Source organism: Microcystis sp. M083S1, assembly GCF_020246405.1.
In the GTDB taxonomy this organism is placed as follows: domain Bacteria; phylum Cyanobacteriota; class Cyanobacteriia; order Cyanobacteriales; family Microcystaceae; genus Microcystis; species Microcystis aeruginosa_C.
The window spans coordinates 1-55,429 of record NZ_JADBTB010000188.1 but is presented as its reverse complement, the minus strand read 5'-3'; the positions used below and the strand labels follow the sequence as shown (position 1 = coordinate 55,429).

The 55,429-nt window shown below is 43.9% G+C and carries 61 protein-coding genes, 2 tRNA genes and 3 pseudogenes (1 of these 66 cut by a window edge); 18 read left to right on the top strand and 48 right to left on the bottom strand.

Translation table 11 applies throughout. From position 1 onward, the window contains the following. The 6 genes from IM450_RS17395 to IM450_RS17370 form a co-directional block, all read right to left on the bottom strand. Positions 1–38, bottom strand: the 5' portion of a protein-coding gene (locus IM450_RS17395; protein WP_287665943.1) for a type II toxin-antitoxin system RelE/ParE family toxin. Its footprint begins 337 nt before the window's first position; 38 of the gene's 375 nt are visible here — the first part of the coding sequence; the start codon lies at positions 36–38; its stop codon lies beyond the left edge, outside the window. Between the two features lie 434 nt (positions 39–472). Then, positions 473–769: a helix-turn-helix domain-containing protein gene (locus tag IM450_RS17390; RefSeq protein WP_287665940.1), complete on the bottom strand. Its 297-nt coding sequence runs from the start codon at positions 767–769 to the stop codon at positions 473–475. After that, a complete protein-coding gene (locus tag IM450_RS17385; RefSeq protein WP_287665938.1) occupies positions 762–1,154 on the bottom strand; it encodes a type II toxin-antitoxin system RelE/ParE family toxin in 393 nt (130 codons plus the stop codon). Before IM450_RS17385 ends, IM450_RS17390 begins: the two co-directional genes overlap by 8 nt. A 698-nt stretch (positions 1,155–1,852) precedes the next feature. Then, positions 1,853–3,568 (bottom strand): serine/threonine-protein kinase, encoded by a 1,716-nt coding sequence (locus IM450_RS17380; protein WP_287665935.1) that lies wholly within the window; start codon positions 3,566–3,568, stop codon positions 1,853–1,855. Positions 3,569–3,766: 198 nt separating this feature from the next. Next, positions 3,767–4,087 (bottom strand): hypothetical protein, encoded by a 321-nt coding sequence (locus IM450_RS17375; protein ID WP_002796305.1) that lies wholly within the window; start codon positions 4,085–4,087, stop codon positions 3,767–3,769. Between the two features lie 11 nt (positions 4,088–4,098). Then, entirely contained in the window at positions 4,099–4,221 is a 123-nt protein-coding gene (locus IM450_RS17370; protein ID WP_002800399.1) for a hypothetical protein, read from the bottom strand. Positions 4,222–4,373: 152 nt separating this feature from the next. Here IM450_RS17370 and IM450_RS17365 point away from each other — a divergent pair, with 152 nt between their 5' ends. Further along, on the top strand, positions 4,374–4,589 hold the full coding sequence (locus IM450_RS17365; RefSeq protein WP_002800398.1) for a hypothetical protein: 216 nt from the start codon (positions 4,374–4,376) through the stop codon (positions 4,587–4,589). 76 nt (positions 4,590–4,665) lie between these two features. Here IM450_RS17365 and IM450_RS17360 read toward each other — a convergent pair whose 3' ends face one another. The 3 genes from IM450_RS17360 to IM450_RS17350 all read right to left on the bottom strand — a co-directional run bounded on the left by IM450_RS17360 (position 4,666) and on the right by IM450_RS17350 (position 6,856). After that, the gene (locus tag IM450_RS17360) at positions 4,666–6,090 is read right to left on the bottom strand and encodes an AAA-like domain-containing protein (RefSeq protein ID WP_287665932.1); all 1,425 of its coding nucleotides are present in this window, start codon (positions 6,088–6,090) and stop codon (positions 4,666–4,668) included. A gap of 189 nt (positions 6,091–6,279) precedes the next feature. Then, positions 6,280–6,627: a YkgJ family cysteine cluster protein gene (locus tag IM450_RS17355; RefSeq protein ID WP_002800396.1), complete on the bottom strand. Its 348-nt coding sequence runs from the start codon at positions 6,625–6,627 to the stop codon at positions 6,280–6,282. Positions 6,628–6,784: 157 nt separating this feature from the next. Then, a tRNA-Val gene (locus tag IM450_RS17350) sits at positions 6,785–6,856 on the bottom strand. A gap of 81 nt (positions 6,857–6,937) precedes the next feature. On the opposite strand from IM450_RS17350, the gene IM450_RS17345 reads away from it, so the two are divergent. Continuing rightward, positions 6,938–7,474 carry a metal-binding protein gene (locus IM450_RS17345; RefSeq protein WP_002800395.1) on the top strand — a complete coding sequence of 179 codons (537 nt, stop codon included), beginning with the start codon at positions 6,938–6,940 and terminating at the stop codon, positions 7,472–7,474. 19 nt (positions 7,475–7,493) lie between these two features. Here IM450_RS17345 and IM450_RS17340 read toward each other — a convergent pair whose 3' ends face one another. The 5 genes from IM450_RS17340 to pipX form a co-directional block, all read right to left on the bottom strand. Then, positions 7,494–9,014, bottom strand: a complete 1,521-nt coding sequence (locus IM450_RS17340) for an ArnT family glycosyltransferase (RefSeq protein WP_002800394.1) — start codon at positions 9,012–9,014, stop codon at positions 7,494–7,496. Positions 9,015–9,092: 78 nt separating this feature from the next. Then, positions 9,093–9,905, bottom strand: coding sequence for a pyrroline-5-carboxylate reductase (proC, locus tag IM450_RS17335; protein WP_043997650.1), 813 nt, complete (start codon positions 9,903–9,905; stop codon positions 9,093–9,095). A 124-nt stretch (positions 9,906–10,029) separates the two neighbouring features. After that, positions 10,030–10,602: a cell division protein SepF gene (locus IM450_RS17330; RefSeq protein ID WP_002800390.1), complete on the bottom strand. Its 573-nt coding sequence runs from the start codon at positions 10,600–10,602 to the stop codon at positions 10,030–10,032. Between the two features lie 348 nt (positions 10,603–10,950). Beyond that, entirely contained in the window at positions 10,951–11,610 is a 660-nt protein-coding gene (locus IM450_RS17325) for a YggS family pyridoxal phosphate-dependent enzyme (protein ID WP_002800388.1), read from the bottom strand. 3 nt (positions 11,611–11,613) lie between these two features. Beyond that, positions 11,614–11,886: a transcriptional coactivator PipX gene (gene pipX, locus IM450_RS17320; RefSeq protein WP_002800387.1), complete on the bottom strand. Its 273-nt coding sequence runs from the start codon at positions 11,884–11,886 to the stop codon at positions 11,614–11,616. 507 nt (positions 11,887–12,393) lie between these two features. On the opposite strand from pipX, the gene IM450_RS17315 reads away from it, so the two are divergent. Next, a complete protein-coding gene (locus tag IM450_RS17315; RefSeq protein WP_287665925.1) occupies positions 12,394–13,935 on the top strand; it encodes an NAD(P)H-quinone oxidoreductase subunit N in 1,542 nt (513 codons plus the stop codon). A 104-nt stretch (positions 13,936–14,039) separates the two neighbouring features. Here IM450_RS17315 and IM450_RS22600 read toward each other — a convergent pair. The 4 genes and pseudogenes from IM450_RS22600 to ychF form a co-directional block, all read right to left on the bottom strand. After that, positions 14,040–14,246: pseudogene (locus IM450_RS22600) on the bottom strand (hypothetical protein); the annotation flags it as partial. A gap of 392 nt (positions 14,247–14,638) precedes the next feature. Next, positions 14,639–15,280, bottom strand: coding sequence for a PEP-CTERM sorting domain-containing protein (locus tag IM450_RS17310; RefSeq protein ID WP_287665922.1), 642 nt, complete (start codon positions 15,278–15,280; stop codon positions 14,639–14,641). Between the two features lie 398 nt (positions 15,281–15,678). Beyond that, on the bottom strand, positions 15,679–17,712 hold the full coding sequence (locus IM450_RS17305) for an N-6 DNA methylase (protein ID WP_287665919.1): 2,034 nt from the start codon (positions 17,710–17,712) through the stop codon (positions 15,679–15,681). Between the two features lie 404 nt (positions 17,713–18,116). Further along, positions 18,117–19,208 carry a redox-regulated ATPase YchF gene (ychF, locus tag IM450_RS17300; RefSeq protein WP_043997648.1) on the bottom strand — a complete coding sequence of 364 codons (1,092 nt, stop codon included), beginning with the start codon at positions 19,206–19,208 and terminating at the stop codon, positions 18,117–18,119. Positions 19,209–19,588: 380 nt separating this feature from the next. Between ychF and IM450_RS17295 the strand changes: the two genes are divergently transcribed. From IM450_RS17295 to murI, 5 genes are all read left to right on the top strand, one after another. Next, entirely contained in the window at positions 19,589–21,622 is a 2,034-nt protein-coding gene (locus IM450_RS17295; RefSeq protein WP_287665916.1) for an elongation factor G, read from the top strand. Positions 21,623–21,784: 162 nt separating this feature from the next. Then, positions 21,785–23,011 (top strand): dicarboxylate/amino acid:cation symporter, encoded by a 1,227-nt coding sequence (locus tag IM450_RS17290; protein WP_002800380.1) that lies wholly within the window; start codon positions 21,785–21,787, stop codon positions 23,009–23,011. A gap of 265 nt (positions 23,012–23,276) precedes the next feature. Next, positions 23,277–24,665 carry a cation:proton antiporter gene (locus tag IM450_RS17285; RefSeq protein WP_287665912.1) on the top strand — a complete coding sequence of 463 codons (1,389 nt, stop codon included), beginning with the start codon at positions 23,277–23,279 and terminating at the stop codon, positions 24,663–24,665. 319 nt (positions 24,666–24,984) lie between these two features. Beyond that, complete coding sequence (locus IM450_RS17280; RefSeq protein ID WP_287665910.1) at positions 24,985–26,883, top strand: N-acetylmuramoyl-L-alanine amidase; 1,899 nt, start codon at positions 24,985–24,987, stop codon at positions 26,881–26,883. Positions 26,884–26,980: 97 nt separating this feature from the next. After that, the gene (gene murI, locus IM450_RS17275; protein ID WP_287665907.1) at positions 26,981–27,793 is read left to right on the top strand and encodes a glutamate racemase; all 813 of its coding nucleotides are present in this window, start codon (positions 26,981–26,983) and stop codon (positions 27,791–27,793) included. A gap of 357 nt (positions 27,794–28,150) precedes the next feature. Here the strand turns inward: murI and IM450_RS17270 are convergent, their stop codons facing one another. From IM450_RS17270 to IM450_RS17225, 10 genes are all read right to left on the bottom strand, one after another. Continuing rightward, positions 28,151–28,510: a HepT-like ribonuclease domain-containing protein gene (locus IM450_RS17270; RefSeq protein ID WP_002800376.1), complete on the bottom strand. Its 360-nt coding sequence runs from the start codon at positions 28,508–28,510 to the stop codon at positions 28,151–28,153. After that, the gene (locus IM450_RS17265) at positions 28,507–28,800 is read right to left on the bottom strand and encodes a nucleotidyltransferase family protein (RefSeq protein ID WP_002800375.1); all 294 of its coding nucleotides are present in this window, start codon (positions 28,798–28,800) and stop codon (positions 28,507–28,509) included. Before IM450_RS17265 ends, IM450_RS17270 begins: the two co-directional genes overlap by 4 nt. 174 nt (positions 28,801–28,974) lie before the next feature. Beyond that, positions 28,975–29,250, bottom strand: coding sequence for a type II toxin-antitoxin system VapC family toxin (locus tag IM450_RS17260; protein WP_409772692.1), 276 nt, complete (start codon positions 29,248–29,250; stop codon positions 28,975–28,977). Then, positions 29,237–29,509 (bottom strand): hypothetical protein, encoded by a 273-nt coding sequence (locus IM450_RS17255; RefSeq protein ID WP_016514504.1) that lies wholly within the window; start codon positions 29,507–29,509, stop codon positions 29,237–29,239. The genes IM450_RS17260 and IM450_RS17255 overlap by 14 nt, the downstream gene beginning before the upstream one ends. 234 nt (positions 29,510–29,743) lie before the next feature. After that, positions 29,744–30,055 carry a hypothetical protein gene (locus IM450_RS17250; protein WP_016514503.1) on the bottom strand — a complete coding sequence of 104 codons (312 nt, stop codon included), beginning with the start codon at positions 30,053–30,055 and terminating at the stop codon, positions 29,744–29,746. Further along, positions 30,052–30,408 (bottom strand): type II toxin-antitoxin system RelE/ParE family toxin, encoded by a 357-nt coding sequence (locus tag IM450_RS17245; protein ID WP_287665902.1) that lies wholly within the window; start codon positions 30,406–30,408, stop codon positions 30,052–30,054. The genes IM450_RS17250 and IM450_RS17245 overlap by 4 nt, the downstream gene beginning before the upstream one ends. Positions 30,409–30,418: 10 nt before the next feature. After that, the gene (locus tag IM450_RS17240) at positions 30,419–34,054 is read right to left on the bottom strand and encodes a serine protease (protein WP_287665899.1); all 3,636 of its coding nucleotides are present in this window, start codon (positions 34,052–34,054) and stop codon (positions 30,419–30,421) included. 39 nt (positions 34,055–34,093) lie between these two features. Beyond that, positions 34,094–34,702, bottom strand: a complete 609-nt coding sequence (locus IM450_RS17235) for a COP23 domain-containing protein (RefSeq protein WP_002763038.1) — start codon at positions 34,700–34,702, stop codon at positions 34,094–34,096. A 59-nt stretch (positions 34,703–34,761) separates the two neighbouring features. Further along, a complete protein-coding gene (locus IM450_RS17230; RefSeq protein ID WP_287665897.1) occupies positions 34,762–35,862 on the bottom strand; it encodes a S1C family serine protease in 1,101 nt (366 codons plus the stop codon). Positions 35,863–36,005: 143 nt separating this feature from the next. Then, positions 36,006–36,500 (bottom strand): tetratricopeptide repeat protein, encoded by a 495-nt coding sequence (locus IM450_RS17225; protein WP_287665894.1) that lies wholly within the window; start codon positions 36,498–36,500, stop codon positions 36,006–36,008. 178 nt (positions 36,501–36,678) lie between these two features. Here IM450_RS17225 and IM450_RS17220 point away from each other — a divergent pair, with 178 nt between their 5' ends. Next, entirely contained in the window at positions 36,679–37,236 is a 558-nt protein-coding gene (locus tag IM450_RS17220) for a Uma2 family endonuclease (protein ID WP_287665891.1), read from the top strand. Between the two features lie 68 nt (positions 37,237–37,304). Here IM450_RS17220 and IM450_RS22745 read toward each other — a convergent pair. Then, positions 37,305–37,523, bottom strand: a pseudogene (locus tag IM450_RS22745) (SWIM zinc finger family protein); the annotation flags it as partial. 118 nt (positions 37,524–37,641) lie between these two features. Next, positions 37,642–38,379, bottom strand: a pseudogene (locus IM450_RS22595) (SWIM zinc finger family protein); the annotation flags it as partial. Positions 38,380–38,494: 115 nt separating this feature from the next. Between IM450_RS22595 and IM450_RS17205 the strand changes: the two are divergent. From IM450_RS17205 to IM450_RS17190, 4 genes are all read left to right on the top strand, one after another. Beyond that, positions 38,495–38,776: a ParB N-terminal domain-containing protein gene (locus IM450_RS17205; RefSeq protein WP_004163666.1), complete on the top strand. Its 282-nt coding sequence runs from the start codon at positions 38,495–38,497 to the stop codon at positions 38,774–38,776. Positions 38,777–38,789: 13 nt separating this feature from the next. Then, complete coding sequence (locus IM450_RS17200) at positions 38,790–39,482, top strand: helix-turn-helix domain-containing protein (RefSeq protein ID WP_004163665.1); 693 nt, start codon at positions 38,790–38,792, stop codon at positions 39,480–39,482. 546 nt (positions 39,483–40,028) lie between these two features. After that, positions 40,029–40,265: a hypothetical protein gene (locus IM450_RS17195; RefSeq protein ID WP_002799399.1), complete on the top strand. Its 237-nt coding sequence runs from the start codon at positions 40,029–40,031 to the stop codon at positions 40,263–40,265. Continuing rightward, positions 40,255–40,671: a putative toxin-antitoxin system toxin component, PIN family gene (locus IM450_RS17190; protein WP_043997644.1), complete on the top strand. Its 417-nt coding sequence runs from the start codon at positions 40,255–40,257 to the stop codon at positions 40,669–40,671. Before IM450_RS17195 ends, IM450_RS17190 begins: the two co-directional genes overlap by 11 nt. A gap of 352 nt (positions 40,672–41,023) precedes the next feature. Here the strand turns inward: IM450_RS17190 and IM450_RS17185 are convergent, their stop codons facing one another. Then, positions 41,024–41,872, bottom strand: coding sequence for a M28 family metallopeptidase (locus IM450_RS17185; protein WP_287665878.1), 849 nt, complete (start codon positions 41,870–41,872; stop codon positions 41,024–41,026). Between the two features lie 109 nt (positions 41,873–41,981). On the opposite strand from IM450_RS17185, the gene IM450_RS17180 reads away from it, so the two are divergent. Continuing rightward, entirely contained in the window at positions 41,982–43,364 is a 1,383-nt protein-coding gene (locus IM450_RS17180) for a flavin monoamine oxidase family protein (RefSeq protein WP_287665876.1), read from the top strand. 79 nt (positions 43,365–43,443) lie between these two features. On the opposite strand, the gene IM450_RS17175 is transcribed toward IM450_RS17180, so the two are convergent. Further along, positions 43,444–45,969, bottom strand: a complete 2,526-nt coding sequence (locus IM450_RS17175) for a mannose-1-phosphate guanyltransferase (protein WP_287665873.1) — start codon at positions 45,967–45,969, stop codon at positions 43,444–43,446. Positions 45,970–46,175: 206 nt separating this feature from the next. Between IM450_RS17175 and IM450_RS17170 the strand changes: the two genes are divergently transcribed. Both IM450_RS17170 and IM450_RS17165 read left to right on the top strand, forming a co-directional pair. Then, entirely contained in the window at positions 46,176–46,367 is a 192-nt protein-coding gene (locus IM450_RS17170) for a hypothetical protein (RefSeq protein ID WP_039899592.1), read from the top strand. A gap of 164 nt (positions 46,368–46,531) precedes the next feature. After that, a tRNA-Arg gene (locus IM450_RS17165) sits at positions 46,532–46,605 on the top strand. A gap of 144 nt (positions 46,606–46,749) precedes the next feature. On the opposite strand, the gene IM450_RS17160 is transcribed toward IM450_RS17165, so the two are convergent. Further along, positions 46,750–47,298, bottom strand: a complete 549-nt coding sequence (locus IM450_RS17160) for an RDD family protein (RefSeq protein WP_287665870.1) — start codon at positions 47,296–47,298, stop codon at positions 46,750–46,752. A 208-nt stretch (positions 47,299–47,506) separates the two neighbouring features. Between IM450_RS17160 and IM450_RS17150 the strand changes: the two genes are divergently transcribed. Beyond that, entirely contained in the window at positions 47,507–47,866 is a 360-nt protein-coding gene (locus IM450_RS17150; protein ID WP_002765174.1) for a DUF6464 family protein, read from the top strand. A 47-nt stretch (positions 47,867–47,913) separates the two neighbouring features. Further along, positions 47,914–49,071 carry an 8-amino-7-oxononanoate synthase gene (gene bioF, locus IM450_RS17145; protein WP_287665868.1) on the top strand — a complete coding sequence of 386 codons (1,158 nt, stop codon included), beginning with the start codon at positions 47,914–47,916 and terminating at the stop codon, positions 49,069–49,071. 54 nt (positions 49,072–49,125) lie between these two features. Here the strand turns inward: bioF and IM450_RS17140 are convergent, their stop codons facing one another. The 15 genes from IM450_RS17140 to IM450_RS17070 all read right to left on the bottom strand — a co-directional run bounded on the left by IM450_RS17140 (position 49,126) and on the right by IM450_RS17070 (position 55,207). Continuing rightward, positions 49,126–49,341 carry a hypothetical protein gene (locus IM450_RS17140; RefSeq protein WP_004163657.1) on the bottom strand — a complete coding sequence of 72 codons (216 nt, stop codon included), beginning with the start codon at positions 49,339–49,341 and terminating at the stop codon, positions 49,126–49,128. After that, positions 49,328–49,570 (bottom strand): antitoxin family protein, encoded by a 243-nt coding sequence (locus IM450_RS17135; protein ID WP_287665863.1) that lies wholly within the window; start codon positions 49,568–49,570, stop codon positions 49,328–49,330. Before IM450_RS17135 ends, IM450_RS17140 begins: the two co-directional genes overlap by 14 nt. A gap of 224 nt (positions 49,571–49,794) precedes the next feature. Continuing rightward, positions 49,795–49,998, bottom strand: a complete 204-nt coding sequence (locus tag IM450_RS17130; protein WP_002747099.1) for a hypothetical protein — start codon at positions 49,996–49,998, stop codon at positions 49,795–49,797. A 2-nt stretch (positions 49,999–50,000) separates the two neighbouring features. After that, positions 50,001–50,489, bottom strand: coding sequence for a type II toxin-antitoxin system VapC family toxin (locus IM450_RS17125; protein ID WP_287665861.1), 489 nt, complete (start codon positions 50,487–50,489; stop codon positions 50,001–50,003). A 192-nt stretch (positions 50,490–50,681) separates the two neighbouring features. Continuing rightward, entirely contained in the window at positions 50,682–51,053 is a 372-nt protein-coding gene (locus IM450_RS17120) for a DUF5615 family PIN-like protein (protein ID WP_004163653.1), read from the bottom strand. A 3-nt stretch (positions 51,054–51,056) separates the two neighbouring features. Further along, positions 51,057–51,287: a DUF433 domain-containing protein gene (locus IM450_RS17115; protein ID WP_002779924.1), complete on the bottom strand. Its 231-nt coding sequence runs from the start codon at positions 51,285–51,287 to the stop codon at positions 51,057–51,059. A 237-nt stretch (positions 51,288–51,524) separates the two neighbouring features. After that, the gene (locus IM450_RS17110; protein ID WP_287665858.1) at positions 51,525–51,914 is read right to left on the bottom strand and encodes a type II toxin-antitoxin system VapC family toxin; all 390 of its coding nucleotides are present in this window, start codon (positions 51,912–51,914) and stop codon (positions 51,525–51,527) included. Then, complete coding sequence (locus tag IM450_RS17105) at positions 51,907–52,146, bottom strand: hypothetical protein (RefSeq protein ID WP_002739406.1); 240 nt, start codon at positions 52,144–52,146, stop codon at positions 51,907–51,909. The genes IM450_RS17110 and IM450_RS17105 overlap by 8 nt, the downstream gene beginning before the upstream one ends. Positions 52,147–52,624: 478 nt before the next feature. Continuing rightward, positions 52,625–52,933: a DUF2442 domain-containing protein gene (locus tag IM450_RS17100; RefSeq protein ID WP_002752921.1), complete on the bottom strand. Its 309-nt coding sequence runs from the start codon at positions 52,931–52,933 to the stop codon at positions 52,625–52,627. Beyond that, positions 52,914–53,150, bottom strand: a complete 237-nt coding sequence (locus IM450_RS17095; RefSeq protein WP_004163652.1) for a DUF4160 domain-containing protein — start codon at positions 53,148–53,150, stop codon at positions 52,914–52,916. Before IM450_RS17095 ends, IM450_RS17100 begins: the two co-directional genes overlap by 20 nt. 142 nt (positions 53,151–53,292) lie before the next feature. Next, complete coding sequence (locus tag IM450_RS17090) at positions 53,293–53,343, bottom strand: hypothetical protein (protein ID WP_242034642.1); 51 nt, start codon at positions 53,341–53,343, stop codon at positions 53,293–53,295. A 336-nt stretch (positions 53,344–53,679) separates the two neighbouring features. Further along, positions 53,680–54,048 (bottom strand): hypothetical protein, encoded by a 369-nt coding sequence (locus tag IM450_RS17085; RefSeq protein WP_002752923.1) that lies wholly within the window; start codon positions 54,046–54,048, stop codon positions 53,680–53,682. Next, a complete protein-coding gene (locus tag IM450_RS17080) occupies positions 54,045–54,320 on the bottom strand; it encodes a hypothetical protein (RefSeq protein ID WP_002752924.1) in 276 nt (91 codons plus the stop codon). Before IM450_RS17080 ends, IM450_RS17085 begins: the two co-directional genes overlap by 4 nt. Positions 54,321–54,569: 249 nt before the next feature. Next, positions 54,570–54,935, bottom strand: coding sequence for a clan AA aspartic protease (locus IM450_RS17075; RefSeq protein WP_008205585.1), 366 nt, complete (start codon positions 54,933–54,935; stop codon positions 54,570–54,572). Further along, positions 54,932–55,207 (bottom strand): hypothetical protein, encoded by a 276-nt coding sequence (locus IM450_RS17070; protein ID WP_002739245.1) that lies wholly within the window; start codon positions 55,205–55,207, stop codon positions 54,932–54,934. Before IM450_RS17070 ends, IM450_RS17075 begins: the two co-directional genes overlap by 4 nt. Positions 55,208–55,429: the final 222 nt, after the last annotated feature.

Below are 55,429 nucleotides of genomic sequence, written 5' to 3'. Positions count from 1 at the left end.
CTTTCATCTTGGTAAAAAATAAGTTGTATTTTTGGCATATTAAAGCTTTTATATATGTGAGTTTTCTAACAAATGATAAATTAAATAGTGTCAAGTATCGAGTTCCCCAAAAGCTGATGTTTCCGTGAGCAAAACTCCTAAAATTAGACTTGACAAAAGACCTGAGATCGTTATATTCTACAGGTAACAAGCTTTTAAACGAGAGAGCCACGCCCCACGCACCAATTATATCATTCATTCTACCTGAATATCAAACAAGAACTAGAAACCTGTTACTAGGGAGAGATTACTGCGGGGGGATATTCGGTAGCAGTTAAATAATCATAATAAAAACCACTCCAGACACAGTGGCGGCTCTTGTCGGGTGCGTTAGTGATAGCGTAACACACCAATTTTCTTAAGATGGTGCGTTACGGCGCGGTAATAGTTTAATTATTAACAAATTTCCTTCAAATACGCGCAAACACGCACCCTACAAGCTACTAACAAGGATCATTTTGACTCGTTGATTAAGGGCAGTGGCAATTTTTTGTAGCATTATTAGGGGATTGTCTTGATAGTCAGCGTCTTCTATATCTTCAATAACGGATTGCTCAACATGGATTAGGTCGGCTAGTTGTTGTTGAGTTAATCCAGCATTCATACGAGCGTCATAAATCAATTGTGCGATTTCTGAGTTGAGGGATTCTAGGGCAATTTGTTCTTTGATTGTGGGATCGTCTGCAATCATTTGGTGAATGATTTTTACGGCATCTGTGGTTTTAGGCATTGTTTATTTCTCCTTGATAAGTATGAAGTTCTGGATTTTGTTTAAATTGTGCTTTTCTTTGGATAATTCTCTCGATGTCTTGTGAGGGAACGGCGGAAGTTTTTTTGATAAGAGCATGACCAATAATTGCTATATTTTGACCATGATAAAAATAGAGGATTCGATATTGTATGGTTCCCTGTTTGGCTCTAAGCTCCCAGATATCATTTCTGAGATAATCGGCAGCAGGGCGGTGCAGTTCATGGCCTTGTGCGGCAAGTTGTTCGATTTTGATTATACATTTGGCAAATCCTTTTTTATCAGTTTTGAGTAATTTCTGAAGCCACTCAACAACGGGTGAGATGCCTTCTGCTTCTTGATAAAAGATGATTTTTGTCTTTGGCACGTTTCTTTTTAAATAGTATGCGATGAAAAATCAATAAATGCAATCAGGTGATGGTTATGGGTATCGAATTGCTGGATAGCTCATAACCTCGTTGAAAAGAATTATGCGATCGCCCCTTGTTTATCTCCTAAATTAAACTTAGAAATTCCGCGATAATAGACATCAACATCGTTAAGTATCGAGTTCTGTGAAAAGCTGATGTTTACGGGAGCAAAATCCCTCAAATTAGACTTGACAAAAAACCTGAGATCGTTATATTCTACAGGTTACAAGCTTTTACACGAAAGAGCCACACCCCACGCACCAATTCTATCATTCATTCTGCCTGAATATCAAACAGGAACTAGAAACCTGTTACTAGGGAGAGATTACTGCGGGGGGATATTCGGTAGCAGTTAAATAATCATAATAAAAACCACTCCAGACACAGTAGCGGCTCTTGTAGTGGACTGTTTCAACTAAAATAGGGCAATAGATTTCGGCTTAAAGTCTTAGATTATAGAATTTATAGCATTTTTCTAATACACCAAATTAGCTGAAACAGTCCAGTAGGGTGCGTTAGTGATAGCGTAACGCACCAATTTTCTTAAGATGGTGCGTTACGGCGCGATCATAGTTTAATTATTAACAAATTTCCTTTAAGTACGCGCCTAACGCACCCTACAAGCTACTTAACGGTGTTAACTCCCTACAAGAATTTAATTGGAAACACCTAATTCTTTTAGTCTATCCAGAGAGTTTTGATACCAGGTTTGATTATTTTGTTGTCGATGAAGTTGGGATGCTTGGCGAAAATCCTTAATTGCCTTTTCATTGTCATTTAATTCTTTGTATATTAAACCGCGATTATAGTAGGGAACAGCAAAGTCAGGATTGAGTTTAATTGCTTGATTGTAGTCGGCAATCGCCCCTTGTTTATCTCCTAAATTATACTTAGCCCATCCGCGATTATTGTAGGGAAAAGCAAAGTTGGGATTGAGTTTTATCGCTTGATTGTAGTCCGCAATCGCCCCTTGTTTATCTCCTAAATTATACTTAGCCCATCCGCGATTATTGTAGAAATCAGCATCATCAGGATTGATTTGAATTGCTTGATTGTAGTCCTTGATCGCTCCTAGTTTATCTCCTAAATTAGACTTAGCACTTCCGCGATCATAGTAGGCATTAGCATAGTCAGGATTGATTTGAATTGCTTGATTAAAGTCCTTGATAGCCCCTTGATTATCTCCTAAATTATACTTATCAACTCCATTATTATAGTAGGCTACAGCATCGTCAGAATTGAGTTTGATCGCTTGATTTTGATCCGCAATCGCCCCTTGATTATCTCCTAAATTATAATTGCCTATACTGTAAATTGCTAGTCCGATCACCCCCCCAAATACAATCATCCCAATGCCGTTATATAGCCATTTACGTCTAGTTATTCCTGATGGATTCTTAATTTTTCTCTGAGGAGGAGGTGAAACGGGGGGAGGTTGTACTACAGTTCTACTTGAAGGAGGATTATTCAACACTGTCAGAACTTCTGAAGCTGATTGATAGCGCTGACTAGACTTATCTTCTAACATCTTGTTGAGGAGATTCGCTAAAAAATCACTAATTGATCTTTTTTGCGATTTTAATACCGATTGCCATAACCATCGCCGCTGATCCACAGCATAGACTGGATCTGGCAAATTATTGTTACTTTGGGGGAAACATCCTGTTAATAAACGGACACAGGTAGCGGCTAAACTATATAAATCACTAGCGGCGACTGCACTGCCCATGATATGTTCATAAGCAGCATAACCCGGAGTATATAAACCTGTCCCCATTTGGGAGGTTTGCTCTTTAATTCCCCCAAAATCAATTAACATCAATTTACCGTCACTCCGACGACGCATCAGATTATCCGGTTTGATGTCACGATGGATCAATCCTTTAGAATGGAGATAGACAAGGACTGGTAATAATTGCTGTAATATTTCCTTGATTTTCTGTTCACTAAATCTTCCTTCTCTTTGATACTCTTGAAGCAGGGTTTCTCCTTCAATAAACTCCTGCACTAAATAGAGGGAGTTCCCCTGAGAGAAATAATCATAAACGGTGGGAATTTGTTCGTGTTTTAATTCGTCTAATTTTTCCGCTTCTCTTTGAAATAACTCCTTAGACTTCTCCAGAGCAGCTCCCTGCATTTGAGCAATAAATTTTTTAATAACCCGGGGTTTGCGATTAAAATTCAAGTCCTTAGCTTGATAAGTTCTACCGAATGCGCCTTCGCCTAATACTCCGACAATGAGATAACGGCTATGAAAAGAATATGATTGGCTAGTTTGGCTTAAATTTCCGCCACATCCTTGACAATAGCTATAATGAGTCGGATTTTGAGGATGGGAACATTCGGGATTGAGACAGTAGAGGATACTCATAAATCATCTGGAGAAATTTGATTAAGTACCTAAAAAAAATTGATGATCTCATCGAGAGAAGATGTGTAGGCTCCCTTAAGCGGTCACAAATCCCGTCAAAAAACCAAAATTAACAATCCGCCGTAACGCACCAATTCTATCATTAATTCTACCTGAATATCAAACAGGAACCAGAAGCCTGTTCCACGGCAGTGGAAGTTAGGGGTTGCTAACAGGGGGAACAGTGATGACAAAGCGGATGACAGTTCCGATAACTGCTGTTGCCAAGATGGTGATTAATGCCCAAATTTGGGCTTTCTGGGAGCCTTTAATCTCTTTTAAATCACCTTGTAATGTGTTGAATTCTCCCTGTAATGCCTTGAGGTCTCCCTTTACTTCGGCCTCGAATCTGACTTGAACAATCCTGATCTCTGTGACATCTTTCTGGAGCGCGTCTAGCTTCTGATTGGTCTCTTTAAGATTCTGATTAATCTGGTCTAGGATTTTTCCTAAATCGGTTTCGATGGTGAGGCCGCTCATGGGTTAGACTCCTAATTAATTGGTGCTGTTGTTTCTGACTTAGATTTCAGGGTTTGAACAAATTGTAAAACTTTTTGTTGCTTTTCCAGTGTCAGTTCTCGCCATTGTTCAAGTATTTCTTCTTCTTTACCCATAAATACCTCGCTCTTCAATTATGAATTGTTGGGTTTTGAGCAAGGCTCATTAATAAAAACCACTCCAGACACAGAGGAAACAAAGATCATATCATTTTGGGTTTGCGGTGGACGTTGTAGAATAGAGAAAACCTACTACGCTGATAGATACCATGCCCTCTCCTGCTATTACCACGATCATCAAGATGGTTGAGTCTCTGCCTGATGAGCTTCAAGAGCAGTTAGTAGAGTACGTTCGAGCTTATATTGCAGAAATTGAAGAAGAAAAACGATGGGATCAGTCGTTTAAACAGACGAAGAATAATCTAGTCGCAGCAGCCCAAAAAGCCAAAGAAGAGATTGCAGCAGGATTGTCCGCACCGAGTTGATTTTCCTTGAGGATGTTTATGGTGATAACTTTAGCACTCCTAGCCTGTGTTAGCCGAGCGCCTAACGGACTATAAATTACATAGCATAGCGACTTTTTTCGGAAGTATCAAAGCGAGCAAGCGTAATTTTTTTGGCGAGGATAGAAGTTTTTCGAGGCAAAAAAACAGAACGTTGCCGGAAATATTCGCCAAAATATTGACGGTAGAGAGGACAACTGACTCGGCAAAACTTACCTTGTCGGTGAATTAGTCCGAGACTTTCTAGGTGAAAAGCTGCCATTAAATCAATTTCTATGTCTTTTTCCGCCATCACCACCTTAGCAAAGATAGCCGCTAAATTGCCCTTTAAGTATTGCAGATGCCAAAGTAAACGTTTAAGATGGCCTGCAAAAATATTATTTTCCTCGCCGATAGAAGTAGCCAAAATGCTTTCTAGGCTACAATTACCCCGAGCAAGATGATAGCAAGCAAGACGAATTAAATAGGGATTACCCCCTAGAAATATCCGTAATTTTTCGCAGTCAAAATTCTGATCTAATCCCTGTCTTTGACTTAATTCTCGTACTTGTGCGCTGGTAAAATTAGGCAATTCGATCGGTAAACCAAGACTAAAAGGAGATTGATAGATATCTGAGGTTTTATCAAGCTCCTGTGCAGGGGAATAGGCAACAATTAAACGTAATTTTTGCCAGAGAGGTTTGTTTTTGCCTTCCTCGTGCCAGAGGTGCAGAATACTAAAAAATTCTTCCCTTAGCTGTGGATAGGGTAAAAGATATTCAAGATCATCAAAGGCAAGCACTAAAGGGCGATCGAGATGGGAGAGAATATGCTTTTCTAGATAGATTTTACAGTTAATTTTACCCCCCAGGAAGTCATCCCAATCCTGTGGGAGATGATTATCTAAATCTAACTGGCGACTAATACTAACACAAAGCCAACGCAGCCAGTGATTTAAATCTTGAAAAATTGAGCTTTCTGCTAACCGAAAACTGAAATAAAGTGTATGGTATTGCTGTTGTTGAGCATAATTAATAATTCTGGCCATCAGGGAGGTTTTTCCCATTTTTCTGGGTGCGTTAATCCGGATAAGACTCCCCCCGCGCAATATCTCTTGATAACAAGTCTGTTCTAGATTATTTCTGTTGATATACAAGGGGGAATCGAGGGGGACTTGTCCCTCTGGTAATTCAGCCAATAGTTGAGGATTAATACTATTAGTTTCTGGTAAGTTAGGACGATAATAATCGCTATTTTCTAGAGTTAAATTAAAGGCTTGAAAACAATGTTTCAGGGTTTTTTTATCCACTCCCGATTCACAAGCGAATACCTTCATCAGAGTATCTACCCCTAAAAGAGTTTTCTCGCTGAGGACTTCTAGGGTGAAGCGACGACCGCAATTATCCCGATATTCCGCTTCTTGTTTAGCAGTAAGTAATTTTTCTAGTCCCGTGGTGGTGAGGATAACCCCGCGTCTGCGGCGCTGTTTTTCCGGTTTTTCCATGATATTTTTTCCCTGTCCTGAACCCAAACTCTGCACCTCTAGAGGTTTTGAGTTTCCTATAGACTTCTCCTCAACAGGGAAACAATCAATTCCGTAATTTTACTGGTTTAGCCATCAAAAAGCTAGGAAAAATAACCAGACCACTTATTTTCTTCCCCGTCCGAGTTATTTCTGGGATGGGGGTAAATCTTAGCCTACTTGCTGACGATAGCTATTCATTTCTAGGCTATCTTCCCCATAAAGATCCTCAATGTGTTCATGACAACAATCGATCGCAAATTGCTCAAATTCTCCCGGTTCAATTTGATACATTTTGGCAAAAATATCGGGTTGAACACGACAAAATTCTGGTCTCTGGTCATAAATGGTACAGAGACGGGTTTGGCGATCAAAGTGTATACACCAACCTTCTTCCCCAACCATGCTGAGATATTGACTTAATTGTGCGGGAGTCAGATATTCTTCTAAGTCAGGACGCTCGTCGGGATTTAGTTGACAACAAGCTCCACAATTTTTAATACATTTCCAATTGGCCATATAACCGCTGTGCTGCGATGAATTAATCCTAGTACCTACTGACTAGCTTACTAGCAAATAGTCCCAATTTTGCCTTCCAGCAACAATTCCCCTCAATAGTTTTAATCTCAACCTGCGATCAAGAGTGAAAGCTTGACGAGGCAAGAATCTAATAAAATGGGCGTTGTAAGGGTCGAACTTACGGCATCCTGCTTGTAAGGCAGGCGCTCTACCACTGAGCTAAACGCCCGAATCAATTTCGCACTTTCTCAGCATAACATATATTTTCAAAAAAGTATATTATTTTTTTGAGCGAGTTAATTTTTTTCCGATGCCCTCTGGTCGAACTCACGATCGCATTACCCTAATTTTGCTGCCACCGATTGCGGGGGCGAGTTTTTTGGTCAGTGGCAGTGGTAAATTAACCCTGTTACTCTTGGCCAGTTATTTGTTTAGCGGATTCCTGTTTGGACCAGATCTTGACATCCACTCGGTACAGTACAAACGTTGGGGTTATCTGCGCTGGTTGTGGCTACCCTATCGTTCCATGATCCGTCATCGCGGTTGGTTATCCCACGGTTTATTGATCGGCACAATTTTTCGGTTATTTTACTTCGGTAGTTTTCTTTTACTAGCGGCGATCGTCATCATTCCGCTCCTGCAAAGTTTCTGGGGTATAGACTGGGATTGGCGACTGTGGCCGCAGCAAGCGATCGCATTATGGCAACAGTATCCCCGGGTAGCGATCGCTATTTTCCTTGGTTTAGAATTAGGGGCAATGAGTCATAGTTGTAGTGATTGGATCGGATCGGCCTACAAACGTTCTCGAAAAGTGGCTCAAAAACCGGTAAAAAAGAAAAAACGTTAATAGTCCCCGTCCACAATTTCTAATTAGCCTTACTTTGATATTCTTGCCAAGTTTTCGGACTGATAAAGAGAGTTCCTTTTTCTTGCTGGTCGGGAAACTGGATATAATTTTTCTCTAAATAATCCCTGAGTTTTGGTGATTGCATAAAATCCTTTTCAAATCGATAGAGAAAAACCAAATCTGGCTGTCTTTTTTCGATAACTTCTAGGATAAAATCCCCATCAAGATTCTGATTGATAAATCTCTTTCTGGTGATGACGGCAGTTTCTGGGGGTGTTTTCAAGAAATACTGATATATGTAGTGAGGATTATCGGTTAACAGAAGTTTCTCGGAGTTTTTAAATTTTTCAAACACAGCTTCTGCTAAAAGAGGTTTATACCTTTTGTTAAATTGAACGTAGGCATTAATTGAGGGATCACGATTGGTGATTATTCTTAAGGTATTAAAGATAAATTGACCAGAAAGGGGAAGAAAAATCAGCATTTTGAGAACTAATTTCCTGGTTATTTTTCGATTTTGCCTAAATTCCCCGAGGCTATCAGTAATTTTTAACTGTTCGACAAATAAGGCAATTATCCAAACGGCAGGAATAATTAAATGGATATAATAATAAGGCCAAATTGGGGCGACTGTGGCAAATCTAAATAGATTAGAACCCAACCAGATCAAGGGCGGTAAAAGTGGTATTATATTGCGAGTAAAAACCATCGCTATAATAGCGATCACTGTGACGATTAGATAAATTGGTTCGTGTTGTAGGGCGCTTTGTAAGAGAGTCCATAAGGTGAGATTTTCTTCACCGAAACTAGCGGCAACAATAACATGAGATTTAATAATATTTTCGTAGGAAAAAGGAAAAATAGTCAGGGAACCTAAGACAAAGACTAAAACGACAGCGACTGACCAAATAACAATATCAATGATTCTTTTAATAAAACTATTCTGTTGATTGAGAAAAATAATTAAAGCTACAGTTGGGATAATAGTAATGCCCGCAAGTTTAATTTGCAGGGAAAAAACCAAAGCAATGGCACTGAGTAAATACAGTCCATACTTAAGCTTACCCGTGAATTTAACGGCTTTAAAGATGATAAAAATACTTAAAATTGTAAAAAAAAGTGAGGGTAACTCCCGCAACATTGTCGTTGACAGGGTAATATAAACTAGACAGGTTGAGAGAATAAATACCGATAAACAAGAAGCCAATATTCCGCAATTAACTCTCAGAATTAGATAAAAAATCCCTAACATAATTGTGGATAAAGAAAGCACCATAAGGCGGGCGGCATGGATAGTAAATCCTGTCACGCTTAACCAACCATTTAGTAAAAGAGATAAACCCGATAAATGATCGTGCCAAACTTGTTCGTAGAGACGATAACCTTGTTTAGTGACGTAGGCAAGTACCATGGCCACCGCTTCATCAAAATTAAGGATATAGGGATAATGAAGCGGGACTTTCCAGAAAACAATCCCCAGAAAAAAAGCTGCAATGGCAATTAATGCCATTAAATCAAAACGATAAGATTTCTTATTCATAACTTTTTCTGGACAAGAATTGCTGCGTATCTTATCACAGATTGAGACATCAGTTATGGGTTAAAAAAGATACAAAGATTACTTTTCAGAACTACGCCCTAAATCTTTAGATCTATGATAGGCCGCCACCACTGCCTCGATAATAGTCGATCGAAAAGAGCCTTTTTCTAATTGTCTCACCCCGGCAATCGTCGTTCCCCCAGGGCTAGTGACGCGATCCTTTAATTCCCCCGGATGTATGGCCGATTCTTTTAATAGGGTTGCCGTCCCCAAAACTGTTTCTATAGCTAATTGAGATGCGATCGCTCGCGGTAATCCAGCCGCCACACCACCATCGCTTAAAGCTTCCACCATCAAGGCCACAAATGCCGGACCCGATCCCGATAATCCCGTTACCGCGTCCATCAAAGCTTCGGGAACTTCCACCACCGAACCGACCGCGGCAAAAATATCTCTGGCTACGGCCAGATGTTCCGGTTCCGCATGACGACCAGATGCGATCGCTGTAACCCCTTGTCCCACCGTGGCCGGGGTATTGGGCATCGTCCGGATGACGGGGCGATCGGGAAAGCCCATTTCTAAGCGATTGAGGGTAACTCCTGCTAAAATCGAGATAATTAGGGGTTTTTCGGGTATTCCCAGCAAGCTATTCACTACTTGCTCTAAAATTTGCGGTTTTACCGCTAAGATTAACACCTCAGTTGCTCTGGCGGCTTCCCGGTTATCCTCACTGACTTGCACTCCGTAGGTATTAACCCAAAAGTTGCGCCGTTGGGATTGGGGTTCACTGACTAACACCGTTTCCGGACTATAAATATTTTTTTTTAATAAACGGCTGAGAATGGCCTCGGCCATCACTCCACCGCCAATAATTCCTAAACGAATAGACACAGTATTATTGAAAGTAAAAAGTAAAAAAGAGAGATTTAGGTATCCTACCAAGAAAAAACGCATCCTCTCGAGAATCGATCGATTTCTAGCTTCGACAAACTTGACGAGAGGACTATGGGAGGATTCATTGAGCTAATCGACTGCTTTCGGCGCCCCAAGCAGGTGTGGAGGAAACGGGACGAGCTATTTTCGGGTTATCGGTGATATCGTGAATAGTTCCGGAAAGGGTGCTAACTTTAACGCAGCTGGGGGTAAATAGGAAAATACTCTCACCGATGCGTTCTTGATGACCATCAATTGCATAAGTGCCACCGGCGACGAAATCCACGGCTCTTTGTGCCTCTTCGGGATCCATGACGTTGAGGTTTAAAACCACCGATTTGCGTTCTCTCAGGGTTTGGATAACTTGGGGCATTTCCTCGAAGGAATGGGGCTCGATCACGACCACTTCTGCATTATTGTTGTTAATACCTGGCATACCGATCACGTTGCTTCTGTTGAGTCCCATAGATGTGGCTGTACTGAGATTTAAAGGTTCGCGTTGACGACGATTGAGGGGATCTTCTTCTTCGTTTTGACCCCTATCTTGGGGGGAAGACTTTTCCCAGTTCATTTCTTCGTAGTCGGTTTCGTCTTCGTCTTCCGGTTGTTCGGAGATACCGACAAAATCTTTGAGTTTGGTAAAAATGTTGTTCACAGTCTAAGTGTCCTTCAAAAGATTTTTTTGGGTGGTCTTGGCCAGAGTCGGGGTTGTTTTAGTTACCCTTAAAAATTTTGGCTCTCACTTGGTACAGGAGAACTATTTTGTTAAGGGGGGATCCATCTAGTTGATGGAACTAAATTTTTCCTTCTAGTCGTCTGGGGGCAGCGGTTAGTTCCCTCTTTTCAGTTATCAGTTATCAGGGGATAGTTTTTAGGGATTGGGAAAAAGTCAATTCCTCATTTCTAACCAGCAACTTCTAGACTAGACGCTGTAATTTTAAGATATATTATCACCGATTATTAAAATTTCTAGAGGTTTTTTCTGTAAATTTACGGCGATGGTTTAATAAATGCGATCGCCGAAGATGCCAGTTCCCACCCGGATCAAAGTGGCTCCGGCCTTGATGGCCAGAGGATAATCGTTAGACATCCCCATGGATAGATGAGGCAGGCATAAACTAGAGCTATTCTCGATTATTTGGGCTAAATCGCTGGTTTTTTCAAAGGCGGCTAACTTTTCCCCGTCGGATAATCCCTGGGGCAGAATTGTCATCAAACCCTGAATTTTTAGCTGTTGACAGTTGACTAAATCGGCAATATCTGCCAGTAATTCGGCCTTGTCCCAACCGAACTTATCGGGATCGGGGACAACTTTCACCTGTAGCAAAACTTGGGGATTAATCTCTAATTCCGCCGCTAGGCGATCGAGTCTTTGGGCTAATTTTAAACTATCGAGGGAATGAATTAAATCAAAAGATTCTAGGACTTTGCGGGCTTTATTTGCCTGTAGATGCCCGATAAAGTGCCAAGAAATATCTGGCAGGTCTTTTAGTTCTTGCTGCTTCGAGATTGCTTCCTGTAGCTTACTTTCAGCAAAATCTCTCACTCCTGCCCGGTAAGCTTGACGGATATAATCGCTCGATACCTGTTTACTGACGGCAATCAGGCGCGTGGAGGGGGGTAGGGTAAGACGGATTGACTCGATACGACTAGCGATCGTCATGAACTAGACTGAAAAGGTTTGTTGATAAGTTTGGTTGAGACTGTTAAATTCTTGCACATTACTGCGCCGTCGCAAATTCCGCAGCCGGTTTTCCACCAAAAGACGAGCATCGGAACGACTAATCGGATCGAACGAGACTTTTTTGGGTCCCACCGTCACCAGAAAAAAAAGACGTTGGGCATAAAGAGTGGTAAATAATTCCTGATGTTCTTCTAATAGACAGACTCTGTATAATAGACCGAAAGTGGGATGATTGAGATAGGTTTCGTTACTCATTCAAGCGAGCGCTAAAGGAAAAGGATTGAGCGAACTAGAAAGTTTTTCAACAACAAAATCAAGCGGATGGCTCACAAACAACTGATTTTCCGGGGGTTTCCCTAGCCTGATTTTACCAGAATCCTTCAATGACAACTAACGATGCCAGTCTATGTCATGATTTCCTGAGTTTTCACTTTTTCCCTGTTAACTTGGATACATCTCGGTGACAACTTGTCACCATCAGAAATTAGCTCTGCTGCAAAAATCAAAGATTTTCCCTTAGCTGAGTAGACTCCGAGACAGAAGGATAAAAAAGACAAGAGACAACTACAATACCCATAAAAGCTAAGATTATCTCAAATTTATCTGGTTTTTTAGATATTTTGACCCGATAGCGGCGATCAGTGAACTGAAAACTCACACCTGATCACTGATCACTGATAACTGATGACTGAATCGCTGATGAAATGCCCTAAGCTTGTATTAAGCCTTTTTTAACTTCAAATTCCTTTAACCTCAATCAATATGGATTTTTCTAGTCTTGTTGCCAGTCAGCTAAACGCCGGCGCTATCTGGCCCGAAGGAATCCTGATTATCACCCTGATGGTGATTTTAATCGGCGATTTGATCTTGGGACGGAGTGCCAGAAGTTGGCTGCCCTACGCGGCGATCGCTGGTCTGCTCGCTGCTGTGGTTGCTCTCTACTTTACCTGGGACAATCCGAAACCATTGGCCTTTTTAGGGGCTTTTGAGGGGGATAATCTCAGTATCGTCTTTAGGGCGATTATTGCCCTTTCTACCGCCTCCACAGTGCTGATGTCTATCCGTTATGTGGAACAAGCGGGAACCTCCCTAGCGGAATTTTTAGCCATTATGCTCACCGCAACCCTCGGGGGAATGTTCCTATCCGGCGCTAGTGAATTGGTGATGATCTTCATCTCCCTAGAAATGCTCAGTATTTCCTCCTATCTAATGACCGGTTACATGAAGCGGGATCCTCGATCGAACGAGGCCGCTTTAAAATACCTGTTAATTGGAGCTTCTAGCTCGGCGATTTTCCTCTATGGTGTTTCCCTTCTCTACGGTTTATCCGGAGGTGAAACCAGTTTAAGTGCCATTGCCCAAAAATTAACCGATGTTAACGGTGGTCAGTCCCTGGCCTTAGCGATCGCATTAGTTTTTGTGATTGCCGGTATCGCCTTCAAAATTTCGGCGGTTCCCTTTCACCAGTGGACTCCTGATGTGTACGAAGGTTCACCCACTCCCGTGGTGGCTTTCCTCTCGGTGGGTTCCAAAGCGGCCGGTTTTGCCCTAGCAATTCGCCTATTAGTGACGGTTTTCGGTCTAGTCAGCGAACAATGGCGGTTTATCTTTATCGCTCTAGCAATTTTGAGCATGATCCTCGGCAACGTGGTCGCCTTAGCCCAAACTAGCATGAAACGGATGTTAGCCTATTCCTCGATCGGTCAGGCGGGTTTTGTCATGATTGGTTTAACCGCCGGTACTGACGCGGGTTACTCTAGCATGATTTTCTATCTGTTAATTTACCTGTTCATGAACCTAGGGGCTTTTGCCTGTGTGATTCTCTTTGCTCTCAGAACTGGAACCGATCAGATCGCTGAGTATTCGGGACTCTACCAGAAAGATCCGCTCCTAACCCTCTGTTTAAGCATCTGTCTCCTCTCTTTGGGGGGAATTCCGCCTCTAGCGGGCTTCTTTGGTAAGATTTATCTATTCTGGGCCGGTTGGCAAGCGGGACTTTATGCCCTCGTCCTCGTTGGTTTAGTCACCAGTGTGGCCTCGATTTACTACTATATCCGTGTGGTCAAAATGATGGTAGTTAAGGAACCCCAAGAGATGTCCGATGCGGTGAAAAATTACCCCGTTATCAATTGGACTCTTACCGGGATGCGTCCCCTACAGGTGGGTATTGTCCTCTCCCTAGTGGCGACTTCCCTGGCCGGTATCCTCTCCAATCCTCTCTTTACCCTAGCGACGGATTCCGTCACCACTACCCCCATCCTACAATCGGCAGCCCTGGTGACGCACATTTCCCAGGCAAATTGAAAATCCCTGTTGATTTATCGGCGTTGTCAGATCAGAATAACAACGCCTATTGTAGGGCTAATTCCGGAATTAGCCCTACACCTAATCCGTTTTTAATAGTGTGATTAACTCTCAATTTGTTCTAAAATAGAGGCTAAAATATCTGGAGTTAATCCGTTAGCTTCTGCTTCATCACTAGCTTGATCCATAATTGGTGATAATCTTGCCGCTGCTTTTTGACGATATTTTTCTAATTCTAATTGAATAGTTCCAGTTAATTTGTTTTCTATGTTTGCTCGGTCATTGGGTTTAATTTTAGCGTAATAAGTAGCTGGTTATAATTAAATTAAAAATGGATTTTAGGTTCGATACCCCCTCCCCCCCTTGATAAGGTACGGTTGATTCATGAATCAACCCTACCCTTGATAAGGGGGGTGTTGATCCCCCCTGCCCCCCTTGATAAGGGGGGTGTTGATCCCCCCTGCCCCCCTTGATAAGGGGGGTGTCTGATAATTTTTAACGCCTACCTACTTAATTGATTGTTCTTTTTACTTTTAACAGACCTCTATTGTAGCACAAAATCACCATACTCATTGAATTTGACCCTATTGATTGAAAAGTTGCCATTCGATCAAAAAAATCAATGAATAGAAACATGGACTAAAAATAAACCCCACTCAACTGGCTAATTGAAGGGGCATTTATTGTATTTTTGGTGAGCAATTTAGCCAACTTTTGTGGTTTCTTTTTCGGCTGATTTGGATGGCTTTAGTTTGCGTTTGAGGGTTGAACCTACTCCCAGAGTACCGAGAACTCCAAGACCAAAGAGGGAGGCGGGTTCAGGTACTTGTTGTGCTGTTTGTGCTATCCCAAAAGTTACGGGGAAAGATACTGAAGCAAATACACTTACTAATGTACTGGCGCCGACTTCACCAGAAACACTCGGAGAAAGAATTCCATACAATGAACCAAAGAGACCCGTGGACGAGTTCACAAAAAATAAATCAGCCGCGTTATCCCCATTAGCATTAGCTGTATTAAAAGTTAACGTTGAAGATGTGGCATTAACCAAAAATTGCCCTGTTCCGTAAATAAAAGAAGTGTCCGCAGTATTTAAAGTAAAAGGAGTACCATTAACTGTCAAGGTAAGGTTAACGTTGGTAAAGGGATTGGGAGTACCATTCTGGATAGTATAGCTACCTATTGGCACATCTACGGTTCCCACCAAAGAAGCGTTATTACTACCATTACTCCAACTGCGGTTAACGGTATAGGTAATAGCCTTTGCTGCCACAGGAGTGAGCATAGCAGCGAGAGAAGTTGCGCCAGCTAAAGCTAGGGTGGGAATTAATCGGTTTTTAATCATCTTGATTGAGCAAACGGGTGAATAGAGGCAACTATCGTCTTGCTCGCAGCTTGGTCAAGCAACAGCCCAACCCAAGACAACAGGCAGACGGAAGAGACAATACACATTTCCCCCCCCCCCACAAATGTATCAAAAACTACAATTTAATAATTCTTTATATTTTTCTCCTCGACTAGGGACTGATACTAAATCCGTTGAGTATAGGCTACATATCAGGACAGGCAAAAGTGGTAATAGATAATCAGTCTTTAATAACCGGATTTAGTATTAAGTAAGTGGTTATAATTAAATTGATTGTCTTTGATCCCCCCTTAATCCCCCCTTGATAAGGGGGGTGTCTGATGATTTTTAACTCCTACCTACTTAAGACTTTTTCTAAGCTTAACCTGCTTTTTGCCTTACTCAAATTGGCCAAGTAGAAGACTCATTTGGTTAACAACATTCTCACTTGCCTTTAACGCTTCTTTTCTAATTGCTTGAATTTCGGTCATACTTTTTGCTATTCTCTGCTGTTCAGATTGGGGTGGAATAGGCACTAAAACTTTAGACAAATCATCTACTAAAATAGTAGGAATAGCATGACCTGTCATGTACCTTTTAATCTGACGCAAAAAAAAGTCTGTTCGCATATATACTAATAAAAACAAAGGCTCGACTCCCTGAATATTTCTTAATACCGAAAATCCATTTGAGCAAATTGCTCCGTCTTCATCTTCCGTGATTAGGGCTGTTGCTTGGCGTGGTGTTCCTGTACTTGCTCCTGAAATTGCTGTAATAATATCGCCTTTGTACAATCTATAAGTTGCGCGAGATGGGGCCTCGTGTGCCTTAATTATTTGTTGGGAAACAACTTGCATTGTACGATAATCAACATCGGAAATAGCTATATATCTAATTTCACTGTCCCTAGCTAAACGAAAATCAGCCGCCTCTCTCAAAATATCGGCAATTTCACCTAAAGGTTTCGCCCCAATAGATTTTAGATGTTCTAATAATTTTTGGTCATTGGGTAAATAATGTTCGGCATCCAGTCTCGAATTGAGCAGGGTGTTTTTAACTGTATAAATACAATCGCTGTTTTGTGCAAATTCGCCATTGATAAATGACCTAAAAGAGTGAGAAATATCATCTATATCATCGTCAACTATTGGCAAACCTGATTTTTTTCGGGCTATAACTCCCGACTCGTTGCGCTTATATATTGTTTGTCCTTTAACGTCATAGCCTATTTTTTTGATTTGTGCCATAAAACAAGAATCATTGTTTGCTGGTAATTTTTGAACCACCAAAAGTGATGTCTTGATTCCAGTGCCGTAGGGTACAAAGGCTTCCGGCGGTATGGAAACAACACCTAATATTTTTGTTTGGGAGCGCAACCAATGCCGAATCGGTCCATTAGAGATATTTTGTAATAAACCATCGGGCAGAATAATCGCCATGCGTCCACCTGCCCGCAATAATTTTATAGATTTCTCAATAAATAAAATATCGGGCGACTGACCTGCTAAAACGGTTGGGGAAACTTCCCAACTATTGGACGCTGATTTATGCCATTTCCGGGCAAGAATATATGATTTAAGAATTTTCTGGTCTTCTACTTTGCCTTTATTTCCGAAAGGAGGATTGGTCAAGATAACATCAAAGGAATTATTTAATTTTTCATCTTCGATAAGCGCATTAGTGCAGATAATTTCTGAACCTGTGCCACCTTCAAAAACTAAACGAATCATTCCCGAAAGGGCGACATCAGGATTAAATTCAATTCCTGTAATACTTTCTTGCACAAAACTTGCTATATCGAACTCTGGATTATTTTGTCGAACATGGTTTATTGCTTGAATTAAAAAACCACCACTTCCGCAAGCAGGATCTATAATTTTTTCGTTTGGTTTGGGGTCTATCATTTCAACCGCAAGACGGACAATTGGGTGAGGGGTAAAAAATTCTCCCCTATCTCCACGCTGGTGTCTATTTACAAAAGTCTGAAAGGCTTCCCCTTTTATATCGCCAGATGTTTGAGTTAAATTAATGTACTGTAACCTGCCTACAATATACGCAAGAGTCAAAGGTTTTAACTTGAATGTGTCATCGGTGAAAAATCCCCGATAATGATTCTTGATGGAGGTAAATAATTGACTGAGACGCGACATAAATTCATCGGACTTATTTGCTACGATGGCTTTATATTCACTTGCCGTAACGCCAAAATTTACAGATTGCTTGGCAGATTTTTCGTCATGAAGTTTGATGATGATTAGTTTAACCATCTCGTGAAAAATCTTGTCTTTGAGCATTCCTTCGTTGGCGTAAATATAATTATGGCACTCTTCAAAAACTGCTGAAAGATTGTTAGAAGGTCGTAATTCCTGAATTTGGGGGAGTTTTTCAGGTAACAGGCTATCTTCGGAAAATAACAATCCTTGCTCTTTCATTTACTGCGCTTGATTTGACCGTTTACCCTTGCGGGTTGTTGAATAGATAGAATATTTTTAGCCTTGACTGCATTCCTAGCAAACCAGTCTTTTAGTGGACAGAGATCATCGCCATCTTGATTAAACAAGAACTTGCCACTATACCTGATTATAGAATATAAATTAGAGGATGTCAAGAGATAAAAAATTCAGTTTAATGTTAACCAAAATGAGTAAAAAAAGCTGAGAGATTGTTTAGGGCAGAAATTCGGAGCATCTTTCAAATTGACAAGGCCAATTGTAGGGTTAATTCATGAATTAGCGCCAATTGTAGGGCTAATTCATGAATTAGCCCTACAGCTATTGACAACGCCTATTGTTTAGCTTTTTGATCAGGTGGCGGCGTTCACCTGATTTATTTTTAGCTATACATTAAAACGGAATAGTAAAACATCACCCTCTTGAACAATGTATTCCTTGCCTTCACTTCTGACTAAACCTTTTTCTTTAGCGGCGCTCATCGTGCGACTATTAACTAAATCCTGATAAGACACAGTTTCTGCACGAATAAAACCCCGTTCAAAATCCGAGTGAATAACTCCGGCTGCTTGAGGTGCTTTCATACCGGCAATAATCGTCCATGCGCGGGTTTCTTGGGGACCAGTGGTGAGATAGGTACGCAGTCCTAATAACTCGTAGGTAGCTTTAATTAAAGATTTTAATCCCCCTTCTTCTACTCCTAAAGAACCAAGAAAATCTTTTCTTTCTTCCTCCGACAATTCCACTAATTCCGATTCTACTTGAGCAGAAACGATCACAACTTTTGCCTGTTCCTGTTGGGCAATTTGACGGACACTTTCTACCCAATCATTACCCGTGGCCAGATCATCTTCGCTAACATTAGCGGCATAAATAATCGGTTTACGACTCAATAAACCGAGATTTTTAATTAATTCTTCTTCCTCTTTGCTTAAATCCACTTTTCGCGCCGAAATACCGTCATTAAGACAAATTAGGATTTTTTCAAGTATAGCCAATTCTTCGGCGGCTTCCTTGCTATTTTTCGCCTGTTTGCGTAAACGTTCCACCCGCTTCTCCACCTGTCCCAAATCCGCTAGAGCTAACTCTAGATTAATCACCTCGATATCCCGGGCCGGATCCACGGACCCAGAAACATGAATAATATCATCATTATCAAAACAGCGCACCACATGAACGATCGCGTCCACTTCCCGGATATTAGCCAAAAATTGATTACCCAATCCTTCCCCGCGACTCGCACCCTTGACTAATCCGGCGATATCGACAAATTCAATCCGCGTCGGCACGATTTTCTCAGAATTAGAGATTTTAGCCAAAACCTCCAGACGTTCATCGGGGACGGATACCACACCCACATTCGGTTCAATGGTACAAAAGGGGAAATTAGCGGCCTCGGCCTTGGCATTAGCCACCAGAGCGTTAAATAGGGTGGATTTTCCCACATTTGGCAGTCCCACGATTCCAGCTTTTAACATAAAAATTGCTTGATAAACATCATCCCGACCTCTCACTATATCAGGCAACCTCTCGTTTTTGTAAATCCGGTTGATGAGAAAGACTCTCGATAGTTAACCGCTTAGTTAACATTTATTCAAGTTCCTTAACTAAAAGTAGGCGAGACTTTACAAGAGATTGCGAGAATGGGATGTAATGCTTGAGACTGAGTTAGGGTGAAGAGTAGGAAAGAATACACCTGTAGCACTGGGCAAAATTATAGCAAGACAGGCCTTTCGCTTCTAACTACGTCCTGAGAGTAATTTTCAGTGCTATGACAGTATATTTCCCAAGGGCGATCGAGTGTAAATATCGTCCAATCGCCGCAACTAATCACTAAATCATTGTTGGGGGTATCTGTATGAATCAAAGTATCGGAGCAAACACGCGTAATGTGGCCCTTGTCGGCCCCTACTCCAGTGGAAAAACCTCCTTACTGGAAAGTTTACTTTTCGTAACAGGAGCCATCACCAGAAAAGGTAAAATTAGCGATCGCAATACCGTTGGTGATAGTTCCACGCAAGCGCGGGATCGACAGATGAGTGTAGAAGTTTCCGTTGCCCACAGTCAATACCAAGACCTAAATTTTACCTTTCTCGATTGCCCCGGTTCGATCGAATTTGCCAGTGAAACCTATAATGCCCTGGTCGGGGCCGGTGCTGCTATTATCGTTTGTGAACCGGTGGTCGATCGAGTTCTCACCCTGGCTCCCTTGCTAAAATTCCTCGATGATTGGGAAATTCCGCATCTAATCTTCATCAACAAGATGGATCGCTGTAATAGTCACTTTAACGAAGTCCTACAAGCTCTCAAATCCGTTTCTAGTCGTCCCCTTGTTCCCCAGCAATATCCTATCCGTCAGAACAACGAAACTATCGGATTTATCGATTTAATCAACGAACAGGCTTATCATTACCATCCTAACAGTCCCGCCGATCCTGTACCTTTACCCGACCACCTCAAGGAAGAAGAACAGAGCGCTCGACAAGAAATGCTAGAAACGATCGCCGAATTTGATGATCATCTTTTAGAAGAACTCCTCGAAGATATTAACCCCTCCCGGGAAGAAATTCTCCAAGACTTAAAACAAGAACTGGGAGCCGATCAGATAGTACCCGTGTTCTTCGGTATGGCGGAACGGGACTATGGTGTGCGTCATCTCCTCACCGCTTTAGTAGAAGAAGCGCCGGCCCCGACAATTACCGCCAATCGTCGCGGTCTCGATCCCAGTGCCGATGGGGACGCAGTGGTACAAATCCTCAAAACCTATTTTACTCCCCAGGGCGGTCGCCTCTCCCTAGGGCGAATCTGGCAGGGAACCCTTAACGATGGCATGGCCTTAAACGGTGTGCGGATTGGTGGTATCTATCGTCTCATGGGACAACAACAACAACCCTTACAGCAGGCCCAAGCGGGGGAAATTGTCGCTCTCGGTCGTTTGGAGGGAATCGCCACCGGAGACGTGGTGAGCAGCGGCAGTCAAAAACCCGACCTTCCCAAAGGATTACAGCTTAAACCCGTCTTTGCTCTCGCTATTGCCGCCGTCAATCGCAAGGATGAAGTTAAATTAAGTTCAGCTTTGACAAAACTGATCGAAGAAGATCCCTCCCTCTACTGGGAACAACACGGCGACACTAAAGAAGTGATTCTCTGGGGACAGGGAGAAATTCATCTACAAGTGGCCCTCGATCGCCTAGCACGCAAGTATAATCTACCGATGACCACCCATTTACCCCAAGTTCCCTACAAGGAAACGATCAAAACCAGCACCAAATCCCACGGACGTTATAAACACCAAACCGGCGGCCACGGTGCTTTTGGTGATGTGTATCTCGATATTAAACCCCTGGCCCGGGGGGAAGGTTTCCACTTCCATGAAAGCATTGTCGGTGGTGTCGTCCCCAAACAGTATATCCCCGGGGTGGAAACGGGAGTGCGGGAATATCTCGGTCATGGTCCTTTGGGTTTCCCCGTGGTGGATATTGATGTCACCCTCACCGATGGTTCCTATCACAGTGTCGATAGTTCCGAACAAGCTTTTAAACAAGCGGCCCGTCTAGCGATGACGGAAGGACTGCCTAAATGTCATCCGGTCTTATTAGAACCCATTCTATCGGTGACGGTTCTCGCTCCCTCAGAATACACCGCCAAGGTTTTACAGTTAATCAGTGGTAAACGCGGTCAAATTCAGGGTTTTGAAGCTTCTGAGGAGTGGAAAGGTTGGGATCAGATAACAACCTATCTCCCCCAAGCGGAAATGCAGGATTTTATCGTTGAATTGCGTTCTTTGACTATGGGTGTCGGTTTCTTCCAGTGGGATGAGGATCACCTGCAAGAAGTGCCAGATAAACTGCGCGATGCGGTTTTAGCCATGCAGGGTAATGGTAACAAGTAAAGTCTTCTTGGCTGTCACTAAAGTATAGGGATAAATTACCGAGAGATGGGCTTTTATTGGCTCATCTCTCCCTTTTCTGGCAAAAAATGACAGAAGGGTTCGATAAGATTAGCCTAGTGCTACACTGCCCCAAATTAGTCTCGGAATTCTCAACTTAACGCCATGAATTTATCTAACCTGATCTTAGTCGCCCTCGGTGCGGGAATTGTTTTCGGTGCGCTGCTCAATGGTTTTTTTCCTGCGCTAATCCTACCTTTAGATGACTATATTCTCGCGCCGGTGGGAGAGGTTTTTCTGCGCTTAATTCAATTTGTGGTGGTTCCGATCGTTTTTTCTTCCCTTATTTTAGGATTAACCCGGGTACAGAATGCTGCGCGGATCGGTAGATATTTACTCAGATTGATGACTGGCTATCTGCTAACCAGTACACTTGCTCTGTTAATCGGCATGGCCACGGCGTTGTTATTAAAACCGGGGATAGGTTTAGAGGGATTTGCCACTAATGCCGCCATGACCACCAATACACCAGTATCCTTGAGAGATTGGCTGATTAGCTTAATTCCAGTTAATCCCCTAGAAGCTCTTACCGGGGGCAATCTTTTACAGGTAATCGTGACGGGAGTTTTATTTAGTATCGGCATCGGACTGGCCAAAGAGGGGGCAAAACCTTTTATTCTCTTGATAGACAGTCTTTATCTAATCAGCGAGAGAATCCTATCGGTGATTCTTTATCTAGCACCTGTGGGGGTATTTGCTCTGATTGCTTCGGTTATCGCCACCCAGGGATTAGAATTAGTGGCGAGACTTTTTTTCTATGTTTTTGGTCTGTTTTTGGCCAGCGCCTTGATGATTGGGGTGTATGTTTTGCTCCTTTTTGCTCTCAAAGGAGAACCTCGACGCTTTTTTAGCTCTTTATCGGAGTCTTTATCCTTATCTTTCGGTACTGCTAGTTCTAACGCCGCTTTACCTGTGGTTTTGCGGGAAATTCAAGAATACGGTTTACCTGAAGATATCGCCAGTTTCGCTATTCCCTTGGGAACGGTACTAAAACGCGATGGTTCGGCAATTTTACAGGGATTTAATGCTCTTTTTATCGCTCAGGTTTACGGAGTTCCTTTAAGTCCCTCTTTGTTATTAGCGATCGCATTGAGTGGTTTATTGGTTTCTTTTAGTACCCCGGGGGTCCCCGGCAGCGCATTAATTACCATGACTACCGTATTATCGGCGGCGGGTTTACCCTTAGAGGGAGTGGCTTTAGTAGCAGGGGTCGATCGCTTGACCGATGGCTTTAAAACCGTGTTAAATGTGATCGGTAATACAGTTAATGCTATCCTGCTCAATTACTGGGAATTAGGAGAAAAGGAAAAATCCCTAGAATCAAAAAACTAGCCTCACCGGGCCTCTTGCAAGAGTGCCTTTCTTCACTAGGAAATTTATGGGGATTCTGGTTCAATCTGATGTCATGGGTTCCTACAACATTTTGCGAAAAGCATTCCCAAATGCGTTTAACCGCTATGGGATAGAGAGGTGCGTAGTTCACCCAAGGAGAATCAATCTCTTGAAGTAAAAGTGAAGGGAATTTCTGAAATGGAATTCAGTCTGCATATATTTGACTATACTTTTACTAACTATTGGGAGTAATTTTGAGCGAGCGATGATACTACAGCCTTTCCTTTCTTCCGCTTGGAGTTTTAATCTTCCCCTGTTAGCCTCGGCAGCTACGGCCGAGACTGCCGATAGTGCCTTAGTTTTAGCCTGCGTGCTGCTGAGTTTGACCGTTATTTATTTCGCCTGTAAACTGGGGGGGGAAATATGCGTCCGATTCAACTTGCCTCCCGTGTTAGGAGAATTAGTCGGTGGGGTGATTATCGGGGTTTCTGCCCTAAAATTACTGGTTTTTCCAGAAGGAGGAGCGGGATTCGAGGATTCTCTCCTAATTCATTTCCTAGAATCCACGTCATCCCTCACCCCGGAGCAATCTCCCGCCGTTTTTAGTGCTGCTAGTGAGGTGATTTCCGTCCTCTCGGAATTGGGGGTAATTATCCTGCTGTTCGAGATCGGTTTAGAATCAGACTTACAGGAATTAATTCGCGTCGGTCCACAGGCAGCTGCCGTCGCAGTGGTGGGGGTTGCGGTTCCCTTTTTGGTGGGTACTTTGGGTTTAATCTATATTTTCCATCTGGCCACCATTCCCGCTATTTTTGCCGGGGCAGCTCTAACCGCTACCAGTATCGGCATTACCGCCAAGGTTTTAGCAGAAATAGGGAAGTTATCGGCGAAAGAAGGTCAAATTATTATCGGGGCAGCGGTTCTCGATGATATTCTCGGTATTATCGTTCTCGCCGTCGTTGCTTCTTTGGTGAAGACCGGAGAAGTGCAGATTAGCAAAGTAATTTATCTAGTTATTAGTTCTAGCGCTTTTGTGGTCGGGGCGATCCTGATCGGTCGTTTTTTAAGCCCCTTTTATGTTCAATTAGTTAATAGCATGAAAACTAGGGGACAATTGCTCTTAGTTTCCCTGATTTTCGCCTTTATTCTTGCCTATATTGCCCAAGTTATCCAATTAGAAGCGATTCTCGGTTCCTTTGCTGCGGGCCTAGTCCTGGCGGAAACGGAAAAGCGATCGGAATTGGCAGAACAAGTGTTCCCGATCGCCGATTTATTTGTACCGATATTTTTCGTCTGTGTGGGGGCAAAAACCGATTTAAGTGTCCTTAATCCCGCTATTCCCACCAATCGAGAAGGATTAGTCTTGGCCGCTTTCCTAATTGTCGTCGCTATTTTGGGTAAAGTGGTGACGGGGTTAGCCGTTTTCAGCAAGGAAAAACTCAATCGCTTGGCGATCGGAGTTGGCATGATTCCCCGGGGTGAAGTGGGTTTAGTCTTTGCCGGAGTCGGGGCCGCTAGTGGCGCTTTATCCCCCGCTACCGATGCAGCCATTATTATGATGGTGATCTTGACCACCTTTGTCGCTCCGCCTCTGTTAAGGTTAGTATTTAAAGAACCTACCGCCAGCCCTCAATCAGTGAGCAGTGAGCAGTGAGTTAGGAGCCGGTCGTCGGTCGTCAGTGTTCAGGAGTCAGCCTTTATTTATTCTCCCAACTCTGGCGCTCCCTTCTCCTCATCCCCCCCACTTCCCAATTCATAATTTATAATTCATAATTTATAATTCCCGCTCCCCAACACCCAATCCCTGATCACTGATCAGAAACATAGCAGACCATGCCAACGTCCCATAAGCTTGTTTTTATTAATAGTCATTCTCAGAGCATTAACGGAGCTATGGATGGCCAAAAATCGACAAAATCGTCCATTTTTACCGAAAAAAGGTAATTGATAACTGAGCAACGGGAGCATCGATCGTGAGATTTCATTGGTTATTCCTAAGCGCATTAACTTGGTTGCTGGTGGCGGTCCCTGCTTGGGCCGGCAAGCTCGTCTTTTGGCGATTCGACACCAATGAGAATCGTCTGGTGTTCACCACCGACAATCGAGTGCAACCGCGAGCGCAAATGATTACTAACCCCACTAGGATCGTGATCGATCTGCCCGGGATCAAGTTAGGGCAACCCAATATTAACCGGCCCATTGGCAATATCGTCAGAAGTGTCCGTATTGGTCAATTTGATGCGGAAACTACCCGTTTAGTGATTGAATTGGCCCCCGGCTACACCTTTGATCCTCAACAGGTAAAAATTCGCGGAATTTCGCCCACCCAATGGACAGTGGAATTGCCAGAACCCCAACCGATTCGGGAGGAAACGCAACCACCCGTCACCCCTGACCCCACACCTCCCCCCGATCGCGGTTCCACCCGTCCCACTCCCCCACCTCCAGTTAGCCAGACCGACAACAACGATGATTTTCAGATCACTCGCAATGGTCTTTTTGTCCGTTTAGAGCAAAATGGTGATGATCGATCGATCCGCAGTCAACGCAGCCGCGACGGCAAAAAAATCGAATTTGAATTACCCGGGGCCACTTTACCCGGTAGTCTCACCGGTCAAACTATCCCCGTCAATCGCTATGGGGTCGGTGATATTCAATTCAGTCAGACTGCCAATCAACGGGCTAAGATTTCCCTAAGCGTTAATAAAGATAGCCCCGATTGGCAAGCTCTCTATAGTCGTTTTGGTGGCTTGGTTTTACTGCCTAGGGGCGGTCTGAGTTCCGTGGATAATATCTCCTCACCTCCCCCGACTCAGGCCACTAATCCCACTCCCCGTCCCAATAATCCCCCCGCGAAAACTGCCAATAATCCCCCTTCTAGCAGTCGTTTGGCCACGATCTCCTCGATCGATCTGGCAGGTAATAACGATCGCCTCTTAATTCGCGCGGATTTACCCCTAAAAGCTAACGGCATTGTTAACCGGGATGGTGTCTATGAACTACGCATCGAAAATGCTAAGTTAGCCGAGTCTTTTCGCGGTCCGCGCTTCGGTCGCAATAGTCCCATCTATCAATTGCGGGTACGTCAGGAAAGTGTCAATAAGGTGCTGATTTTGGTACAGACGGCCGCGGGTTTTCAACTGGGACAATTAACTCAAACGGGCAATCAAACCCTAGCCCTAGAATTGCTGTCCTCCCGCAATTCTAGCCCCGTTTCCCAGGTTCCTGACTCCACCACTATACCTGTCCCTTTACCCCCAGATACGGGGCAATTTAACCCACCTCCGCGCCCCTCTGACCCCACCCCTAATCCCCCCCGACAACGCAATAGCCGCTTTCTGGTGGTGATCGATCCGGGCCACGGTGGTAAGGATCCGGGGGCGATCGGAATTGGTGGCCTTCAGGAAAAAAACGTAATTCTGCCCATTTCCCTAGAAGTTACCCGCATCCTGCAACAACAGGGCATCGATGTGCGTCTAACTAGGGATAGCGATTTTTTTGTCACCCTGCAAGGGCGCACGGATCTAGCTAACCGGATCGATGCCGATCTATTTGTCAGTATCCACGCTAACTCTATGGGGAAAGCACGACCGGATGTCAATGGCATAGAGGTGTATTACTTCGGCGATCGCCGTTTATCGGATACCATCCATCGCAATATTGTCCGCAGTGTCGATATGCGCGATCGGGGGGTGCGTCGGGCCCGTTTCTATGTGCTGAGAACCTCGAAAATGCCCTCTACCCTCGTGGAAGTGGGTTACGTTACTGGCGCTGAGGATGCTGCTAAATTAGCCAATGCCAACTTTCAACGACAAATGGCGGCGGCGATCGCTGGGGGGATTATTGAATATATTCAACGAAATCTCCGTTAATGATTAAATGATTGGAGCATTAGTTTACCAATCAAAAAATCCGTGTTTTAATATCATCAAATAAAGCTACTTTAGATCAGCGTTTTCCTCGATATCTATGAGAGAATCACAACTTAGTCCGATTGGTGTGTTTGATAGTGGTGTGGGTGGACTGACCGTTTTAAGGGAGTTGTATAAACAACTGCCCCAAGAATCGATTCTCTATTTCGCTGATACCGCTAGACTTCCTTACGGAACCCGTTCTAAAGGGGAAATTATCGAATTTGTCCGGGAAATTCTCACTTGGATGGGCGAGCGCCGGGTGAAAATGGTGATTATGGCCTGTAATACCAGTTCCGCCTTGGCTTTAGAAGAAGTACGGGCCGAATTTAAAGATTTACCGATTTTGGGGGTAATTTTGCCCGGGGCAAAAACTGCCGTTAAACAAGGAAAGCGCATTGGTGTGATTTCTACCCCGGCTACGGCTAAAAGTAATGCCTATAAACAGGCAATTCAAGAAATCGATCCTACTGCCCAAGTTTGGCAAATTCCCTGTCCTGAATTTGTACCTTTGATCGAGGCTAACCGCATTTTTGACCCCTACACCACGCAAGTGGCTAGGGAATATCTTCAGCCTTTACTCGCAGAAAATATTGATACTCTGGTCTATGGTTGTACCCATTATCGCCATCTTTCCCCGGTTTTACGTCGTCTTTTACCTAGTTCCGTGCGCTTGGTAGATCCCGCCGCTTCCGTTGTCCGAGCAGCGGAAAAAGAGCTAGAATTATTAGGTATAAAAAATCCCGAAACACCCCTACCTACTAACTTCGCAGTTAGCGGTGATCCTGATACTTTTGCCCGTTTATCTCGTCAATGGCTCGGTTTTTCTCCTACGGTAGAAAAGGTTTATTTACCCGTCCCTGTTTTATAACCGTTAGCCTTTTTCAGTGAGCAGTAATCAGTTAGAAAAGGCAGAAGGCAAAAGGCAAAAGGAAACCAGATCCTTGCCCCCATCTCCTGACGACCGACTCCTATCTCCCCACTGATAACTGATAACTGATCACTGATCACTGATTAGGAGTTGATTTTAGCTTTTTTTGCGATCGATAGTAAAAGATAGATCACCAGTAAATACACCATTGGTAACACTAAGGTCATGGTAGGCATTGTTTGATTAGGGAGGAGAGAAGATAGTTAAAATTAGGTAGGCTTAATCTTTCCCCATTGATCATTGAATGACTAGCGACGAGAAAACCGGCCAAATCTGCAAACAGATCGAGCTTATCCGTCAGTCACTCTGCCAAGGGACTAGGATCGAGTTGGACAGGTAATCGTCTTCAACTCCATTCTTCGCACCAGAAACCGACGAGAAAAAATTCCTCATCTTAAGTAGGTCAATTCCCCCTAAATAATCATGTACTAAAATATTCCTAAAACCAGAAATATTACGCCAGTCAACATCGGGAATATTTGCCTTTAATTCCTCCGAAAGCCGTTGAGTTGATTCTGCCAAAGTTTGTAAGCGTCTAATGATAGCATCGCTGATCATTGAATTAGCAAAAAACTCCTGTTTTCCTCCTTGGGAATACTCCTTAATTTTATCAATACAGTCTAAAATATATTCAAGATAAACTTGATCTTCATTCATAACTTAATTGCCTCCTTTAAGATTCGCTGTTTAATTAGATGATGAAGGCTTTTTTCAGTTACTATATCCACTTTACACCCTAAGAGAGCCTCTAAATCAACTAATAATCCACCTGGAAACCAAGGGGATGTTTTAGCTAAATCATAATCAATTAAAAAATCAATATCACTATTTTCGGTTTCCTCACCTCTAGCAACGGAACCAAATACACGCACATTAAAAGCACCATGTTTGGTGGCAATTTTTAGGATATCCTCTCGTTTGTCTTGTATGAGTTGTTTTAGGGTCATAAAATAAGTAGGTAGGCGTTAAAAATTATCAGACACCCCCCTTATCAAGGGGGGATTAAGGGGGGATCGGCACCCCCCTTATCAAGGGGGGCAGGGGGGATCCCCCCGCCTATCGGCACCCCCCTTATCAAGGGGGGCAGGGGGGATCGAACCTAAAATCCATTTTTAATTTAATTATAACCAGCTACTTAGATGAGTATTTTCAAGGTGGAATAATAGAAATTTTTGGGGATGTCTCTCAAATACGTTCATTAATTTTATTTGTTTTTCAACTCCTGTATAGAGATTTGGAGAACGTTGTAAAAGAAGATTACAACTTTCTGTTAAAACACACCAAGTTGTAATTAGTGGTTGAGAAGAATACTGTGCTAAGGTTTGCTGTGCTATTAGATGATATTGATCTTTATTGTTAAATAAAGCCACCCAGAATCCGGTATCAACGATGATCATATTTAGCTTTTAATCCTTCTTTGAGAACAGATTTATAATTAGTAGAAAGGTCGGATTCTGCACTAATACAACCGATTAATCCAGATTCTTTTAAAATGTCTAGGGTACTTTGAGCTTCAGGGTTTATTTTTGATGCAATCTCTGGCTTTTTTGCCAAGGAATAGCGTTTTTTTAATAACTCAATAAAATCAATCAGTAAGTTTTGTGCTTCTTCAGGTAATTGGTTAATATCTTCTTGGATTTGTTCTAAGTTAATCATTAATTTTCCTCCGTTAAGATTTTTAAATGGGCTGCTAATTTTTAAGCCACATAACGAATAATTTTGACTTCTGCTCCTTTATTAACAGGAATAGAATTACCGTCGGTTGGGTTGAACCAAGGAAACCCAACAAAAAGATTCAGACGGATTTAGGGGTTGGGTGTTGGGTTTCGCTTTTCCTGAGAATTGAGAGGTTTTCTTCAACATATTTATTCGCTCAACCCAACCTAGTAACTACGGGCGCTCACTACTTAATTTAATCACTTGTTGCTCAGGAAATTTAAGGGTAAGTTCCCATTCTCCCCCTAATTCCCTCATCATACGGGTTAAATTTTCTAGGGTAAGATGTTGTTTTAAATCATCCGATTTTGCTGAGAAACAGGGCTGTTCACTTTCGCTTTCCGTGATTTCTTCTGAAGCAAGTCCTAGGCGTTGAAGAAGTTCATCAATGATTTGCATTTCTTGTAAAAGCTCTTGGGTTTTAGCTTCAATTTTTGCCCTTCTTTCAGAGGGCAGTTTATCCATTTCTTCATCAAAGGTAATCATAGATTTTGCTCCGTTAAGGTTTTTAAATAGGCTTCAAATCTTTTTTCGGCGATGGGAATGTTTTTTTCATACCATCTTTTATCGCCAGTTTTATTTCCTCCTACTAGCATGATAGCCTGACGGATAGGATCGAAAGCAAAAAGCACTCGCCAAGGTTGTTCTTGATGCTGTACTCGCAATTCTTTAAGGTTGGGGTAACGACTGCCTTGAAGAGTGTCAACATAAGGTCGTCCTAACAAGGGTCCTTTTTGTTTAAGTAGCCCAATATAAGCCAAGATTGAATCTTGTACAGTTTCTTCTTGTTCGTATAGCCAATCTCGAAAGGCTTCATCAAAGATAATATTCCATTCCATCTTTTTTTTCCTAATTTTTACTCATTTCTTGGCGAATGATGCTGATTAGTTTTTGAGCTTGTTGATAACCTGCTTCATTCCCTTGTTGACGATATAATTCTGAGGCTTTTTCGGCATCAGCAAGGGCTTTTGGAAACTCTCTTGTCAGGGCATAAACAACCCCCCGATTGATGTAAGCATAAGCATAATTAGGATTAATTTCAATAGCTTTGCTGTAGTCAGAGAGGGCTAAATCGTATTTCTGCAAGTGAATGTAAAGATTCCCACGATTGTTGTAAGCCTCAGCATAATTAGGATTAATTCTAATAGCTTGGTTGTAGTCAGCTAAAGCTAATTCGTATTTCTGCAAGTCAGAGTAAAGAAGCCCACGATTGTAGTAAGGACCAGCATTATTAGGATTAATTTCAATAGCTTTGTTGTAGTCAGAGAGGGCTAAATCGTATTTCTGCTGGTTATAGTAAAGAATCCCCCGACTGACGTAAGCCCCAGCATCATTAGGATTAATTTTAATAGCTTTGTTCCAGTCAGCTAAAGCTAATTCGTATTTCTGCAAGTCAATGTAAAGAAGCCCCCGATTGTAGTAAGCCTCAGCTAAATTAGGATTAATGTCAATAGCTTTGCTGAAGTCAGAGAGGGCTAATTCGTATTTCTGCAAGTCATCGTAAAGAACCCCCCGATTGTTGTAAGCCTCAGCATAATTAGGATTAATGTCAATAGCTTTGTTCCAGTCAGCTAAAGCTAATTCATATTTTTGTTGGAGACGGTAAAGAAGCCCCCGATTGTTGTAAGCCACAGCATCATTACGATTAATGTCAATAGCTTTGTTGTAATCAGCTAAAGCTAATTCGTATTTCTGCAAGTCAGAGTAAAGATTCCCCCGACTGGCGTAAGCACCAGCATCATTAGGATTAATGTCAATAGCTTTGTTGTAATCAGCTAAAGCTAATTCGTATTTTTGTTGGCGACGGTAAAGATTACCCCGACCTAAGTAAGCCTCAGCTAACTTAGGATTAATGTCAATAGCTTTCCTGTAGTCAGAGAGGGCTAAATCGTATTTCTGCAAGTTTTTGTAAAGAACCCCCCGATTGTTGTAAGCCACAGCATCATTAGGATTAATGTCAATAGTTTTATTGTAGTCAGCTAAAGCCAATTCATATTTTTGTTGGTTATAGTAAACAAGCCCCCGATTGTTGTAAGCCAAAGCATCATTAGGATTAATGTCAATAGCTTTGCTGTAGTCAGAGAGGGCTAAATCGTATTTCTGCAAGTTTTTGTAAAGAATCCCCCGATTGTAGTAAGCCTCAGCATAATTAGGATTAATGTCAATAGCTTTGTTGTAATCAGAGAGGGCTAATTCGTATTTTTGTTGATCAGAGTAAAGAATCCCCCGACTGTTGTAAGCCACAGCTAAATTAGGATTAATGTCGATAGCTTTGCTGTAGTCAGAGAGGGCTAAATCGTATTTCTGCAAGTTTTTGTAAAGAATCCCCCGATTGTAGTAAGCCTCAGCATAATTAGGATTAATGTCAATAGCTTTGTTGTAGTCAGAGAGGGCTAAATCGTATTTCTGCTGGTTATAGTAAAGAATCCCCCGATTGTAATACCAAGCAGCACGGGGAGCGAGATTAATTGCCTGAGTAATCGCCGCTAATCCCTCATCATAGCGTTTTAATCCACTTAATACTCCGTATTTCTCGTTATAGTAATTGGGGTTATTGGGAACCAGAGAAATCGCCTGATTAATCACCGATAATGCTTGCTCATAATTTTCTAAATAGCGATAAACAACACTTTGCTTTTGTAAAATACTACTGTGAAACTTCTTTAAATCTTCCCGTTTAGGTAAGGTATTAATCGCTTGTTGCAAAGCTTCTATAGCTGGTTGATCTTTATCTAAAGCACCTAACGCTAATCCCTTCCCATACCAGGCTAAATAGACATTATCGGGGTCATTTTGCTTAATCGCTTCATCAAAGGCTTTAATTGCTTCCTCATACCTTTCTAACCGCCATAATTGTCCCCCCCTTTCTATCCAAATATCCGCCTTCGCATTGGTATTAGGAACAATAATACTATCAATCGCTTTAATAATTTCTTGTTGTTGTTGCTGACTAACTTGGGGTTGAGTAGTGGTTAATAATTGCGGTTTTACCTTGAATCTTTCTTGCAATCCGATAAAAGTGCTAATGGGAATCCCCAAACTATACCCTAACTGAATTTTCCCTTCCCCTGCTCCTTCTGAACGTCCATGAATCCCTATTACTCTCCCCTGAGAGTCTAATACTGCACCGCCACTCATGCCCCCAAATGTGATGCTGGTATAAACTAATTCATACCCTCCTTCTAAAGAAGCAACACTTTGTAATGTTCCTCCTTGTTCATTGCTTAAGTCACTTTGGCGGGTTTGTATTAATCCCCGTTCTTTCTCGTTAATTGTACCGCCACTAAACAACCATTTCGAGGGATTTTGTCCAATTTTGGCGAAGCCTGCCGCAAAAACAAAATCATCGGTATTTGGGTTATAATTCGCTATTTCCGCAACGGGATAATTGTCCAGGCTTTCAAACTGAAAAACTGCTAAATCTACCCCTTCCTGACGGATGATGGTGCTTTTCTCGATGTTTCGAGTTTTGCCGTCGCTGGTGACGACGGTGTAGGTGTAATCAGCACAGCTGGCGGTGCGTGCCATTTCTCCGCAAAGGACGTGATCGGCGGTTAGGACGGTGTAAATATTCCCTTCTTTAGCGATAATTACGCCACTTCCATTGGCAATTACGCCACTTCCATTGGCTTTACTGCTACTATCAATCCGCACGGTGAAACCCTTGGCTTTTGTTTCTAATTCGGCGATATAGTCAGTAGGGGCGGTGGTTTCTATATCGGGGTTCACCTGCGGTAGGGGCAGGTTATAGGCGCTGAGGATTTCGGGCCGGATGTAGGTTAATAGGGTATGAAGGGGAATGCCCCAATTAACCGCTCTCATCTGTTGGATTTCTGCGTCTGTGGGTTTTGTGCCGTCTTCGTAGATGTAGTTAGAGAGAATCGGATGGGCCGATCGCCCGTTAATGCCGATTAACTCATCCTCGAAAAAGATACCACCGCCACTCATTCCCTGCACGATATCGCCACTATAACCGACGCTGTAGCCCTCCCGGAGGGGTCGATCGCTTGTTTGTTCAATTTTCCCGTTATCGGTGGTGTACTGCCCCGTTTCTGCGGAATAACCGGTTACGGTGATATCTAGTTCCGCATCCGGGGAAATGGCGCGAATTTTAGCGATCGGATAATCCCGGGTATCGCTAAACTCCACCAGGGCCAGATCCTTATCTTTTAAAAGGGAATTCGGCGCGATCGAGGCTGTGCGGGTTTGGCCGTCGTGGGTTTGGATCTGTAGGGTGGTCGCGCCGCGGGTAACGTGAGCGTTGGTCAAAACGAGGTATATACTGCCTTTTTTCCCGATAATGATTCCCGATCCCCGATTTATCTCGCTAGTAATCTTAACAGTGACTTGACGGATCGATCGCTCGATCTGCGCGTTTGGGCTGTCTTCCGCCACGATCGCCGGAGCAGAGAAAGGGGATAGCGCTTTAACCGGTACGACGGGCAGAAGTAGGAGGCTTAGGAGTAGGGGAAAGGGTTTCAACATGGTTATTATGGGGAAATTCGGGGTAAAACAGCGAAAATTCTAGCGGGTGGGAACGCAATTATTTTGCGGGCCAGCAGATCTCGTACCACAGGGCGCGTCGCGATCGGCGAGTGGTGCTTTGGCGAAAAACTCCGTCATCGAGATATAGGTTTTATCTCCGGAATTCTGGAGGAGCATATCCGAGCTTTTCCCCTCTAGGATGTCCATGAGTTGTTGCAAGACTAAATCTGGATTATCGTGGGGTTTAAGGGTAAAAAGTTGGCTATTACCATCGCAGGGATCGCCGGATCGTGAAACGCTGCAGATGATCGGGTATCCCTTCGCCCGGCCGGTGGTGAGATAGTTAAAACGCCCTTGATTATAGGCTTCCTGGAATTTTTTCGTGACTTCCTCGCAACGAACCGGGGAACGTTTGGAGAAATATTCCGATTTCCAGCCGATAATCCGCACATTGCCGCTCCTTTGGGGAATCCAAGCGAGGGTGGCGGGGATTTTTCCTCCCGATGCGCGATCGAACACCTCTTTACAGAAGAAGGTGACGCCATTCGGGGTGGTCGATTGGCTGAAACCGGGGGCGATACCACCGAGGAGGACAGTGGCGAGGAGGCCGACGCAAGCGAGACGGTGGGAAATATATCTAGAGTTCATAGGGATAGTTCCTCAGAAAATAGGGATTAGAATCGTGATTAGGGTCAAAATGGGATTATTTAAGGGTTAGCGGCGGCGTTGAGGGTGTAGCGACCCGATTCACCCCCTTCGCGAGAGGTGGCCACTAGGATATAAACTCCATCGGCAGGTAATTCGGTTACGAGTCGAGCGTTAAAATCCCCGGGGGCGCGATCGACACGCTGGTCACTACGGGCGACCTGTGGGTATTTTGTCCCCTCGGAAGATTGGAGAACGCGATAGAGGACAAGATAGGGAGCGATCTCGTTGCTGTTCATATCCAGAACGATTTTCTGTCCTGCACGACCCTCGAACCCGTAATATTGCTCGTTTTGGTCTTTGGTCAAGTTGCCTTGAACGGTCTGACCGTTAAGAGGGAGGGCGAGTAACTGTATCCGATCGTCCTGTCCTAATGTTGAGACGGTGGAGACATCACCTGTTTTAACTGCGGTGAGGAAAGCTTGCAGGCGATCGAGGGAAACGGCGAAATTAATGCCGCTCTGGGTAAGGCCGATCGGGTTTCCCGCACCGTCGTAAACGTAACTCCCGATATCGCCTGCGACGTTAACCCCCACCACTTCCCCCCGTGAATTCAAAAGCGGCCCGCCGGAATTGCCTTTGTTGATATTAGCGTTGTGTTGCACAATGCCTTTTTCGGGGTCGAGACGGCTGATAATGCCCTGGGTGAGGGTGTTTTGATAGTCCTCGTTTAAGGGTGTGCCGATGGCGAAAACGCTTTCGCCGACTTTGGCGGAGTTCGGACGGGCCAGGGGAAGATAGGGCAGGTTTTGGCGGTTATAAATCCGCAGGACGGCTAAATCCACGCCATTTTTAGCGAAGCCGATCACGTCTGCCGAGGCCTGCTGTCCGTTGGAAAATTTCACTGTCACCACCCGGGGGCCATCCGCAACAACGTGGGCGTTGGTAATGATGATACCGTCGGGACTGACGAGAAAGCCGCTACCGTGGCCGCTGCCATTTTTGACGGTGACGACGGCGGGGCTGGCTTTCTGATAGACTCTAGAAGCGGTCTGCTCCTGCGCGAGGATGGGTGGAATGTTTTCCATCAGGAAGCCTCCGGGTTGAACGAGTAGGCCAGTGGTGGCCAGTAGCACCGATAGGGTGAAAGTAATTGGTTTCATCGGGTTGGCTCCTCTTTAGTCGAGGGATACTTGCAAGGATGTTATCGTTGGTTTTTTCCCAATTATGCGATCAAGTTTTAAGTCCTCAGATTGCTTTTTTTACAAAAGTTTAGAGGGGGAGAGCGATCGCTCTCCCTTGCAACTTACGCACCTATCTGCCGTAGTGCTTCTATGGCGCTGTTGTACATTTCTGTGTTTCCCTGCTGGCGAAATAATTCGGCGGCCGTTGTTAGATCGGCGATCGCATTTTGTCTCTGGTTAAATGCGAGATGGACGTATCCGCGGAAATGGTAAGCGTAGGCAGCGCGGGGGTTTAGTCGGATCGCGGTGTTCAGGTCTTGAAACGCCGGTCGCCATTGTTCGCGAATCGTGTAAATCATGCCCCGACCGAGGTAAGCTTCGGCATAGTCCGGATCGAGTTCGATCGCTCTGGTGAATTGAGCGACGGCGAGATCATATTTTTCCTGTAGGATGTAGTTAATTCCCCGGTTAAAGTGGGCGATCGCTTCTTTGTAGTTCGCTTGAGTGATCAGGGTTTCGGCTGGTTGTCGGCTTTCTAGGGCCATAACGGGGTGAACAGTGGCGAGGGTGGAGAGGCCGATTAGGCTGACGGTGGTGAGAAGGGCGAAGGATTTCATGGGTAGTTCCTCGGTGAGGGTGATTTGAGCTTCTACCTAATTCATCGGTTGTTTTTTTGGGAATATGCAGAATAGGGCAATCAATTTTTTTTCCTTTCGGGTACAAAAGGAAAAAGCGCGGCAATCGGGAGAGCTTTGTTATCATTTAGTGAAAAATACTTGTTTTTTTCGATGCAATATGGTAGGCAAATCCCCGACGATTACCGATGCGGAATTAATTCGCCTCAGTTGTCAGAACCCGGAATTACGCTTTGAACGCAATGCAGATGGAACCTTAGTCACTATGGCACCGATCGGAAGTATTTCGGCGAATCGAGAACTGAAAGCCGGCGCTCGCCTGCTCTACTGGGTCGAACAGAACGGGTTAGGAGAGGTATTTAGTTCTAGCGGCGGTTTTAAACTGGCCAATAGCGCGGTACGCTCTCCCGATGTGGCTTTCGTGGCGAGAGAACGTTTACCGTCCGGTTGGCAGGAAAGGGAGGATGAATTTCTCGATCTCGCGCCGGATTTCGTGATCGAGATCCGTTCTAAAACCGATAGTTTATCCAAGTTAAAGCGGAAAATGGAGGAGTATCGGGAGAACGGGGTGAAGTTAGGATGGTTGATCGATCGCCACAATAAACAGGCTTTCGTCTACCGTCAGGACGGGACGATTACCTGTTATCCCGCCAACGCGATTTTAAGCGGGGAGGATGTGGTTCCGGGGTTCACTTTGGCACTGGAAATCTTGCTGTAAGAGTGATCGCCATTTTTTAAATCCTACAGTAACCTGAGTTCGCGATAAGGAAAAAGACGGGTAGTAAAGCGAATAGAAGTTAATTTTTGGGCATAATCGCGGATATTCTCTGACCATATTTCTGAAAAATTAGCCGATTCTCACCGTAAAATCTTCTCTAAAACTGGAGCGCCTCATCCCTGTTGTAAGGCCACTAAACTCATCTCAAAATCGGCATTCCATTCATGCTGCCATTGCTCGATTTTTTCCCTTAAATCTTGCTTTTCTTGGGGATTAAATTCTCTACTTAAGTAGCTGGTTATAATTAAATTAAAAATAGATTTTAGGTTTGATCCCCCCTGCCCCCCTTGATAAGGGGGGTGCCGATAGGCGGGGGGATCTGAAAGTTTTTAATACCTACCTACTTAAAATTGCTGCAGTTAAAACTCGATCGATTCTAGCACTTAAATCATCATTGATGTCACCGTAATCTTCTAAATCATCCCATTACTCGATACAGGCGCTAATAATTGCTTCTAAAATAGCGAGGGCGTTATCTGGTTCTCCCTTTTGATAATAATCTTGGTTCTCATCCACTAGGGCGTAAATTTCATTAGAAATTGGATATTCTTCGTAGTAATCTTCTTGGATCGCTCGTAGGGATTGCCGCAGTTCATTACGGACAGTATTACGATAAGCTTTGAGATTAATAGTTATCTTCGCTGCCGCTTTATTAACTGGGGTAGCTGGAACTAAAAATTTATCAATTGTCTCGATAATTTCTGGGTGTTTAGCCACTAAATGATTAAGCAATTTTCTTAATTTACTTTCATCGATCGGTGTCAATAACTCCTCTAGGGAAGCTTTTTTAATAATTAATTATAGTTGACGAGAACAGGTTAATAAAACCGCCATAATACGCTTACACAAACCCTCGTAATACTAGGAACAAGAACAGGAGAGATTCTCAAGATTATCTTGGTTAAAATCCATGACAACTCGATAGTTTTTAACCTAACTACCATACACTAAAGCTTGTAGATTTTGCCCCCGTTGCCAAAGAGAAATAACCGCACCGTTATCGTAATAATATTGACCGCGCTGATAGGAAGCATTGGTGCTATTTTGCCGGATAATTTTTTCCCTGATAGGAGGAATAGTCATAGTCAGCAAAGGAGAGGACTGACTGATAAAATCTTGTCTGTGTTAAGAAAACGGCCAGCACCGAGACAGACCACTGCATCAGCAACCGAGTCAACTTATCTTCAGTTTAGCCTAAATGTGCTATAGTGAAGACAGTATGGAAATTAAAAACATTCCTCTGTCCCAAATTCGTCGTCCTTTACCGCGACAAACCGATCCCGAAAAAGTTAATCAGTTGATGCAATCGATCGCTGAGGAGGGATTGCGAGAACCGATCGATGTTTTGGAGGTGGATGGTCAATACTACGGTTTTTCCGGTTGCCATCGCTTTGCCGCTCATCAGCGTCTCGGTAAAGAAACAATTCTCTGTCGAGTTCGTCGCGCTCCTAAATCCGTTTTAGCTAAACACATCGCTTAAGCTGAGAAGTCCCATGAATGAGTCCTTATATAAATATCATCGGCAAAAATTAGAGCAGTTAATGGCAGAAATTGGCTGTAAAAATCTGGAAGAATTGAGTAAGTTATCGGGTCTATCTTCTTGGCAATTGCAGAGAGTTCGCCATGGTTTAATCGCCAAATTATCCTCTGAATCTTTGGTGAAATTAGCTAATGCGCTGCAGCTGCCAGTTAGCGATCTCCTCGCTCATTTTCAAATCCCGACGATGGGGACAGAGGATCGTTCAGGGGAATTAAAAATTCTCGAACAAGAGTATCAAAATTTACAGCAAAAATTAGACCAGCAAAAAGAAGAATTAGCCGAAGAATTTCAACGTCAAAGCATCGAAGCGATCGAATCTTGGTTAGTTCAATGGCCCACGGCCGAGGCCGTTGCCCGCAAAAATCCCGACCTAGCAGCCGTCAAAATCCTCTCCCTAGTTAAACCGATTATGCAGTTACTGCAGCGCTGGGGAGTGCAACCAATTCACAGTGTCGGTGATCATGTTAGTTACGATCCGCAAATCCATCAATTGATCGATGGTCAAGCAGCAATCGGTACACCCGTTTTAGTTCGTTATCGGGGCTATCGTCATGGGGAAAAACTACTTTATCGTGCTAGAGTGAGTTTAATTAAAGTAGAAATGCAGGAAATTAAACCAGCAGAAACAGAAAATGTCACCGCTTAAAGTGATAATTCTTGCAGAGCTTTAGTGCTGTGAAAAATTCCCCCGTGGTCTGCTTTTATCGAAAAAATCGGGTCTAAAACCTCGCCTTAAGACGAAAAGTTTTTGGAGCGGGACATAAATCCCCATTACAAAACTAATGGCTACTTGATAACCGCCCCCTGAACGGTTAAAATAAGATTATGGGTGATTCGGAGAAAAAAACCAGCAATGGTTACAGATGCTTGACGGAGGTTTATCTGTTGCCGATGTTAGGATACTACTATTAGCGACGCTTGAGCGAAATCCAACCGCATCAATGTCGTCAATAATGTTGGGTTTCTAACTGGGATTGGTGCGTTACGCTAACCCTAACGCACCCTACTGGACTGTTTCAGCTAAAATAGGGCAATAGATTTCGGCTTAAAGTCTTAGATTATAGAATTTATAGCATTTTTCTAATACACCAAATTAGCTGAAACAATCCACTACACTCAAGATTAAGAAGGAAACCGAGCAAAAAGTAATGAGAGGGTTGTTTTAAGTTTGTATTTGTGCTACTTTGAAAATATGAAAGCAACGATCCGAAACGTTAAAATTAGCGAGATCCCCACAGCGATCGAGCAGTTAGGTTTGTCCGCTCATGCGTGTGTCGATTTCACCATCGAGAATCATGAGATGACGGGAAACGAACAGGAAGAAACCACCCAAGCCTTGATGGAAGTGGTGAATGAAATTCGTGCTTATGCCAAGAGTCAGGGATTGACTGATGAGAAGTTGGAAGAGCTTTTAGTAGATGAATCGTGAACCCATAGTTATCGATACGAACGTCTTGATAAGCTTCGCCTTAAGCAGTACGACAACACCAGCTTTGGCTGTAGAATACGCGATTAATAACTTTATTATTCTGCAAAGTCCCGCAACTATATGCGAGTTGGTCACAAAACTTCTTCTCCCAAAGTTCGAGAGGTACATTACACTGGAGCAGCGCCAACAACTGCTAGTAAGAATTTTGGAAATTTCGCTGCTGATTAGACCTACTGACCACACTGAAATTTGCCGAGATCGAGACGATAATAAATTCCTAAATCTGGCAACCAGTGGGGAAGCACGCTATCTCATTACTGGTGACAATGATTTGCTTATACTGCAACGCTATGGGAAAACAGAGATCGTTACACCAAGGGAATTTTTAAAAATTGTTCGGCGGTGAAGTACAAAAAATCCAGTTTGAGTGAGATGATCGAAAGAACAACATTGATAGGGAAAAACACGGGATAGACTTTAATTTTGCCAAGACAAGTGACTTAAGCAGTAGGTTGGGTTGAGCAATAATAACTTTTGTCTGTCAAATATTAGCGACGCTTAAGCGAAACCCAACCACACCAATGTCGTCAATAATGTTGGGTTTCTAAGTAGCTGGTTATAATTAAATTAAAAATGGATTTTAGGTTCGATCCCCCCTGCCCCCCTTAATAAGGGGGGTGCCGATAGGCGGGGGGATCTGACAACTTTTAACGCCTACCTACTTAACTGGGATTGGTGCGTTACGCTAACGCTAACTTTTATCTTATCGGTAAAGATTGCAATCCAAAACAGAGACCTTGACACACTCGTGTTAGGAAATTTAAGTCTAAAGTAGCGATTGTATCCCGAGAACTATGATAATAGGGATTACGCATATTAGCCGTATCTGTCACCATAATTGCCGAATAACCGCGACTCCAAAAGGGAGAATGATCGCTGCGTCGAGTATCGGGGACGACATAACCTCCAAAAATTACCGGCAACCACTCGCAGGGAGTCTGATTTTCCCGCAGGACTCGACTGAGAAAATTTAAATCCTTGCGGGTTTTGAGATTGCCAATCAAAGCGATAAAATCCCCGGTGTTGGGGTAAAAATATTCTAGAAAAGCCGGATATTTTTGAGAATGGGGATTTTTATCACAGTAACCGAGCATTTCTAAGGATAACATTAACCTTAAATCCTGCTTAGTTTGTTTTAATTTTTCTGCGTAGGCAATGCTCCCCAGTAATCCGTATTCTTCTAGATCGAAGGCAATTAAACGAATTGGATAATTAGCTTGATTCTCCCCAAAAAACCTCGCTAATTCTAATAATACCGCTAATCCCGTGGCGTTATCGTCGGCCCCCGGCGACCCCGGCACCGTGTCATAATGAGCGCCAATTAAAATCGGAGGTTTTTGACTGTTGTTAGGCAAATCCAAGATTAAATTTTCGTAATTTTTTCCCTGAAAATGGAAAAAATGTGATTCAACTTTTCCCCAATTGCCTAACTCTTGCCGCAGGTATTCTCGCACATAAAAATGTCCTTGACTAGAGAAAAAAGGGTTTCTTTCTCGGACAATTTGTTCTAGGTGTTGGCTTAAGCGATCGCTAAGAAGATCAAACATTGATAGCAGCAGATAATTTAATCAAAAGAGCCAATGGATAGAGAAACTGAGGCAAAAATCGGGGAGAATAATAATTGTTAATTATCAGGTATTCTGTGGGGCTAAAATCATGACCAATCTCCAATTGACTAACTATGAGTGTATCGTGATCGGGGCGGGATTAGCAGGATTAATCGCCGCGCGGAATCTCCAGAGGCAAGGTCATCAAGTTCTGGTAATCGAAGCGCGAAATCGTTACGGTGGCAGAATGTCTGGTCAATATCTCCCCTCCGGACAGTGGATCGATCGAGGTGGTCAGTGGGTCGGTCCAACCCAAGAGCGTTTTTTAGCCCTCCTTGATGAGTATAAAATACGTCGTTTTCCCTCTCCCAATCAGGGAAAAACCGTCCTAGTGTTCAACAACAAACGCTATGAATTCAATGGTTTTTTTCAAGGTTTCCACGAGGGAGAAGTACCCGATATCGGCGCGGCAGAATGGCAAGATGCGATGTCAGCATGGGCGCGTTTTCAAGAACTAGCCAAAACCCTACCTTCAGGTTATCCCCAAAGCAACGATCACACCAAAAAACTAGACAGTAAAACTTTTGCCCAGTGGATTGAAGAAAACACCAGCACAGATTTTGGTCAATGGTATTTTGCTTATATGGCGCGTGCAGTGGGGTTTCTCGGGCCGGCCGAACCCCAACAAGTCTCACTGCTGCACGTTCTTTGGGGACAAAATTGCGCCCCTCAGGCCGAACATCCAGAAGCCGAACTGATCCATGGCGGAGCCGGACAAATTCCCGACAAGATCGCAGCGGAGTTAGGAGAGCGAATTCGATTGGGGGAACCGGTTTTTCGCCTTAATTATGACTCGGCCGGCGTGACCGTAGAAACCAGCCAGAATACTTTTACCGCCAAATTTGCCATCATTGCCATGCCACCCCATCTTGCCGGCCGCATTATTTATCATCCCCCGCTACCACCCCAGCGAGAACAACTAACCCAACGAGTACCGATGGGATGCTGCGCTAAAATCCTGATTTCCTATGAGCAACCTTTCTGGCGAAAACAGGGACTAGCGGGAGTTGCTCAAGGGAATTGTCAATGGTTGGAACTCTGTGCTGATAGTTCCGATCCCGAAACCGGTGTCGGGGTAATCGCCACCTTTGTGGTTGGCGATCGCTATAACCGTTGGCGCTCCATGAGTGGCCCAGCGCGTCGTGCCGCCGTTCTCTCGGATTTAGCTATTTATTTCGGTCAAGAGGCACTTTTCCCGATCAGTTACGATGAGGTGGATTGGCCCGGGGATCCTTGGACTGGTGGCGCATATTCCGCTTTTATGCCCCCCGGAGTCTGGACAAGTTTCGGCGAGGCTCTTTTTACTCCCGTCGGACCGATTCACTGGGCCGGCACAGAAATGGCCGATCGCTGGCCGGGATTTTTTGAGGGAGCGATCCGCACCGGTGAGGCAGCGGCCGATCGAATCGCCTTGCTTTTGCGGGAAAAATGAGCATCTACAGGGCTACGCCACCTTTTAGGTCAAAAAAGTCATCATAGTCAAGTTTCGGGGCTAATAGGGCAGAAAACTCTTAAATCATCACTATTTCGCCCTGGTAATGTTCGACGAAATACTGCACACGATGACGATATTCTTTAATTGTCCGATCGACCCATTCCCGCTGCTCACTGTTAGCATAGATATGCACTAAAGGTTCTCCAGCATCGGGTAAAATCAACACCCAGTCATCATTAAGGGGATTAATCACCTTCACCCCATCGATCAACTCTAGATTATCGGTAGCGTGAGTCTCCACCAGATAGCGCATCAAGGATCCCTTTACTTTCCAAGGACAACGCACCGCCGTATTCTTATTGTAAATGCGCGGTAACTCGGCCCGCACCTGAGCTAGAGAACGTTCCTGAATGGTTAACATCTCCAAAAGTTTCGCCACGCTGAACATGGCATCGAAACCGGGATGTAATTGCGGAAAAATAAAGCCAGTTTGCCCAGATCCTCCCAAAACCACATTAGGATTAGTTTGACATCCTTCCATTAAAGCGCTAGGACTGGCTTTTGTCCGCACCACCCGGCCATCGTGACGACGCGCGATCTGTTCCACGGCACTAGAAGCATGAACCGGCACTACCACTGTACCGCGAGGATGGGAGGTCAGAATTGTATTCACCATTAGAGCAGTTAATTGTTCCCCGCGAATCGATAAACCACTCTCATCGACGAGGACTAATTGTTCCCCGTTGGCCGAAACTTGTACGCCTAAGTTCGCTTTCAGGGCCTCCACCACATGGCCCAATTGATGGATCAGTAACTCTCTTTCCTGCATGGAAAGGGCATTCTGACGTAAACTGGCATTGAGAACCACGGCATCACAGCCAAATTTAGCCAGTAATTCTGGTAAAATTGCCCCTGAGACTCCGTAGGCGTAATCAATGACGATTTTGGAGCTACTATTGCGAATAGCCTCCACATTTAGCTGAGTTTCAAAGGTTTTGCGGTAATTATCGAGAATATCAGCCGGATAGGACATACTGCCGATTTCCTGCATTCCCACCCGTCGCAGATCTTCTTTAAAATAGGCCCCTTCGATTTTCTTTTCCCTCGCTTTGGAAACATTAATCCCTTTTTCGTCTAAAAACTCGATTAAGAGAAAATCCGGGCGATCGGGATGGATACGGACGTGAATGCCACCGACTACGTTTAATTTAGACACTAAAGTCCGCGAAATCGGTAAAGCATTCGCTTGTAGGTTTTGGATATTAACTCCCACGGACATTAAACCGGCAATCAGCGATCGACTGACCATGCGCGAGACACTACGTTGATCCCGGGAGACGATTACCGTTGACCCCGGTTTTAGAATGGAACCGTAGGATGCCCCCAGTTTAACGGCGAATTCGGGCGTGATATCGATGTTAGCCAGGCCCGATACTCCTCGTTGACCAAAGAGGTTTTTATGGGCAGTATTTCCCCAAATCAGGTTAATATTGAGGATGGCTCCCGATTCGATCTGTTTACTCGGCCAGACTCTTACCCCGGAATTGATCTGCGCTTCTTCCCCCACGATCGATAATTGTCCAATCACCGCACCTTCGTGTACTTGGGCCCGTCGATCGATTCTGGTTCCCCTAGCGATCGTACAAGCGGCTAAATTGACCTCATCCCCGATCACCACACCATTCCAGAGGATGGGACGTTTCAGATCGGAACCGGCACCGATGGTGACATTATCGCCGATAACCGAACCCCTCTCGATCAGAACATTTGCACCAATGCGGCAATGATTGCCGATCATGGCCGGGGCCTCAATCTGGGCGCTAGGATCGATATAAGTATTAGTACCGACCCACACCCCGGGGGATTTTTCTCGATAGGGAAATTCTAGGTTAACTTTGCCGGATAAAGCGTCGTATTGTGCTTCTCGGTAGGCCTCCAGATGACCGACATCGCACCAATAACCATCGGCCACATAACCATACATAGGTTCGCCCCTTTGCAGCAGCAGCGGAAACAAATCTTTAGAAAAGTCGGCTTCTTCTTTGTAAGGGAGATAATCGAGGACTTCTGGTTCAAGAATATAGGTCCCGGTGTTGACAGTATCGGAAAAAATCTCGCTGGTGGATGGTTTTTCGATAAAACGGCGAATTCTGCCTTCTTTGTCGGTAATCACTACCCCAAATTCGATCGGATTGGGAACGCGCGTCAGGACGAGGGTTGCTTTCGAGTTTTTGCTTTTATGGAATGCGATCGCTTTTTGCAGGTCAAAATCGGTGATACTATCGCCACTAATCACCAGAAAGGTATCATCTAACCATTCGGCAATATTTTTCACACATCCTGCGGTGCCTAGGGGTTGATCCTCCTCCACAGCGTAGGTGATTTTTACTCCAAAGTCGCTGCCGTCTTGAAAGTAGTCGCGCATGACATCGGGGAGATAGTGCAGGGTGGTGATAATTTCAGTAATGTCATGCTTTCGCAGTAAATTAATAATATGTTCGGCGATCGGACGGTTGAGAATCGGGACCATCGGTTTGGGAAGATCACAAGTAAGCGGACGTAATCTTGTCCCCGAACCACCTGCCATTAGTACCGCTCGCATAACTTCCTCCCAAGGCTATCTTTTCGCCGTTTTTAAATAGTTTTTGCAAATTATGGCTTTAGTTTTCCTATCTCGATCGAGCTAGTTCCTAACCGGCATTCTAACACCGTCCCCCCGATTCAGGACAATATTTTCTTTTCCCAAGCCGGCAAAACCCAAGCTTACAATGGGAGATGTGAATTGTCTAAATCCAAGGATGAGATGACATGAGACTGGTTGTTTTTCTCTTAATAATTGTTTACGGTGTCGGTGGTTGGAAATTCTGGAATGGATACAGAAGCACTAACTTTAGTTCCAGTTTACCCAATCGTTTAGCTCTAACACTGTTCTGGCCGCTTCTGTTGGCTGTTAATCCCGCCTACCGCAAGAATTTTCAAAAAGCCCTCAAGGGCAAATAAAATTAACATACTGCCAAGGTTGCGGCCATAAAACAAAAAAGGGAGTGGGTATCGAGGCGTTTTCTGCTGGATTAGTCGAGATTACCCCCCCAAAAAACCCTTAAATAATCCATGGCAATCAGCAATTTAGCCATGGATGGCTTATCATGGTTAGGGAAAAAATTGGGGTCGTAGCTCAGTTGGATAGAGCGAGTGCCTCCTAAGCACTAGGCCGCCGGTTCGATCCCGGCCGATCCCGCCTTTTTCAGTGATCAGTTAGATGTTGGGGTGTGGGGAAGTGGGAATTATGAATTATGAATTATGAATTATGAATTGGGGGGTGGGGAGAATAAATAAAAGCAATCTCCTGTCTCCCGTCTCCTGTCTCCTGAATAACCGGTATTTATCTTCTCATTCTGCCCTTAACTTGATACCAAAGCCTTCTTAAACGTAGATCGAGAGAAAAACCCCGACGGGTGGGAATAACAATCGTGCCACCGATGCGATCGTGGAAAGCTCGGTTCAATTGCTCATCACCGATCGCCATACCACAATCGGCGAAAAGGGGCGAAGATAATAAAATCAAACTTAAAGGATTGCCAAAAAAAGTATTTAACCCTACCATCATTAAAGCTGCCCCGCCACCAGCGATCGCCTCTCGTTTGCTTAACTCCAAAATTCCGGGTAAACGCTGAAGTCGCAGATCGATGACCTTCATATCCAAGGCCCAACGTCCTAAACTCTGACCCTGATTCTGCGCTACCAATAACACCCGCAAACACCACCAGATCAGCAGAAAAAGCAAGAATTGCAGTACAGGCGCACTATTAGCAAAGGAGCTTAAAAACCAGATCGAGGCAAAGTCGATCAGGAAAGCATAGGCCCGACGATCTAAGGGAATTTTCGGAAATTTTTGCGGTAGATTATCTTCAGGCGGGATGGGGTAAACCATAAACTAAATTCTCGGAAAAATCCTGCTGTTTATCTTCTACTCTAATCGGGAAATTGGCAATTCTAGAGTGAGTGGAACGAACCACAGAGACACAAAGGACACAAAGATTGATCGCTATTATATAAGTTAAACTTATCACACAAAGAATAAGAGAGCCAGAGATCTAGGCTACCATTGAGCAAAGGTAGCCCAGAATACAGGGATAATCATGGAGCAAGATTCATTACTAACGGAGGTTATTCTAACCCATCCACGGCAAAGTTTGGGAGAGATCCAATTGGATTGGATGCCACAACCGGGTAATTATTTGGCCTTAAAAGGACAAACCTATGCGGTTTTGGAACGTCACCACCAGTATCAATACAAGATTGGTGGCTATTGTTTACGCAAAATTTCCCTTTATGTACAAACTGCTCCCACTCCTAACGAAAAAAGTTTGATTGAAGGACGTTGGGTGATGGGGGATGCTAGTTGTCGTTTTAACGCCAGATCCGAACTGTTACGCTGTGCGATTAACCCCTCTGGTCCCTGTCAAGATTGTCGTTTTTACGAAACTATTAACCCTTAAAAGAGCCTTTTTCGGGAATAATCTGACTATGTATTGACAAATCGCCTATGAATCATCCTTATTCTTGGATCGAGGATAGCTTAAAAACCCTCCATCGGGCCAATTGGTATCGAAGGGTTAAAACCATTCAAGGCCAGGGCGGAGCCGTTATAGAATTAGAGGGTCGATCGCTGATTAATTTTGCCAGTAATGATTATCTGGGATTAGCAGCCGATGAAAGAATGATCGCGGCAGCCATAGCAGCCACACAACGCTATGGAACTGGAAGCACCGGTTCGCGTCTATTAAGTGGACACCGAGATATTCATCGAGACTTAGAATTAGCGATCGCATCTTTTAAAAATAGCGAAGACGCGATCGTTTTTAGTTCGGGATATTTAGCCAATTTGGGGACAATTACCTGTTTAGTCGGGCAGAAAGACCTGATTTTAGGCGATCAGTACAATCACTCTAGCCTGAAAAATGGAGCCAAGTTAAGCGGTGCCACGGTGAAAGAATACCGGCACAATAGTCTCGAAGATTTAGAAAATCAGTTATTAGCCCACCGTCATCACTATCGTCATTGTTTACTGCTCACCGATACAGTGTTTAGCATGGATGGGGATATCTGTCCCCTAGCGGGAATTCTCGCTCTAGCCGAGATTTATAATTGTATGGTTTTGGTGGATGAGGCCCACGCTACCGGGGTTATGGGGGAAAATGGCACAGGTTGCGTGGAATATTGTGGTTGTCAGGGACGGGAATTAATTCAGATGGGAACCCTGAGTAAAGCTTTGGGCAGTTTAGGGGGATATGTGACCGGAAACGCCAAAATTATCGATTTTATCCGCAATCGCGCCGCTACTTGGATTTATACTACCGGTTTATCCCCCGCCGACACCGCCGCCGCTAGAATGGCTCTAGAGATTATTCATCTGGAACCGGAACGTCGCCAACGCCTACACCAAAATATTAATTTTGTCAAGAGTAACTTAAATAATTTTAATATATTGCCTTCGGAAGCGGCGATTTTATGTTTACCGGTAGCCAATCCGGGTCAAGCCCTAGAATTATCGCAAAAACTGCTAGAAAAAGGCATTTTTGCCCCCGCAATTCGTCCTCCTACCGTTCCCACCAGTCGTCTGCGGTTTACTGCCATGGCCACCCATAGCCGCGCCCATCTAGAGGTTCTTGTCCAGTCTATTGGCGAATCTTTGCCCTCATAGGGAAAAAGTTTTTGGTGGGAGCAGGGTATGGGAACGGCTTATGCTGCGGCAGGTTTAGGGACTCTTGAAAGGATTGACAATTTTCAGCCCATCAATGTCTGAATACCCAAATGGCTCAAGTTTGCGGCTTGCCGCTAAATATTCGCAGGCAACCTGCCAAATTAAAACTCCCTCTGTCAGATTAGCTACTAGAGAAGCTGCGATTGTCTGCTTACCGGGATCACGCGAATCATTGACGTAAATTAAAACATTTGTGTCAACGGCGTTCATGCAACATATCTCTCGTAAACTGGGGAGCATCAGAGGGAATGGGGTTTTGTTGCATTCGCTCAACAAGCAGCCTTAAAAAATTCTGCCTAGCCGCAATATCGGTAATCTTTGGGGGAATAATTTGAGGTGATTTGACAAAAAGCTCCACCTCAGTGCCTTCAGGTAAATCGTAAGCTGTTTGAAGGATGAACGTACCACTATGATAAATCGCTTTCAAGGCTTGGAGCATGGGGAAATCTCTATCACAAGAATTAGGGGTGATTTAGTTAGCTGCTTACAGTCTAGCCTACAGGATTGCCCCTCTATTTTAACCAACGCTAACATTCCTCAACTGGGCCCACCAGAGCGGCATCGCACTTTAACCCACAGCTTCAATCAATGTGCATGGTGCGTTCCGCAAAAATCGATCGGTGGAGCAGTAGGAGTCACATTAGGGAACGTACCCTACGGCTTTCAGTGCGTGAAGACGATCGCACTCTCGGTCGGGTGCAGTGATTTGTTATACTGTCGCTTGATCGGGAGCTTAATAACTTTACGTCCACTGGCAATTTGCTTTTCTCTAAGATCGTCAAATATTGCCTTGAGATCATAATTAAAAGATTTTGCGTATTCTTCTCTATATTTATGAATTTCTTCGACAATTTCATCTTTATACATAGTTATTCTCCTCGAAGCTTAAATCCTATGAACTCGTAAGGGGTACAAACAAATGGCAGCCTGTATCCAAGCTCAAGACTAATTTGAGATAGCTTTCTTTGAATTTGAGCGTTTGCCATGTGCTTACAATTCCATGTTAGTAGATAGTCTAAGCCATAAACGGTTGCTAGTGCCATGTGTAAGGCATCATTAGACGCTTTGGGGGGTAGGTTGCTTTGTTGTAGGAATTCTTGTGCTAGAGCGATCGCTTCTTCGGTTAGATCGAGAAAAATCAAGGACTGTAACAAGTTCTGTCTTTGAGTAGCAATTTTTGAATCTCCTCTCGATGCTTCATCTTCAACAATTTCCGAAACATACAGAACTAATGAACTACTATACTCATCCCAGCAGTCTTGTGTAATCTTAATGTTAGCGGCAAGAATCAGGTTTTCTGTTGGTCTTGCGGTTAGATGACCCAAAATACTGGTTTCAATATAGACGGTTTCGCTCACGGCAATCTAGAAAATCTATCCCACGTCTATCCTACTGCATTTAATCTTGGTTTTGAGGGAGTTGGGTAACAACCGTCAACCCAAGCTACAAGATCAGCATCGCACTTAAACCCACAGTTTCAATCAATGTGCATGGTGCGTTCCCCAAAAATCGATCGCTGGAGCAGTAAGAGCCACATCAGGGAACGCAGCTTACAAGATCGGCGATCTCACCGTTAAGTCTCTCATTCTAATTTTGTCTTCTTCAATAACTGTAAAGTGTCCATACCAGTCATCCCGCAATGAGATAACCTTGGCAACTTTCTCAGCGACTACAGATGCAGAAGGTACTCTTATTCTAAACAAAATAATACCAACACTGGCCGGCAACCTTGAACGAAAGGCGAGTTCTCCAAAATCTTTATCAAATGTCAAGAGAATACGATTTTCTGCTTGGGCGCGACTTAAAACTTCCCAGTCCGAGATTCCGGGGGATTCCACCCTAATCCACAGGACATCATGGCCATTTTGTCCTGGGGCTTCAACCGCATCAAGGGGGAAATTTTCGTTCGCTAGAAAACGCATCAGTTAAGCAGGAATAGCATAGACTTTCTCAGACTTGAGCATTACACTAGCATAGCTAAGACAAGCTTGAATATCTTCTACTGTAATACCTGGGTAGTTTCGCAGAATTTCATCAATACTCCAACCTTGGGCGAGAAGATCGATGATAAATTCAACCGCAATCCTTGTTCCTTTAATGATAGGTTTTCCCACCAAAATATCGGGATTTAGTGTAATTCGAGTTTCCCAGTCCATAGCTACATCATTGAAAGTGTTTTCAAAAAGGTAAAGGCTGCATGGGACGCACCCTACAATATCTCGTTTTATTATAACAGGATTTGGTATCACAGCTGCAATAAATGTGCATGGTGCGTTCCCCAAAAATCGATCGCTGGACCAGTAGGAGCCACATTAGGGAACGCAGCTTACAAGATCGGCTGTTTACACCCTCCACCGAGGACTTGCGGCATAACGGTCTAGTTAGGCTTTTCGCTAAGGGTAGGGTAATACATTTAAATTTTGAATAAATCGGTAGTCTCGTTGATTCTTGGTGATAAAAGGGTAATTCCATATTATTGCTGTACCTGCAATCAAGCCATCGGCAATCAGCAAACCGTGACTTAGCCGATACAAGCGAAGTAAGTCAACCGCTTTGTCTGAAATAGGTTGGTCAATTCTGATTACATCAAACTGTTGAAGGAATTTTTCCAGCGTCCGTAACTCTGACTTGTTAGTGCAGCCAACAATTAGTTCCATTTGTGTAACTACGCTAATTGCTAATCTGGAACTTGATTGTAGCCTTTGCAGACAATTGACTGCGTCAGGAATACCACGACCAACATCAATGATTATGTCGGTATCTACGATAGTTGAACTAGCCATTTGTCTTTGACCACTCGCTTTCTCGTAAATTTCGCACCCAAGTAGTACTATCTAAATCTTGACGATCGCGCCACATTCCAACAAAGGGATCATTAACTAAATCAACATTTGACGATGCAGACAGAGGTTCAGAATATATGTACTTTTGTTTCAAAAAAGCGATCAGGCTGACTACTTGGCTCTGTGCTTCAGCAGGCAAAGATAAAAATTCACCTAAAATCTCATGAGTCATGGTTGTATCCTCCCCCATATCACGCCCAAAAGCGTGTTAGCCAGATTAGCTTACTGCAAAGAGCTTCCTTTAAGGAGACTTATCACCGAAGCCTTCTGGGAATGTAGCAAAGATTCTTATATCTGGCTGCACTTTGTCACAAAATTTCACTATTATTTCGGGTAAGGTATGGTAAATCCCTTGATAGATAGGGTTTACTGAAAAAGTTTGTTGGTGGGGCTAGGGTGTGGGGTGTGGGGTGTGGGGTGTAGGGTTTTACCCATTTTCAGGCGGTCAATTACCTAATTTTCAGGGAAAAAGTACCTTAATTTTACCCCCGATCACTCCGATAGCCAGTACTTTTTGATTTCCCAAAAGTCTAAAAGTCTTACCCAACAAGGTTTTTAGATTTATTCAGCAAGCTCTAAGTAAATTTTGATATAAATTACAGGGCAAGAATGGAGGATTTGGGGTGGCACAACAGAAACATTGTCCCCATTTACTCGGTTACAGTTTGTCTGCGAGTTGTTAACCATCGATTCAGGGAGCGTGAACTCTCGCTACTGCGCCGACCAGCTAATAGTCCTTCGATACCAATATGCTCATCTAGATCGAGCCATTCGATAGCACATCCATCCGCTAAGAGTTGCCAATTTTGACGCTCGGCGGGGGAGGCGTGCAGTAAACGAGGGTACCATGTTAGCGGAACGGTGATGCTGCGACCGTCGGCTAGGTCGATTATTAATTTATCGTCGGTTAGGGTCACTTGATGGGCAATTGGCTCGGTTTCAAGGGTCAAAGTAATCATGCCATGCGCTTAGGATTGCGGGTTGATGTTCTGTTATTAGTTTAGCAATCTGGTTTAATTCATGTTCTTTGAATCCTCGGTTTTTCTCTAAGGTAATGGGATCAAGCCAATATTTAGCGAGTTTGCGATCGCGTTTGACATGGATATGGGCTGGCTCTCGTTGATCTGAACTGAAAAAGATAAAACTGTAAGGCCCAACTTGAAGGAAGGTAGGCATGAGAAAAGCTATTTTAAAGGTATATTTAGCTCTATGCTCTTATTATATGTCAATTTCTCTAATTCACAATTACCCACAAAAAAAGAGACCCTTGCAGATATCCTGTTGTAATACCTTCAATTAACGCTTAGTTTTTGTCTGCCTAGGCGCGGCGGCGCTTGAAGCCAACTCCCAGAGCGACGACAGCCCCCAGACCAACGAGAGCAGAGGGTTCCGGGGTTTGAGCGGGAGGAGCGGCATCGCACTTTAACCCACAGTTTCAATCAATGTGCATGGTGCGTTCCCCAAAAATCGATCGCTGGAGCAGTAGGAGCCATATTAAACCTCTTGCAAAAGTCTTAAGTCGATCCTTGTACAGCAACATTTTTGAAGATTATCAACTACTAATAAATAATTAACTGAAAGTCCCTCCCATTATTGTTTCTATCGTTTGTTTTCGGATTTATGCAAGAGGTCTATTAGGGAACGCACCCTACGGCTACGGCTGCGTTGTTAGACCGCGCCTCACCGAATCTCTTCTAGCACTGGCTCATAAGGCTTCAATCTTGACCTTACCGCCCTCAATGTTATCGACCTGCAACCGATATCTGTAAAGCAGCGCCATTCCTAGTAGAGGCTCTGTTTCTGATTCTGCAATATCAATCTCTTGGTACTGCCCATCCCATATCACAGTCCCAGTGTACAGATCAAAATAAGTTTCACTGCCATCACCCAGCGTGACAAAATCAGAACCACTCCAAGGTAAATTTAATGTAGCGATGATTGTAGAGGGCAAAGATAAAAATCCATTGAACCCAGTATCAATCACCGCGTCAACCGCTTGCAGTTGCCGATTTGAGTTTCCGACTACAATCCTTAGCGTGGCTTCACGCCGCAAATTTACAACACCTTCCATCATGGATTTTTCTTCAAACTCCGTGCCCCGAAATGATAAACAGCGCGATGTCCGATACGAATGATCCAAGGTTGGGCATCGGGGTGACGTTCAAAGAGCCGATTAGTTGCAGGCACAACGTTTTCATCGACTTCAAACTCTCCAGTTTCAATGTCGATCGCTACAATCTTACCTTCATTACCGGCTTCGACTTGCTGCCGAATGCCAGATTCGTAGAGTTTTTGCCCTCGCTCGGCTAACTCATCTTTGGGATAACGCCGTTGACGAACTGCCATAGGGTTGACCTCAACTCAGTATTTTGCCTTAATTATACTTTGATTTATTCTAACGAAGTGCTCCCGCTCTACTACTGATGAGCCGCCTCATCGGAAGCCCACCAGTGGTGCACTTCAAATTTGAATCGGCGCTTCAATCAATGTGCATGGTGCGTTCCCCAAAAATCTATTAGTGGAGCAGTAGGAGCCACATTAGGGAACGCACCCTACAAGATCGGCGTGCTGCTACGCAGTGCCTTCGGCATCGCACTACAAATCATCAATCGTTACCAACCCACCTTCCGTAAACTGAATCACAAGTTCATGGCTATCTAATAAAGCAGTTCCAACCAGGGGTCGCCGCCCTGTGGCAAATACACGAGTTTCTCGCTCCTCACCATTCCAGATAATAATTGCTTTGTGAAGAGGCAGCATTACTTGGCTGTTGTCTGCTAAATTCGCACGCATATCGTACCTGAAAGGAAGATTCAGTAATGCTACTGCTTCGGGTGGTAAACAAAGCTCATCTGTAAATCCTGTATCTACTACAAACTCAATCGGAAAGTCAGCGCGATTTGGAATCCGAAATGGGATAGTGATGATCGGGTGTCCATTAGCCACAATACCTGAAATCACTTAACTACACGCTCCATAACACCCCCACCAAAAGCGGCAGCAACGTTGTAGCCAATTTTGATCCCAAAGAGCCGAGCATGGGGGTGTTTCTCGCTCAATAAGTCAGCAGCGTGTAAGCCATTTTCATCAACTTTGTAGTCACCTGTTTCAATGTCAATGATAACCATCTTGCCAATGTTCTCTTCAACTTCCACCTCTTGGCGGATTCTGCTTTCGTACAGTTTCTCTGCACGTTGAGCAACTTCTTCACGGCTTAAAAGGATTGCTTGCATATACTAACTCCTGATTACGATTTGACTTCTGGAGACCCCTCTATAATATCTCACAGGTCTGTAGGATGAGCTAATGCCCATCCTTGTATATTGAGAGAGGTGGTAGACCGTCCCAACCTTGGTCAGAAAAGACCGCTTCGTAGCAAGGGTCACCACCATAATCTCCCTGACAAAACTCGAACAGTCGCCGGGGTCGTGGCGAAAACAATCAATTTTTAAGCT

Excerpts from the sequence above, each read along its gene's own strand:
- IM450_RS17390 (WP_287665940.1), bottom strand. The coding sequence starts at position 769 with ATGCCTAAAACCACAGATGCCGTAAAAATCATTCACCAAATGATTGCA.
- IM450_RS17380 (WP_287665935.1), bottom strand. The coding sequence starts at position 3,568 with ATGAGTATCCTCTACTGTCTCAATCCCGAATGTTCCCATCCTCAAAAT.
- IM450_RS17375 (WP_002796305.1), bottom strand. The coding sequence starts at position 4,087 with ATGAGCGGCCTCACCATCGAAACCGATTTAGGAAAAATCCTAGACCAG.
- IM450_RS17370 (WP_002800399.1), bottom strand. The coding sequence starts at position 4,221 with ATGGGTAAAGAAGAAGAAATACTTGAACAATGGCGAGAACTGACACTG.
- IM450_RS17365 (WP_002800398.1), top strand. The coding sequence starts at position 4,374 with ATGCCCTCTCCTGCTATTACCACGATCATCAAGATGGTTGAGTCTCTG.
- IM450_RS17360 (WP_287665932.1), bottom strand. The coding sequence starts at position 6,090 with ATGGAAAAACCGGAAAAACAGCGCCGCAGACGCGGGGTTATCCTCACC.
- IM450_RS17355 (WP_002800396.1), bottom strand. The coding sequence starts at position 6,627 with ATGGCCAATTGGAAATGTATTAAAAATTGTGGAGCTTGTTGTCAACTA.
- IM450_RS17345 (WP_002800395.1), top strand. The coding sequence starts at position 6,938 with ATGCCCTCTGGTCGAACTCACGATCGCATTACCCTAATTTTGCTGCCA.
- IM450_RS17340 (WP_002800394.1), bottom strand. The coding sequence starts at position 9,014 with ATGAATAAGAAATCTTATCGTTTTGATTTAATGGCATTAATTGCCATT.
- IM450_RS17325 (WP_002800388.1), bottom strand. The coding sequence starts at position 11,610 with ATGACGATCGCTAGTCGTATCGAGTCAATCCGTCTTACCCTACCCCCC.
- pipX (WP_002800387.1), bottom strand. The coding sequence starts at position 11,886 with ATGAGTAACGAAACCTATCTCAATCATCCCACTTTCGGTCTATTATAC.
- IM450_RS17315 (WP_287665925.1), top strand. The coding sequence starts at position 12,394 with ATGGATTTTTCTAGTCTTGTTGCCAGTCAGCTAAACGCCGGCGCTATC.
- IM450_RS17310 (WP_287665922.1), bottom strand. The coding sequence starts at position 15,280 with ATGATTAAAAACCGATTAATTCCCACCCTAGCTTTAGCTGGCGCAACT.
- IM450_RS17305 (WP_287665919.1), bottom strand. The coding sequence starts at position 17,712 with ATGAAAGAGCAAGGATTGTTATTTTCCGAAGATAGCCTGTTACCTGAA.
- ychF (WP_043997648.1), bottom strand. The coding sequence starts at position 19,208 with ATGTTAAAAGCTGGAATCGTGGGACTGCCAAATGTGGGAAAATCCACC.
- IM450_RS17295 (WP_287665916.1), top strand. The coding sequence starts at position 19,589 with ATGAATCAAAGTATCGGAGCAAACACGCGTAATGTGGCCCTTGTCGGC.
- IM450_RS17290 (WP_002800380.1), top strand. The coding sequence starts at position 21,785 with ATGAATTTATCTAACCTGATCTTAGTCGCCCTCGGTGCGGGAATTGTT.
- IM450_RS17285 (WP_287665912.1), top strand. The coding sequence starts at position 23,277 with ATGATACTACAGCCTTTCCTTTCTTCCGCTTGGAGTTTTAATCTTCCC.
- murI (WP_287665907.1), top strand. The coding sequence starts at position 26,981 with ATGAGAGAATCACAACTTAGTCCGATTGGTGTGTTTGATAGTGGTGTG.
- IM450_RS17270 (WP_002800376.1), bottom strand. The coding sequence starts at position 28,510 with ATGAATGAAGATCAAGTTTATCTTGAATATATTTTAGACTGTATTGAT.
- IM450_RS17265 (WP_002800375.1), bottom strand. The coding sequence starts at position 28,800 with ATGACCCTAAAACAACTCATACAAGACAAACGAGAGGATATCCTAAAA.
- IM450_RS17260 (WP_409772692.1), bottom strand. The coding sequence starts at position 29,250 with ATGATCATCGTTGATACCGGATTCTGGGTGGCTTTATTTAACAATAAA.
- IM450_RS17255 (WP_016514504.1), bottom strand. The coding sequence starts at position 29,509 with ATGATTAACTTAGAACAAATCCAAGAAGATATTAACCAATTACCTGAA.
- IM450_RS17250 (WP_016514503.1), bottom strand. The coding sequence starts at position 30,055 with ATGATTACCTTTGATGAAGAAATGGATAAACTGCCCTCTGAAAGAAGG.
- IM450_RS17245 (WP_287665902.1), bottom strand. The coding sequence starts at position 30,408 with ATGGAATGGAATATTATCTTTGATGAAGCCTTTCGAGATTGGCTATAC.
- IM450_RS17240 (WP_287665899.1), bottom strand. The coding sequence starts at position 34,054 with ATGTTGAAACCCTTTCCCCTACTCCTAAGCCTCCTACTTCTGCCCGTC.
- IM450_RS17235 (WP_002763038.1), bottom strand. The coding sequence starts at position 34,702 with ATGAACTCTAGATATATTTCCCACCGTCTCGCTTGCGTCGGCCTCCTC.
- IM450_RS17230 (WP_287665897.1), bottom strand. The coding sequence starts at position 35,862 with ATGAAACCAATTACTTTCACCCTATCGGTGCTACTGGCCACCACTGGC.
- IM450_RS17225 (WP_287665894.1), bottom strand. The coding sequence starts at position 36,500 with ATGAAATCCTTCGCCCTTCTCACCACCGTCAGCCTAATCGGCCTCTCC.
- IM450_RS17220 (WP_287665891.1), top strand. The coding sequence starts at position 36,679 with ATGGTAGGCAAATCCCCGACGATTACCGATGCGGAATTAATTCGCCTC.
- IM450_RS17205 (WP_004163666.1), top strand. The coding sequence starts at position 38,495 with ATGTGCTATAGTGAAGACAGTATGGAAATTAAAAACATTCCTCTGTCC.
- IM450_RS17200 (WP_004163665.1), top strand. The coding sequence starts at position 38,790 with ATGAATGAGTCCTTATATAAATATCATCGGCAAAAATTAGAGCAGTTA.
- IM450_RS17195 (WP_002799399.1), top strand. The coding sequence starts at position 40,029 with ATGAAAGCAACGATCCGAAACGTTAAAATTAGCGAGATCCCCACAGCG.
- IM450_RS17190 (WP_043997644.1), top strand. The coding sequence starts at position 40,255 with ATGAATCGTGAACCCATAGTTATCGATACGAACGTCTTGATAAGCTTC.
- IM450_RS17185 (WP_287665878.1), bottom strand. The coding sequence starts at position 41,872 with ATGTTTGATCTTCTTAGCGATCGCTTAAGCCAACACCTAGAACAAATT.
- IM450_RS17180 (WP_287665876.1), top strand. The coding sequence starts at position 41,982 with ATGACCAATCTCCAATTGACTAACTATGAGTGTATCGTGATCGGGGCG.
- IM450_RS17175 (WP_287665873.1), bottom strand. The coding sequence starts at position 45,969 with ATGCGAGCGGTACTAATGGCAGGTGGTTCGGGGACAAGATTACGTCCG.
- IM450_RS17170 (WP_039899592.1), top strand. The coding sequence starts at position 46,176 with ATGAGACTGGTTGTTTTTCTCTTAATAATTGTTTACGGTGTCGGTGGT.
- IM450_RS17160 (WP_287665870.1), bottom strand. The coding sequence starts at position 47,298 with ATGGTTTACCCCATCCCGCCTGAAGATAATCTACCGCAAAAATTTCCG.
- IM450_RS17150 (WP_002765174.1), top strand. The coding sequence starts at position 47,507 with ATGGAGCAAGATTCATTACTAACGGAGGTTATTCTAACCCATCCACGG.
- bioF (WP_287665868.1), top strand. The coding sequence starts at position 47,914 with ATGAATCATCCTTATTCTTGGATCGAGGATAGCTTAAAAACCCTCCAT.
- IM450_RS17140 (WP_004163657.1), bottom strand. The coding sequence starts at position 49,341 with ATGAACGCCGTTGACACAAATGTTTTAATTTACGTCAATGATTCGCGT.
- IM450_RS17135 (WP_287665863.1), bottom strand. The coding sequence starts at position 49,570 with ATGCTCCAAGCCTTGAAAGCGATTTATCATAGTGGTACGTTCATCCTT.
- IM450_RS17130 (WP_002747099.1), bottom strand. The coding sequence starts at position 49,998 with ATGTATAAAGATGAAATTGTCGAAGAAATTCATAAATATAGAGAAGAA.
- IM450_RS17120 (WP_004163653.1), bottom strand. The coding sequence starts at position 51,053 with ATGCGTTTTCTAGCGAACGAAAATTTCCCCCTTGATGCGGTTGAAGCC.
- IM450_RS17115 (WP_002779924.1), bottom strand. The coding sequence starts at position 51,287 with ATGGACTGGGAAACTCGAATTACACTAAATCCCGATATTTTGGTGGGA.
- IM450_RS17110 (WP_287665858.1), bottom strand. The coding sequence starts at position 51,914 with ATGGCTAGTTCAACTATCGTAGATACCGACATAATCATTGATGTTGGT.
- IM450_RS17105 (WP_002739406.1), bottom strand. The coding sequence starts at position 52,146 with ATGACTCATGAGATTTTAGGTGAATTTTTATCTTTGCCTGCTGAAGCA.
- IM450_RS17100 (WP_002752921.1), bottom strand. The coding sequence starts at position 52,933 with ATGATTACTTTGACCCTTGAAACCGAGCCAATTGCCCATCAAGTGACC.
- IM450_RS17095 (WP_004163652.1), bottom strand. The coding sequence starts at position 53,150 with ATGCCTACCTTCCTTCAAGTTGGGCCTTACAGTTTTATCTTTTTCAGT.
- IM450_RS17085 (WP_002752923.1), bottom strand. The coding sequence starts at position 54,048 with ATGATGGAAGGTGTTGTAAATTTGCGGCGTGAAGCCACGCTAAGGATT.
- IM450_RS17080 (WP_002752924.1), bottom strand. The coding sequence starts at position 54,320 with ATGGCAGTTCGTCAACGGCGTTATCCCAAAGATGAGTTAGCCGAGCGA.
- IM450_RS17070 (WP_002739245.1), bottom strand. The coding sequence starts at position 55,207 with ATGCAAGCAATCCTTTTAAGCCGTGAAGAAGTTGCTCAACGTGCAGAG.